Origin of the sequence: Curtobacterium sp. NPDC089689 (assembly GCF_044749145.1) — a bacterium.
Lineage (GTDB): Bacteria > Actinomycetota > Actinomycetes > Actinomycetales > Microbacteriaceae > Curtobacterium.
The window spans coordinates 561,780-618,732 of sequence record NZ_JBIVHJ010000002.1 but is presented as its reverse complement, the minus strand read 5'-3'; the positions used below and the strand labels follow the sequence as shown (position 1 = coordinate 618,732).

The following is a 56,953-nucleotide window of genomic DNA, read 5'->3' as shown; positions in this document are numbered from 1 at the left end:
TCCGCGACGACGCGGACGCCCTTGCCGTCGTAGCCGCCGCGGGCCGTCTTCACGACCGCGCGACCGCCGTGGTCGTCGAGGAACGCACGGAGCTCGTCGGGGTCGTGCACCGCTGCCCAGTCGGGAACCGGCAGCCCGAGCTCGGACAGCCGGCTGCGCATCGTGATCTTGTCCTGGGCCACGGCGAGGGGCTCCGGCCCGGGTCGGACGGCGACTCCCGCGTCGACGAGCGCGCGGAGGACCTCCTGCGGGACGTGCTCGTGATCGAAGGTGACGACGTCGACCTCGCGAGCGAAGGTGAGGACGGTGTCGACGTCGTGGTAGTCGCCCTCGGCCGTCGCGGCGATGCCGGCCGACATGCCAGGGCCCTCGGCGAGCACCCGGATGTCGATGCCCAGTTCCAGTGCCGCCGGCACCATCATCCGTGCCAGCTGTCCCCCACCGACGACCCCGACGCGCAACGCCATGCTGTGTGTTCCTTCCGTCGCTCACACCGAACGGTCTGAGCGCCCTGTCTACAATCGACCTCCGGGTCACCCGCTGGGTGGCCCGTGACAACTCTACGGATCCTGGAGACCCCGTGCGCCGACTCATCGCCCAGCTCGCCCGCTTCGGGGTGGTCGGCGCCGTGGGCTTCGTGGTCGACACCGCCGTGTTCAACCTCCTCCGGTTCACGGTGCTGGACCCCGCCGACGTGCACTCGGGGCCGTTCTGGGCGAAGGTCATCTCGACGACCGTCGCGATCTTCGTGAACTGGATGGGGAACCGCTACTGGACCTTCCGCGACCAGCGGCGTGCCGTGGCGACCCGCGAGGGCATCGAGTTCGTCGTCGTGTCCCTCGGCGGCATGGTCATCGCGCTCGCCACCCTGGGCGTCTCGCACTACGCCATGGGGTTCACCTCGGCCTTCGCGGACAACGTGGCGAACATCGTGGGCCTCGGACTCGGCACGATCTTCCGCTTCTGGCTCTACAAGGTGTGGGTGTACCACCCCGAGCGGACCGCCGCGCCGGTCGCGGAGCCCGTCGCCTCCGAGGTCGCGCAATAGCATCTCGGGTGTGACCGACTCCGACGTTCCCCCGGCCGTCGCGCGCTGGGAGCGGGTCGCGATCGCGGTCGTCACCGCGACGTTCGGGCTGTGGCTCGTGGCGTGGGCGCTCCTCGTCCCGGTGTTCCAGGCACCCGACGAGACCGCGCACATCGACGCGACGGTGCACATCGCGCTCGGCGACCCGTGGGTGGCGCCTGGCGATCTCCGGGTCGACCGTGCGGTGAACGCTGCCGCCGTGCAGCAGGCGACGCTGCCGTCCGACCAGTGGTCCAGCGTCACCGAGCTGCTGCGGGACTACCCGGGCCCCTCGACCACGGTCAACCAGATGACCCAGCACCCACCGACGGCCTACGCGGTCGGCGCCGCGGTCCTCCGCGTCGTGCACTACGGCGACCTGCGGTGGGACCACGCGTTCCTCGCGCTCCGACTGACCGACGTGGCGTTCGTGACGGCCCTGCCGCTCGTCGCGTGGGCCGCGGTCCGACGGGTCACCCGGTCGCCGGGGGCCGCCCTGGTCGGTGCCCTCGCGGTGTTCGCCTCGCCCGAACTGGCGTCCATCGGGTCGTCGGTGTCGAACGACGCGCCCGTCCTGCTCCTCGCCGGGGTCACCGTCCTGCTCGCCACCAGGCTGCTCACGGGCGACCTCCGCTGGCGGACCGCGATCGGACTCGCCGTGGCGCTGGGGGCGCTCGTCTGGATCAAGGGCACGGGACTCCCCGCCGTGCCCTTCGTCGCCGTCGTCGCGCTGTCCTCCGGCGCGGGCGTGCTGCGATGGGGCGCGCGGGTGCTCCGCACCGTGGTCGTCCTCGCGGTCGCCGGCGCCATCGGGGCCTGGTGGTGGCTGCACAACCTGCTCGCCTACGGACAGGTGCAGCCGAACGGCTACGCCGCGATCCGTCCGCCGAAGGACTTCCCACCGGGCGAGCACCCCACGGTCGGGCACTTCCTCGACGTCAGCTGGGGCACGATCACCCGGACGTTCTGGGGCAGCTTCGGCCGGGGCGCGCAGGTGACCATCGGCGACCTGTTCAGCGCCGTGGTCACGATCGTGGTGCTCGCCGTGGTCGTCGGATGGGCCTACCGGCGCGGGCCGCAGCTCCGGACAGCGGTGTGCCTGTCGGTCTTCCCGCTGCTCCTGATCCTCGTCCAGAACCAGACGAGCATCCGGGCGTACCTCACGAAGGCGGAGGTCGCGGGCACCCAGGGTCGGTACTACTTCCCCGCGATCGTGTGCCTCATCGTGCTGAGCGCGATCGCGTGGCGTCGGCTCGTCCCGGCCGGACGGCCCCGCGCCGTCGCCGCGTCGGTCCTCGCGGTCCTGCTGCCCGCCGTCGGTGTGTACGGCTTCGCGGTCGCCGCGTCGTGGTTCTGGAACGCCGCCGGGTTCCCGGTGACCGGACGGGGGCTGCTGCGGTACTCGGAGGTCGGCCCGGTGCCGCCCGCGGTGCTCGCGGTCGTGGTGCTGCTCGCCGGTGCCGGCATGGTCGTGTCCGTCGTGCAGGTCCTGCGGTCAGGCTCGGTCCATCGCGCCCTCGCAGACGCCCCGACCGGAGCCCGACGCTCGGCCTGAGCCCGAGACGCGGGCTGAGCCCGACACTCGGCCTGAGCCCGAGACTCGGGCTGAGCCCGACACTCGGGCTGGGCGACGATCCTCGGGCTCACCACCACGAGGAGCGTCGCCCAGCCCGAGTCTCGCACCCGCGGCGTCGGTCGCCCGCGAATGCACGTCGTCAGGCGGCGGGCGCGCCGTCGTGCACGACCGCGGCGTCGTCCCCCGCGCCGCCGCGACGGAACCACGTCGGGACCGCGGCACAGAGCAGGAACAAGGCATCGACGCCGAGGCTCCAGACCCGGGTGACGACGACGACCACGAGCGCGATCGGCACCGGCATCACGATGCTCAGCAGGAGGGCCTGGACCCCCTCGCGGACGCCGAGACCACCGGGGGCGAAGACCGCGAGCATGCTGATCGCCGACGCCATGCTCGCCGCACCGATCACGAACGCCGCGTCGGTGCCCTTGAGCGAGGGGTACACCGCGAGGGTGATGAAGTAGTAGGCGCTGCCGGACAGGATCGCCCCGGCGACGTAGAGGCCGGCGCCGCCGAGCACCGTGCCGAGGCTCGGTCGGACGTCGTCGCTCAGCGGCTGGCGCCGGAGGACCCGCAGCGCGAGTCCGATCAGCCACACGAACACCTGCGGGACGAGACAGACGACGCAGCCGACGAACGCCGCGATCATGAGCGCGATGAGCCACGGGTCGAGTGCGTGGGTACGCGGGTCGATCAGGAGCAGGACGAGCGCCAGAGCCAGCGTCGCCGCGATCTGCAGCGCACCCTCGAGCAGACCGCTCACCCCGAGCCGCGCCTTCGAGACGCCGTGCTTCGAGGCGAAGTACACCTTGCCGATGATCCACGTGGCGGCGCCGGGGATGTACCGCCCCATCCACGACTTCGCGTACACGTAGGTCAGGGTGACGCCGCTGCCCTCGAGGCCGGTCGCTCCGAGGCGTCGGAGCAGGAAGAACCAGATGCCCACACCCCAGTAGCGGAACCCGAGGCTGATCACCGTGGCGACCGCGACCCAGCCCCAGTTCCAGTCGGCCTCCGCCAGCTGCGCCCAGTCGACGCTCCGCAGGTACAGGACGAGGAACACCACGAGGAGCACGTAGAAGACGATCGGCACCGCCTTGCCGAGGAACCTGCGCAGGCCGGACCGACGCTTCCCCTCGGGGGCGGGGATCTCGGTGGTGCTGGTCTCGGACAAACGGGTCTCCTGCGGTCGGGGCTCAGGACATCGTAGTCGCCGCTGTCCACCAGCACCCGAGCCCCGCCTGTCCGCTGAGCTCGGTCGCCCCCGATCCGCCGCACATGTCGGGTAGCATCGCTCGGACCCGGCGCGGGGGACAGGGCCTCGCGCCAACTCGACGAGGAGGGTGGGCGGCATGCGCGCCACCAGGAACAGGTCGATCGGCGTCGGAGCAGCCGTGGTCGTGCTCGGGGCGCTCGTCTTCGGACCGGGCCAGGCGTGGGGTGCGACCCCGGCCAGGAGCAGCCCGTCCGCCTCGAGCACCGGCTCGACGACGACCACGATCTCCGCGACCGGCGCTGGCTCGACCACGACGTCCGTCGCCGAGATGGACCGTACCGGCAACCACCAGATGGGTGCCGGGATCGCACGTCACGAGGGCCGGAGCACGGTGCAGACGGCGGTCCCCGGTGCGGCGACCACGGACGCGACCGCGAGCGCACGCGCGGCTGCGACGGGCGGACCGCCGCCCGGCAAGATCCAGGGCTTCGACATCAGCGCGTGGCAGCCGAACGTGAACTTCCGGAACGCCTACAACGCGGGCGCGCGGTTCGCGTACATCAAGGCCACCGAGGGGGTCTCCTACGTCAGCCCGGTCTACAAGCAGCACTACGAGACCGCACGGACGCGGAACATCATCCGCGGCGGCTACGTGTACGCGCAGCCGAGCCAGGCCAGTGGAGCCGCGACCGCGAACTTCTTCTTCAAGAACGGCGGCGGCTGGAGCCCCGACGGCAAGACCCTGCCGCCACTGCTCGACATCGAGTACGGCAGCGCGTCCCAGGGCACCTGCTACGGCAAGAGCCTCGAGGGCATGCGCAACTGGATCAAGGACTTCTCGAACACCGTCTACGCCAAGACGGGCCGGTACCCGGCGATCTACACGACGACCGACTGGTGGAAGCGCTGCACGAACAACAGCATCCAGTTCTCGAAGAACCCGCTGTTCGTCGCGATCTACCCGGTGCACGACTTCACGAGCCCGGGTGAGCTCGGCCGGAGCTGGAGCAACTGGTCGTTCTGGCAGTGGGCGTCGAGCGGCCCGCTCCCCGGCGACCAGGACGTCTACCGCAGCACCGGCGACTGGCTGAAGAAGATGGCGACCCGACGCGACTGACGCACGCAGTGGACGGCCTGGAGGCGCGGTGCCAGCTGACATCGCGCCTCCAGGCCGTCCGTCGGTCGCGTCGCGACGTCCGTCGGTCGCGACGCGACCCGATGGTCAGCGGGTGGTGGCGGTCACCGCTGCGAAGTCGGCGTCGAGCCGTGTCGCCATCCGGGACACGCCGTCGGCGAGCTGGCGGGAGACGGCGTCGCGGCGCTCGTCGAGGTCCTCGAGGAGCGCCGTGACGTCCGCGACGAAGGTCGGTTCGAGGGCCGACTCGATCGGCTTCGAGTAGGCCTGCTGGCCCATCTGCTCGAAGAACAGACGGCCCTTGTCGACGTAGTAGAGGCACGTCGACGGCACACCGGCGATCGTCGCGACGATGGCGGAGTGCAGGCGGCTCGCGAGGAACAGGCGGCTGCGCGACATCAGACCGGCGTACTCGGCCGGCGAGAACACGTCGGCCTCGACGACGTGCGTGCGGTCGCCGTGCTGCATGAGCGCGATGACCTCGCGGGCGAAGGCGGCGTCGCCCTCGGACGCCTCCATGTGCATCGGGTAGAACACGACGTCGGCGTCCCAGCGCTCGACCTGACGGTCGGCGAGGTCCGCCAGCGCCTGCCGGTACGCGACGAGCCGGTCGCTGTCGACCCCCGTGCCGCGGAAGCGCTTCGGCAGGAAGCGGAACGGGATCCAGCCGCTGCGCTTGTAGTGGAACCAGCGGCGGACGCCGAAGCCGATCGAGCCCTCGAGCCGGTCGGCGGTGAGCCCGGTGGACCGTTCGAGCCGCTCGAGGACGTCGGCGTCCGGCTGCGCGACCGTGCCGACGACGGCGGGGTCGAACGAGGAGACGACGGGGGTGCGGACGCCCCACGCGAGGAGCTTCTCGCGCGACTCGTCGTCGCGCACCGCGAAGGACCGGCAGCAGTCGACCGTCGCGCGGATGAGTCGCTTGCTGACGCCGGCGGACGTGGGGCCGATGCCCTGGAACGCCCCGACGAGGTTCCGGTTGACCGCGCGGACGAGCAGCATCTTGCCGAACCAGTACACGAGGCCGAGCTTGTTCGTGTAGTCCTTGAGGATCTCGCCGCCGCCCCACAGGACGACGTCGGCGCCACGTGCGGCGCGGAGCAGTGCGAACAGGTCGCCGATGCCCGTGCTGTACGGCGACACCGGGAGGAACCGGATCCCGAACCAGCGGGCGTCGCGTTCGGGGTACTGCGACAGGGAGACGATCTCCGCGTCGGGCCAGCGACGTCGCACCAGCTCGACGTTGCCCGCGAGGATCGCCCGGTCGCCTCGGTTGTGGGGCGAATCGCTATTGTGGATCAGTACGCGCACGGGTCCAGAGCCTAGCGGTCCCGCCCGCCACGACCCCGAGAGGCCTCCTTGTCCCGCAGCACCCGCCCCCGCCTGCTCGTCCTCGGATCGACCTTCCCGGCCCGGCCGGACGACGGGGTCCCCGCGTTCGTGCTCGACCTCGCGCACCAGGAGGCGACCGAGTTCGACACGCTCGTCCTCACACCCCGGGTGCCCGACGGCGCCGCGCGCGAGGAGATCGGAGACGTGCACGTCCGCCGGTTCCCGTACTTCCCGAAGGCCTTCGAGGACCTCGCCGACGGCGCCATCCTCGACAACCTCAAGGAGAAGCGGACGCGGCTGGTGCAGGTCCCGGCGCTCGTGCTCGCGCAGTACCGTGCCGTCCGCGCCGCGGTGCGCTCCGGCCGTCCGGACGTCATCCACGCGCACTGGGCGATCCCCCAGGGACTCGTCGCCACGCTCGCCGCCCCCGGGGTCCCGCTCGTCGTGACGACCCACGGCGGGGACATCTACGCCCTGCGCGCGGCGCCACTGGTCCGGCTGAAGCGCTGGATCTTCGGCCGCGCCGCCCACGTCACGACCGTGAACTCCGAGATGCGCGATCGTCTGACGGCCTGGGGCGTGCCCGAGGACCGTTCGAGCGTGATCCCGATGGGCGTCGACCTCGGACCCGCACGCGCTGCCCGCGCGCGCACGGCGCCGCAGGAGCACCACGTGGTGGCCGTCGGACGGCTCGTCGAGAAGAAGGGATTCGGCAACCTGGTCGAGGCCCTCCGCGGACTCGGCGAGGACGTCCCGTGGCGGCTCACCGTCGTCGGTGACGGCCCGTACCGCGCACAGCTCGAACGGCAGGCCGCCGGCCTCCCCGTGACCTTCACGGGTCAGCGAGGCCGCGCCGAGGTGCTCGAGACGCTGGCGTCCGCGACGGTCGTCGCGGTGCCGTCGATCCCGGCGGCGAACGGCGACCAGGAGGGCCTGCCCGTGACGCTCCTCGAGGCCGCGGCCGTCGGCTCCGCGATCGTCGCGAGCGACCTCCCCGGCATCCGTGACGTCGTGACCGACGACGAGTCGGGTCTCCTGGTCCCCCCGGGTGACGTGCCCGCCCTCCGCGCGGCGCTCCTGCGGGCACTCACGGACGACGCGGCGCGTGGACGGTACCAGGCGCGGGCCGTGGCGTCGGCTGCCGAGTTCTCGACCGAGCGGATCGGGGAGCGCTACCGGGCGGTGCTCCGGGCGGCGGTGCGCTGACCGCCTCTCCCCACACCAACACCGACGGCCGGTGCGCACTGCGCACCGGCCGTCGGCGTTCGTGGTGGGTGCCGCGCCGTCAGCGTCCCATGCCGCGGTGCGTGAACCCGGCTGCCGTCCAGGCGTCGCGGTCGAGGCAGTTGCGGCCGTCGATCACCACCCGTTCGGCGACGAGCGCGGCGACCGCGGTCGGGTCGAGCTCGCGGAACTCGTTCCACTCGGTGAGCACCAGCACGAGCTCGGCGCCACGCAGCGCGTCCGCGGCGGACTCGACGTAGTCGAGCTCCGGACGGACCCGGCGAGCGGTCACGACGGCCTCCGGGTCGTACGCGGAGACGTGCGCCCCGTGCGCCTGCAGGCGGTGGGCGATGTCGAGCGACGGGGAGTCGCGGACGTCGTCGGAGTTCGGCTTGAACGCGAGTCCGAGGACGGCGATGCGCTTGCCGCTGACGTCACCGCCGAGGAGCTCCTCGGCCAGGGTGACGACGTGGTCGCGACGACGGAGGTTGATGGCGTCGACGTCGGCGAGGAACGCGAGCGACTCCGGCACGCCGAGCTCGTCGGCGCGGGCCTGGAACGCGCGGATGTCCTTCGGCAGGCACCCGCCGCCGAACCCGAGCCCGGCGTTGAGGAACTTGCGGCCGATGCGGGCGTCGTGGCCGATCGCGTCGGCGAGGGCGGTGACGTCGGCACCGACGACCTCGGCGATCTCGGCCATCGCGTTGATGAAGGAGATCTTCGTCGCGAGGAAGGCGTTCGCGCTGACCTTGACGAGTTCCGCGGTGGGCAGGTCGACGACGAGCCGCGGGGTCCCCTCGGCGAGCGCCGTGGCGTAGACCTCGTCGAGGACGGCGGTGGCCCGCTCCCCCGCTTCGCCGGCCGGGACGCCGTAGACGAGCCGGTCGGGCGAGATGGTGTCTTGCACGGCGAAGCCCTCGCGCAGGAACTCCGGGTTCCAGACGAGCGTGGCGCCGGGGACGGCCTGCTCGACCTCGGCCGCGAGCCGTGCCGCGGTGCCCACCGGCACGGTGGACTTGCCGACGACGTACTGCCCGGCGGCGAGGTACGGGGTGAGCGACGCGACCGCAGCGTCGACGTAGGTGAGGTCCGCGGCACCGGTCGGGCCCTGCGGCGTGCCGACGGCGAGGAAGTGCACGGTGGCGCCGGCGACCTCGGCCATGTCCGTGGTGAACCGGATGCGGCCGGAGGCGAGCGCCTCCGTCAGGATCTCCGGCAGTCCGGGCTCGAAGAAGGGGGCCTCGCCCGCCGCGAGTCGCTCGATCTTCGCCGGGTCGACGTCCACCGCGACGACGTCGTGCCCGAGCTTGGCCATGGAGGCGGCGTGCACGGCACCGAGGTAACCGCAGCCGATGACAGAGATACGCACGGGAAGACGGTACCGGTTCCTGCGTGTCCGTACACCGAACGCCGTGCGTACGGCACGGCGGAACGTGACGGCTGTCCGCACCGGTCAGGCGCGGACGTCCCCCCACGGCGGCCGGTCGGCCCCGCCGACGATCTCGTCCCAGTCCGGCTCGCGGTGCCGCCGCCGCGCCTCGTACGCCTCGACGAGGTCGTGCAGCACCGCGACGACGAGGTCCGCGTGCGGCACGTCCGCGAGCACCACGACCGGGTCGTCACCGGGGAAGACCAGGACGTCCCCGGAGCGGAACACCCCCTGCAGGCCGCGACGGCGCACCGTGACGTCGTACCCGCGCGCGTGCAGCAACTCGCGGCGGGTCCTGGTGCCGAGGCCGTGCACCACCACGAGCCGACGCGTGGTGAGCACGTACCGCTGCGACATCCAGCGGACGAGCGGCACGAGGCCGCCGAGCACGACGAGCAGCAGCGTGACGAGTGCCACGACGACGTTGAGCCAGGCGAGCTGGGCGCGGAACACCCCGAAGCCGAAGCCCCCGGCCGCCGTCACCAGCACGACGAAGACCGCTGGACGGACGAGCCGTCGCGCGTGCGGCCGGAGCCGGGCGACGACCCGTTCCGGGGGCGGCTCGGCGGTCATGCCCTCATGCATAGCGCAGGTGCGTGACGTCGCCGACCGCGACGCCCCTGGTCGCACCGTCCCGGTGCCGGATCGTGATGCGGCCGTCGTCGTCGACGCCGACGGCGTCCGCCTCCTCGACGGTCCCGTCGGGCAGCTCCAGGCGGATGCGGCGACCGATCGTGCCGCACGCGGCACGGACGTCCGCCCGGACCGACTCGGCGGCCGCGCCGCCCGTGGAGAGGGCGACCACCGCCTCCAGGACGGCCGCCCGGAAGTCCGCGAGCACCGCGTCGGCGAGCTCGGATGCCGAGCCGTGGGCACCCACCACCGCGAGCGAGGTCGCGGTGGGCGTCGGCAGCGCGTCCGCGGGGATCGTGAGGTTCACACCGGCGCCGACGACGACGCTGCCGTCGGACGCGACCTGGCAGAGGATGCCGCACACCTTGCGCTCGTCGACGTGCACGTCGTTCGGCCACTTCACCTCGACGACCGGCCGGGAGGCACGGCTCGCCCCCGCCCCGCCGCCCAGGCGGGCGGACACCGCGTCGCGCATCGCTCGTCCAGCGACGAGCGGCAACCAGCCGCGCGAGCGGTCGTCGAGGTCGGCGCGGACGAGCAGGCTCGCCGCGAGCGTCTGTCCGGCAGGGGCCGACCAGGAGCGGTCGAGTCGGCCGCGCCCGGCGGTCTGGTCGAGGGTGGCGACGACGCTGCCGTGCGGCAGGTCAGCGGCGGCCGCGAGGAGGTCCGCGTTCGTCGAGCCGGTCGTCGCCGGGACCACGAGGGTCGCCCCGTCTGCCTCGACCTGGGAGCGGGTGACCGGGAACGACGACGCGGGTGTGGACATGCACGCAATCTACGGGCAGGAACCGTGGACGACCTCCAACCGTGGGCGTGGGGGCCGCCGGTAGGGTGAGCGGGTGACTCAAGGTGACACCCCCGATCTCTCGACGACCGCCGGCCGGCTCGCCGACCTCCGCGACCGGTACCACGAGGCCGTGACCGCCGCGGGCGAGGCCGCCATCGCGAAGCAGCACGCGAAGGGCAAGGGCACCGCCCGGGAGCGCATCGAACAGCTCCTCGACGACAACTCCTTCGTGGAGTTCGACGAGTTCGTCCGGCACCGCACCACGGCGTTCGGCATGGACGCCAAGCGGCCGTACGGCGACGCGGTCGTCACGGGTGTCGGCACGATCCACGGCCGGAGCGTCGCGGTCTACGCGCAGGACTTCACGGTCTTCGGCGGCTCCCTCGGCGAGGTCGCCGGCGAGAAGATCATCAAGGTCATGCAGCACGCGCTGAAGACCGGCGTGCCGATCATCGGCATCCTCGACTCCGGCGGCGCCCGCATCCAGGAGGGCGTGGTCGCGCTCGGCAAGTACGGCGAGATCTTCCGCCTGAACACCCAGGCGTCCGGGGTCATCCCGCAGATCTCGATCGTGATGGGTCCGGCGGCCGGCGGTGCCGTGTACTCCCCCGCACTGACCGACTTCGTGATCATGGTCGACAAGACCAGCCACATGTTCGTCACCGGCCCGGACGTCATCAAGACCGTCACGGGCGAGGACGTCGGCTTCGAGGAGCTCGGCGGCGCGCAGACCCACAACGCGGTCTCGGGCGTCGCGCACTACCTGGCCGAGGACGAGACCGACGCGCTCGACTACGCACGCTCCCTCATCGGTTTCCTGCCGGACAACAACCTCTCCGACGCGCCCGCGTACGACGTCGCACCGGAGCTCGAGACGACCGACGCCGACCACGAGCTCGACGTCGTCATCCCCGACTCGACGAACCAGCCGTACGACGTGACGACGATCATCGAGCACGTCGTCGACGACGGCGAGTTCCTCGAGGTCCAGCCGCTCTTCGCGCCGAACATCCTCGTCGGCTTCGGACGGGTCGAGGGGCGCACGGTCGGCATCATCGCGAACCAGCCGCAGGCGATGGCCGGCACGCTGAACATCGACGCCGGTGAGAAGGCCGCGCGCTTCGTCCGGTTCTGCGACGCGTTCGGGATCCCGATCCTGACCCTCGTCGACGTCCCCGGCTACCTGCCCGGCACCGACCAGGAGTGGACCGGCGTCATCCGCCGCGGCGCGAAGCTGCTGTACGCCTACGCCGAGGCCACCGTGCCGCTCGTGACCGTCATCACACGCAAGGCCTACGGCGGTGCCTACATCGTCATGGGCTCGAAGCAGCTCGGGGCGGACATCAACCTCGCGTGGCCGACGGCCGAGATCGCTGTGATGGGCGGCCAGGGTGCGGTCAACATCCTGTACCGCTCGGAGATCAAGCGCGCCGAGGAAGCGGGCGAGGACGTCGCCGCCGTCCGCACCAAGCTCGCGAACGAGTACACGTACAACGTGGCGTCGCCGTACCTCGCGGCCGAGCGGGGCGAGCTCGACGGGATCATCCAGCCGCACGCCACGCGCGTCTCGGTGATCAAGGCGCTGCGGGCCCTGCGCGGCAAGCGTGCCTCGCTGCCGCCCAAGAAGCACGGGAACATTCCGCTGTGACCGGCAAGCACGCAGCCGCTGTCCCGACCGACGCCCCCGCGTCGGTCGCCGACGTGCGGGTGGTGTCCGGCGAGCCGACCCCGGAGGAACTCGCTGCGGTCGTCGCCGTCCTCCAGCGGCAGGCCGACGAGGTCGCCGCCGCCGGCCGTGCCGAGGTCACCGTCTCGCCGCGCTCCGGCTGGGACGCCTCCGCACGCGGCATGCGTCAGCCGCTCGAGCACGGCCAGGGCGCCTGGGGCCGTTCGCTCCGCTGACCGATCCGCGCGACAGGTCTTGTGCTCGCGGGGGGAAGCGGGCGACCATGTACCCCTGGCACGGGGGCCGTGGAACCCGTTGCAGGCTGCACTTCCCGAGTGGTCTCCCCTCGTCCGGGGGACAGGATTCCTGGAAGTCGGCCGAATCGGGCGAATTTGTCCCCCATAATGACGACTGACATCCATGGTCAGGGTCGGCATCATTGTCTGTGTTCGGTGTCCTTCGTAGAAGAACATCGCTGGACGGTGGCCGACTAGGGTACGACGCCACCGCCCGCTGCGAGTCAGGGCGATATTCGGGTTGTCGCTCAGACTCGGGTCGTGAACGGGCCGGTCGGATTCCGACCGGCCCGTTCCCCGTCTCCGGCCCGTTCCTCGCTTCCCGCCCGCTCGCTGTCTCCGGCACGTGGCGACAGGGCATCGTCCCGCGACCGCAGCGATCCGCGACGGGCGCACGCCGACCGGATGCGTCGCCACGGGCCTCCAGGCCGACCCGGCGAGCCGCCGACGACGTCGCCGACCGGACGCGGTCCGCTCAGACGGCCACGTGCCGCGGGATCTCCATCCAGAGGGCCACCGAGTCGTCCTCGTCGCCGTCCTCGTCGTCGAGGTCGGCTCCGAGCGCCGCAGACTCACTCGCGGCGGAGTCGAGCCGCAGGCCGACGACCGTGACCGCGGTGTCAGCACCCTCGGCGACCGTCCGGACGATGACGCTGTCCGCGCCGCGTGCCTGGCGGAGGGCGTCCGCGACCTGTGCGTGGATCCGTCGGATGTCGTCAGCCTCGAGGTCGTCGAGCCCGCCGTCGTCGTGCAGCTGCACGGTGGCCCCGGACCGGCGCAGACGCATGACCTCCGCACGCACGTCGTCGGAGAGCAACGAGCGACCGCGGATCTCGTCGCGGATGGCCTGTTCGAGGTGCAGGCACTCGTCGCGCTCGGCTTCGGAGAGCTCGCCGTGCGCATCGATGATCCGCTGCAGCATCGGGAGCGCCATGCGCGTCGTCTGGCTGAGGCGGAACTGCCGCTCGAACACGTGGGCGTCCTGGGCCGCCTGCCAGTCCTCGGTCTCCTGCTCGGCCCGCGTGAAGTCCCGGCGCACCCGGGTCGCCCGGTTCATGGCGCTCGCGAACACGGCCGCGATCGCGACCCAGCCGACGCTGGCGGCCACCCCGAGCTGCCCGAGCGCCCCGAGTCCCGCCCACGCGACGGTGTGCACGGTCAGGAAGCCGACGCCGACCCAGGCGAAGGGCCCACGCCCACGGACGACGAGGACGACCATGAGCGTGCCGACCGCCGCGACCCACCACGTCGAGTACCCCGGGCCCGAGCGGAGCTCGACGACCGGCGCGGCGACGACCGGCACGACCATCGCCGTGGCGAGGGAGAAGCACGCCGCCCACACCGGGAGGGAACGCCCGGGGGCGAACAGCGCGACCCCGGTGGCGGCCGCGTAGAGGAGCATGCAGGCGACGATCGGCGCGACGTCGTGCACGCGCGGCAGCGTCGTCGCTGCGAGGACGAGGTGGTAGAGCGAGAAGAGGGCGGCGAGGCCGATCGCGACGCCGGTGGGCAGCGAGACCTTCACGCGGACTCCCCCGTCCCGGGCACCCAGGCGAGCCGCACCGTCGTTCCGCCGCCCGGGGCGGAGACGACCTCGGCGGTCCCGTCGACGGCCTCGACGCGCTCGATGATCGACCGACGGACGCCGAGTCGCTCGGCGGGGATCCCGGCGGGGTCGAACCCGGCTCCGTCGTCCACGACCTCGATGTGGACGCCCGACCCTCGCTGCTCGACGACGATCCAGCGGTCGACACCAGCGCCACCGGCGTGCTGCACCGAGTTCACCGCGGCCTGCAGCGCGGCCGAGGCGAGGGCGTCGGCCACGACGGCGGGCAGCGGGACCGCGTCGACTTGTCGCTCGACGAGCCGCACCGGCGCGGCGAGGGCGGACACGGCGCTGCAGATGCGGGACCGGAGGTCGACGAGTGACACCGGAGGGGCAGCGCCGGGGGTGTCGGCCGCCGCAGCCGCGAGGTGGTCGATCGCGTTCCGCGCCATCCGCGCCGACAGCGCCTTGGCGTCGACGGTCTCCGCCCGTGCGGCCGAGAGCAGCGTGGTGAGCACGCTGTCGTGCACGATCGCGTCGACCTGCACCCGCTCGACCTCGGTCGCGTGCTCCCGGATGGCCGACGAGTACCGACGCACCGCCGTGGCCTGCGCGACGTCGACCGCGGTGGCCGCCCGACGCAGCACGACCGCGATGACGAGCACGGCACCGCTGAGGATCGCCGTGTAGACGCCGTCGAGCAGGGCCCGGGTGACCCCGACGTCGCCACCGATCGGGAGCAGCCGGATGACGACGAAGACCGCGGGCGCGAGGGCGGTGTAGACGGTGGCACGCCACGGGGCGAAGCCCATGGCGGCCGCGGTCGACCCGATCGTGATGAACCACCACGGCCACGGTTGCTGGGTCGGCGGGATCGGCTCCTGCACCGTGAGCGGCCACGTGACGAGGGCGACGAGGAAGACCAACGCGCAGACGATCTGCGCGGGCTGCGCGAGTCGAGGCAGGAACGCGGCGATCCCGACGAACGCGAAGGACGCGGCGAGCGCGGCGATCGTCAGTGGTCCCCACACCGGGTGCAGGGAGGGCAGCTGGCCGAGCACCTGCGGTGCGTCGACGGCGCCGAGTCCGACCGCACCCATCGCGAGGAGGATCGTGAAGGCACGCTCGACCGACGCCTGGGTGATCGTCGCGCGGACGTTCCGCGACGGGTCGGCCCCGAACGGCGCTCCGGCCGACGACGACAGCGGGCCGCCGGACGACGCCGGACCGGGGCCGGACGTCGCGCGCGACGCAGCACCGGCCCCGGAGGCAGCGCCGGGCCCCGCGCCGGCACCGGACGCCGGTACCGCCCCGGGCGCGACCGTCATCGACTCAGCGGCCGTCGGCGTCGGGGTCGATCCCCGAGTCGAGGCCGGGCAAGATGCCGTCCTCGACCGCGCGGCGGAGGAGGTCGACCTTGGTCGGTGCGGGTCGGCCGACCTCGACGTACTTCACGCGGATGCGGTCGAGGTACTCGCGGGCCGTCGAGTAGCCGATGCCGAGCTGCTGCGCGGCGAGCTTGAGGGGCAGTCCCGAGGCGTAGAGGTGGAGGATCTCACGCTCGCGTCGACCGAGCTGCGCCTTCGCGAAGTCCCGGTCGGCGTCGATGGCGCTCGCCCACTCGAGGTTGTTGAGCACGTCCCCGCGGGCCACGGTCGCGACGGCTGCCATGACGGTCTTCGTCGCGGAGGACTTCGGGATCACACCGGCGGCTCCGGCTGCCAGTGCCTCGCGGACGTTCGCGACGCGGTCGGCGATCGAGTGCACGAGCACGGCCGAACCGGTCCCCTGCACCCCCTTGACGTTCTCGGTCACGGTCGAGCCGTCGCCGAGCGACAGGTCGAGCACGACGACGTCGACCTCGCGGTCGCCGAGCTCCCGGATGTACTCCGGGACGCTCGCTGCCGTGAGGACGACCTCGAAGCCCTCGTTCTGGCACGCGGCCTGGATGCCGAGCCGCACGGACTCGTGGTCGTCGACGATCGCGACGCGGACCGGCCCGGTCTGCACGTCCTCGGTCGTCCCGGTGGTGGGTGTCGTTGCTGCTGCCACGGTGGCCTCTCGTTCCGATGCGCGGCCCGGCCCCTGAAACCGGGTCGTCATCACCGGGCAAGGATACCCAGGTCCGACCCAGGTTCGGGGCGCTGGCCGCGGGACGCGCCGGTCGGGCGACGGGTCAGGCGACGGGCACCAGGCGGGCGACGGCCTCGAGGTGGTGGGTGTGCGGGAAGAGGTCGAACGCTCGGAGCGCCTCGAGACGGTAGCCGAGGTCCGCGAACGTCGCCACGTCGCGGGCCAGCGCCACCGGGTCGCACGCGACGTAGACGACCTGCGCGGGCTGCAGCGCGGCGATCTGCACGGCGACCTCCCGGCCGGCGCCGGACCGCGGCGGGTCGAGGACGACGGTGCCGGCGCGGAGGCGTGCCCGCTCGTGCTGCGAGGCGCCGGCGGCGGTGCGGGCGAGCCAGCGGTCCACGCGGCCGCTCTCCGCCCGGGCGCCGATCCACTCCGCGAGGTTCTCCTGCGCGTGCTCGGTCGCGCGCTCGGACCCCTCCACGCTGGTGAGCTTGGCGCGCGGCCCGACGAGGTCCCCGAGCGCCGCTGCGAGCAGTCCGACCCCGCCGTAGAGGTCGAGGTGCTGGCCCTCCGGGTCGAGGCGGTCGCGGTCGACGAGGTCCTGCACGGCCGCGGTCAGGACGGCGGGCGCCTGCCGGTGCACCTGCCAGAAGCCGTTGTCGTCCACGGCGAACGTCCGCTCCCCGACGACCTCGGTCACGACGGTCGGCTTCTGCTCGTCGATGACGAGCCGGGCGCCGTCCGAGCCGCTCGGTGCGAGGACGTCGATCACCGAGGCACCGGGCATCGACCCGCGGCCGAGCGGCGCGCTCTCCTGCACGGCGGCACTCGCGAGCGGCAGCGACGTCACGGGGACGACGGTGTGCGAGCGGGTGGCGAAGGGTCCGGGGGTGCCGTCCGCGTCGACGTGCAGTCGGACGCGGGTGCGCCAGCCGGTGCCGTTCGCGGCGTCGTCGCCGGGGACCGCCTCGACCGTGACGTCGTGCCCGAGGACGTCAGCGAGGTCGGTGCGTGCGAACCGCGAGAACGCGTCGACGAGGACGTCGTGCTTGAGCTGTCGTTGGTGGGCGAGGGCGATGTGGCCGAACTCCGCACCGCCGGCGCGGGTGGCGGGGTCGCGGTCGAGCGCTGCCTCCGGCCAGACGTGGTCGACGCGGTGCTCGCTCGGCTGCTCCACCGAGACGGTGTCCGCGCGCCAGAACGACTTCTTGCGGTCCTCGGTCACGCGTGCGGTGACGCGCTCGCCCGGGATCGCGTCGGAGACGAAGACCACGCGCCCCTCGTGCCGTGCCACCGAGATGCCGCCGTGGGCGATCCCGGTGACGTCGAGTTCGAGCAGCGTTCCGACGGATTCACCCATGGTTCGATGTTCCCATGCGTCTGTACCTCGCGAGTACCTCCCCCGCCCGTCGCGCCCTGCTCTCCCAGACCGGCATCGAGCCCGTGCTCGTGGCACCGGGGGTCGACGAGGACGCCGCGGTCGCCGCGCACGAGGCGACGCTCGGACGCAAGCTGTCCGGGCCCGAGCTCGTGTCGCTCCTCGCGGTCGCGAAGGCGTCGGCCGTCGCGGACGCGGAGGTCGCCGGACGTCCGGTCGACGGCTTCGTGTTCGGCGGCGACTCCGCCTTCGAGGTCGACGGCACGCTCTACGGCAAGCCCCACGACCCGGCGGTCGCGCGGGAGCGGTGGCGGCAGATGCTCGCGGTGGGCGGCGGGACGCTCTGGAGCGGGCACTGCGTGCTGGACCGTCGTGCGGACCGCGCTGCGGCGGTGGACGCGACCGCGTCCCGGCCGGGAGGCACGGGTCGGCCCCGCACCGCGCCTCCCGTCCGGCCGCTGCCCGCCTCGACGGCCGGTGACGGCCTGATCGGTGGCGCCGCGCCCGGCGGGTCCGCGATGGTCGCCGACGGCGACCGCGTCGTCGCGGTCGACAGCGCGGTGCTCACCTTCGCCGACGACGTCTCCGACGACGAGATCGACGCCTACGTCGCGAGTGGGGAACCGCTCGAGGTCGCCGGCGCCTTCACGATCGACGGCCGGGCGGCCGCGTACATCACCCGGATCGACGGAGCGCCGTCGGCCGTCGTCGGCCTGTCCCTGCCGGTGCTGCGCTCGATGCTGCTGCGTGGGTTCGGCGCGACGTGGCACGACCTCTGGTCGATGTAGACATCCACACTTCTTCCCGCCGGTTCTTTGTGGACGCCGGTCAATTCGGGCCGCGGCAGCACGAATACGCTGACTTACCATGCCCCGTATCAGCAAGGTCCTCATCGCGAACCGCGGCGAGATCGCCGTCCGCATCATCCGCGCGGCCCGCGACGCAGGCAAGGCATCGGTCGCGGTCTACGCCGACCAGGACCGCGACGCGCTGCACGCCCGCCTCGCCGACGAGGCGTACGCCCTGAACGGCACCACGAGCGCCGACACCTACCTCGTGATCGACAAGATCATCTCGGTCGCCCGCCGTTCCGGTGCGGACGCCGTGCACCCGGGGTACGGGTTCCTCGCCGAGAACGCCGACTTCGCCCGCGCCGTCATCGACGCCGGGCTGACCTGGATCGGCCCGTCGCCCGAGTCGATCGAGCGCCTCGGCGACAAGGTCTCCGCGCGGCACGTGGCCGAGAAGGTCGGCGCGCCGCTCGCACCGGGGACGATCGAGCCCGTGCAGGACGTGGCCGAGGTCTTCGACTTCGTCGACCAGGTCGGGCTCCCCGTCGCGATCAAGGCGGCGTTCGGCGGCGGTGGCCGTGGGCTGAAGGTCGTCCGCTCGCGAGACCAGGTGGAAGAGCTCTTCGAGTCAGCGACGCGCGAGGCCATCGCGGCGTTCGGCCGCGGCGAGTGCTTCGTCGAGAAGTACCTCGACAAGCCGCGCCACGTCGAGACGCAGTGCCTCGCCGACGAGCACGGCAACGTCGTCATCGTCTCGACGCGCGACTGCTCGCTGCAGCGCCGCCACCAGAAGCTCGTCGAGGAAGCACCCGCGCCGTACCTGACGGCCGGGCAGCAGGAGCGCCTGTACGAGTCGTCGAAAGCGATCCTGCGCGAGGTCGGCTACGTCGGCGCCGGCACGTGCGAGTTCCTCATCGGCGCCGACGGCACCGTGTCGTTCCTCGAGGTCAACACGCGCCTGCAGGTCGAGCACTGCGTCTCGGAGGAGGTCACCGGCATCGACCTGGTGCGCGAGCAGTTCCGCATCGCCGAGGGCGGCACGCTCGACTACTCCGACCCGACGCCCCGCGGCCACTCGTTCGAGTTCCGCATCAACGGAGAGGACGCCGGCCGCAACTTCTTCCCCGCGCCCGGCCCCGTGCACGCCTTCACCGCCCCGTCCGGGCCCGGCGTCCGCGTCGACTCCGGAGTGGTCTCCGGCGACGTCGTCTCCGGCTCGTTCGACTCGATGCTCGCGAAGCTCATCGTCACCGGCGCGACGCGCTCCGAGGCCTTGGAACGCTCGCGGCGGGCACTCGCCGAGTTCGAGGTCACGGGCCTGCCGACCGTGCTGCCGTTCCACCGTGCCGTCGTGTCGGACCCGGCGTTCGCGACGGACGACGAGACCCCGTTCAGCGTCTACACGCAGTGGATCGAGACCGACTTCGTGAACGACATCCCGGCGTGGAGCGGTGCGACCGAGGAACTCCCCGCCCCGGCGTCGCGCGACACCGTCGTGGTCGAGGTGCAGGGCAAGCGCATCGAGGTCACCATGCCGTCGATCGTCGGCGGTGGCGCTGCCGGTGCGGCCGGCCGTCGCCCCGCGGGCCCGACCGCTCCCCCGAAGCGTCGGTCGTCCGGCGTTCGCGGTGGGTTGGCGTCGTCCGGCTCGGTGACGTCGCCGATGCAGGCCACCGTCGTGAAGGTCGCGGTCGCCGAGGGTGACACCGTGGTGAAGGGCGACCTGCTCGTCGTGCTCGAGGCCATGAAGATGGAGCAGCCCGTGCAGGCGACCCGCGACGGCGTCGTGAAGGCGCTCAACGCCCCCGTCGGCCAGACGATCTCGTCCGGCCACGTGCTGCTCGAGCTCGCGTAGCGCGCGGCGCCGCGGCCGCGCTCGCGACGTTCGCGCTCGCGTTCGCACAACCAAAGTCACCCCGAACCACGTTTCGCCGTGGTTCGGGGTGACTTTGGTTGTGCGGCGTCGAACCGCGCCGTGGCCCGCGTCAACGAACGTGCATGAACGAGCGGGTTGAGAACGGGACGCCGACGCCGCGGAGCACGGCCCGGAGCGCGTCGAGATCGTTCGCTTCCTCCCACCCGAACCGTCCGAGGCCTCGGACCTCCTGGTGGCGGCGGAGTCGGCCCTCCCGGCGCTTCTCCGTCACGACGACATCTGCGGCGGACGTACCCGGACGACGGAGCGCCGGATCGACGTACTTCGTCCGGCCGTCGAACTCGAGGACGACCCCCTGATCGGGGAACCAGAAGTCGACCCGACCGATGAACCCGGCTGTGTCGTGGAACGCACGCTGGAGGACGGGCCGCGGCGCTCCGACCTCATCAAGAGCAACCCGGGCGACCGATTCCCCCGGTGACCCGCTCCTGCCGTCAGCGAGCGCCAGAGCGACCTCAGCGCGATGTCGGCCGTGCACAGCTCCGCGCAGCTCGACCTCGCTACGGATGTCCGCCAGCACACAACCCGCAGCGAGCGCCGCATCGAGGGCCGGCACCGACAGTCGGAGGTCGTAGGAGATCGCGAGGTCGGCGAGCGTGATGGTCACGTCCGTCACCTTGCGCCGAGTCGTGATCATCTCCTGCGTGCGGAGGCGCCGGCCTCGTCCCGGCCGCTTGCGCACGTGCGTGAGTGATCGCGTGGTCGACCGCGCCGGATCGATCACCTCGACCACGTCCGGGAACTCTCCGCGCCACGGCAGCCCGTGGAGCGCGGCCGCCGAGGCGTACGCGACGACCAGCCGCGGCGCGATCCGGTCGTGCACGGCCTTGATGCGCGCGATGTGCCGCTCGCCCGGTGTCGCTCGACGCCACTCCGATGCGTCCACGAAACGGCCCGGGGTGAGCCGGACGAGGGTTCCCTGGTCGGCAGCGTCCCGGGACGAGCGACCGCGCCTGCCGGAGGGATCGGCGCTGCCGCCGCGGATGATCGTGAGTCGAGCCATGCCCCCACCGTCGGCGATGGCGACCGCGATCGACGCCGTGCGGTGGTCCGGTGTGGAGGAGTGCCGCACGAGAGTGGGTTGTGGAGGACGGCGCGGATAGGCGTCGCACAACCGAAGACACCTCGAACCGCGTCGATTCGCGGTTCGAGGTGTCTTTGGTTGTGCGAGCGGGCGGGCGCCGGCGGTGATTGTGTGGCGGGTGCGCGGCGCGGGTGCGCGGCGAGGGCGCGGGTGCGGCGGCGCTACGACACGAGGGGGCGGACGGCGGCGGCGAGGGCGTCGACGAGGGCCTGGGCCTCGGCGGAGGTCGTCGCGACGGTGTCGATGTAGACCTTGACCTTCGGCTCGGTGCCGCTCGGCCGGACGATCACGCGGGCGTCGCCCTCGAGGTCGTACCGCAGGATGTCCGACGGCGGGAACCCGTCGGCCCCGTCCGCGTAGTCCGTCACGGCGCGCACGGCCACCGGACCGAGCGACGACGGCGGGTCGGCCCGGAGCGCGGCCATGATCTCCCCGATGCGTGTCAGGTCGTCGACACGGGTCGCCACCTGCCCCGACGCGAACGCCCCGAACTCGGCGGCGAACGCCTCGAGGCGGTCCGCGATGGTCTGCCCGGAGGCCGCGAGCGTCGTGGCGAGGTCGAGCAGCGCGAGGGCCGCGGAGATGCCGTCCTTGTCGCGGACGACGTCGGGGTCGACCAGGTAGCCGAGCGCCTCCTCGTAGCCGAAAACCAGGTCCGGCACGCGCGACACCCACTTGAAGCCGGTCAGGGTGTCCCGGTACGCCAGGCCGTGGCGTTCGGCGACCCGGGCGAGCGCGGGCGAGGACACGATGGACGCAGCGAGCGTGCCACCCCGTCCGTCCGACGCCGCACGGACGGCGGCCTGCCACCCGAGGAGCCAGCCGACCTCGTTGCCGGAGAGCCGTCGGAAGGAGCCGGCACCGTCCGGGATCGCGAGTGCGAGCCGATCGGCGTCCGGGTCGTTCGCGATGACCAGGTCGGCGTCGGCGTCGACCCCCCGAGCGACCGCGAGGTCCATGGCGCCCGGTTCCTCCGGGTTCGGGAACGACACCGTCGGGAACGCACCGTCCGGCTCGATCTGCTCCGGCACCGTGGCCGGGACGGCGTACCCGGCCCGTTCGAACACGGCGCGGGCGGTCTCCCACCCGACGCCGTGCATCGCCGTGTAGACGACCGACGGCTGGTCCGGGACCCCGAGCGCCGGCGCGGGGACGGTCGCGGCCGTCGCGGTGACGTAGGCGTCGAGCAGGTCCGGGCCCGCGACGGTGTACTCGGTCGCCCGTGGCAGGTCGGCGATCGACCCGGCTGCGACCGCATCGATGGCCGCGGCGATGGTCGCGTCGACCGGGGGGACGATCTGCGAGCCCTCGTCACCCTCGCCGAGGTACACCTTGTAGCCGTTGTCACGCGGCGGGTTGTGGCTCGCCGTGACCATCACGCCCGCGCCGACCCCGAGGTGCCGGACCGCGAACGCGAGCACCGGGGTGGGCAGCGCGGACGGCAGCAGGGTGACGTCGAGCCCGAGGCCGCGCATGACCTCGGCGGAGTCGCGGGCGAAGACGTCGGAGTTGACGCGCCCGTCGTACCCGATGACGACGCTGCGCGACCGGCCGGAGTCGATCAGGAAGCGGGCGAGCCCCGCGGCGGCCTGGGTCACCACGACGCGGTTCATGCGCAGCGGGCCGTACCCGAGCTCGGCGCGGAGTCCGGCGGTGCCGAACGCCAGACGACCGGCGAAGCGCGCGGCGAGCTCCTGCACGGCAGGTCCGTCCCCGGTCGCCGCTGCCGCGACGGCCGCGTCGAGCTCGGCACGGGTCTCGTCGTCGGGGTCCTGCGCGGACCAGGCACGCCCGGCGGCGACGACCGCGTCGACGTCGAGCTTCACAGTGCGGATCCGTCGACGGCGTCCGGCGACCCGATCGCCGCGACCACACGGGCGAGGAGCTCGGCGATGCGCGGCTCGGCCTCACGACCGGCGTCGAGCACCTCGGCGTGCGACAGCGGCGTCTTCTGGATGCCCGCGGCGAGGTTCGTGATGAGGGAGAACCCGAGGATCTCCATGCCGGCCTGCCGCGCGGCGATGGCCTCGAGTGCGGTGGACATGCCGACGATGTGCCCACCGATGGTCTTCGCCATCTGCACCTCGGCCGGGGTCTCGTAGTGCGGGCCGCGGAACTGCGTGTAGACGCCTTCGTCCAGCGAGGGGTCCACGCCGCGGGCGACCGCACGGAGCCGAGCCGAGTAGAGGTCGGTGAGGTCGACGAAGGTCGCGCCCTCGAGCGGGCTGTCGGCGGTCAGGTTGATGTGGTCGCTGATGAGGACGGGCGTGCCGGGCGTCCAGTGCTCCTTGATGCCACCGGCACCGTTCGTGAGGATCATCACCGAGGCACCGGTCGCCGCGGCGGTGCGGACACTGTGCACGACCCGGCGGACGCCGTGGTTCTCGTAGTAGTGCGTCCGGGCACCGATCACGAGGGCGTGACGGCCGTCCGGCAGGGCGATGGAGCGCACCGTGCCGGAGTGTCCGGGAACGGCCGAGGCGCTGAAGCCCGGGACCTCCGACGCGGGGATCTCGGAGACCGTCTCACCGATGATGTCGGCGGCCTTGCCCCATCCGGATCCGAGGGTCAGGGCGATGTCGTGCCGCTCGATCCCCGACTTCGACGCGATGACGTCGGCGGCGGCGCGTGCGACCTCGAACGGGTCGGCGGCGGGGTCGTTCAGCGGGTTGTCCGTGCTCATGCACCGATCCTAGGGCGCGCCGACGGCACGCCGGCAGCGCACACGCGCGACCGCCCGCCCGCAGCGCACACGCGCGACCGCCCGCCCGCAGCGCACACGCGCGACCGCCCGCCCGCAGCGCACACGCGCGAGCTCAGTGCTCCCCGAGCGCCCGGTCCACCGCCGCCGTGATCTCGCCCTGGTCGAAGTGGTTCCGGATCACGATGACCTCGGCGTAGGTGTCCCCGATCGCCTCGACGAACTCCTGGCTCGTCAGGATGACGTTCGCGTCCTCGGCGACGTCGCGCACCGAGGCGACGTCCGCGGCCACCACGGAGGCGCTCAGCCCGAGCGACGCCAGCGCCTTCTCGGCGTTCACCTTGAGGATCCCGCTCGACCCGATGCCGGCCCCGCAGATCGTCACGATCTTCACGCCGCACCCCCGGCTGCACCGGCAGGCCCGGCCGACCCGACCCCGAGGATCGCCCGGACCTCGTCCGCCGTGCCCGCAGCCGCCAACCGCCAGGTCACGGTGTCGTCGTTGAAGGTGTTCGCGATCTCGCCGATCGACTCCAGGTGCGTCCCGACCTCGGCGACGGCGAGCCCGAGCACGACCCGAACGGGGTCGTTGTGCGGGTGCCCGAACGCCACCGGCGACGCGAGCGTGACGAGCGCGAGGCCGTCCCGGACCACCGACGACCCAGGTCGGGCGTGCGCGAACGCGAGCCCGGGAGAGATGACGATGTACGGGCCGTGCTCCTCGACCATCTCGATCATGGCGTCCGTGTACGGCTCGGTGGTGGCACCGGAGGCGACGAGGGCGTCCCCGGTCAGCCGGAGCGCGTCACGCCACGACGGCGCGGTGGCTCCGAGCACGACGGCGTCGTCCGGCAGCGGTGGGAGCGGCACGTCCTAGGCCTCCTGGTGTCCTGCGGTGATGGTGGCGATGATCTCCTCGCGGTCCTCGAGCGGGAGGAACGAGCCCAGGGCGGCGTTGATCTGGAACGCGGCGAGGTCGTCGAGGTCGTAGCCGAACGTGCCGGCGAGGAGCGCGAGCTCCTTCGACAGCGAGGTGTCGCTCATGAGGCGGTTGTCGGTGTTCACCGTGACGCGGAACCCGAGCTGGTACAGCACGTCGAAGGGGTGGTCGGCGAGCTCGTCGCCCCACGCGGCGATCGCGCCGGTCTGCAGGTTCGACGAGGGTGCGACCTCCAGCGGGATCTCGCGGTCGCGCACCCACGACGCGATCTCACCGAGCGACGCGAGGGTGGACCCGTCACCGGCGTCGGACAGCGAGATGTCCTCGAAGATCCGAACGCCGTGCCCGAGGCGCAGCGCACGGCCGTCGACGAGGGCCGACCGGATCGAGGCGAGTCCGTCGGCTTCGCCCGCGTGGACCGTGACCGGGAAGAGCTGCGCGGCCAGCCAGTCGAACGCGGCCCGGTGGTTCGCGGGCGGGAAGCCGGCTTCGGCGCCCGCGATGTCGAACCCGACGACCCCGCGGTCGCGGTGCCGCACGGCGAGTTCGGCGATCTCCTGCGCGCGGTCGGCGTGCCGCATCGCGGTCACGAGCTGCCCGATGCGGATCGATCCGCCGGCTGCGTCGACGGCCTCTTCGATGCCGGCCTGCACGGCCTCCACCGTCTGGTCGAGCGTCAGCCCGCCCTGCAGGTGCTGCTCGGGTGCCCATCGGATCTCGCCGTAGACGACGCCGTCGGCGACGAGGTCCTCGACGAACTCCTTCGCGACCCGGTGCAGCTGCGGCGCGGTCTGCATCACCGAGGTGGTGACGTCGAACGTCTTGAGGTACTCGACGAGCGAGCCCGAGTTGGACTGGTCGGCGAACCACGCACCGAGCGCCCCGGCGTCGGAGGTCGGCAGCGCCACGCCCGCTTCCTCGGCGAGCTCGATGATCGTCGCCGGCCGCAGGCCCCCGTCGAGGTGGTCGTGCAACGAGACCTTCGGCAGGTCGTTGATGACCGCTCCGGCGTCGGGCAGGCGGTAGGTCGTGGCGTCGGCGCTCATGCGCTCCAGGCTATCGGTGGTCGCCGACCCTGCGTCGTCCCCTGTGCACAACAGACGGACGACCGGACTGGAGGCTCCCCACACGGACCGCAGGAACGCAGCGCCGCAGGACCGCGGGATCAGCCCGCGATGCGCTCCCGCACGATCGGCCCGCGGACGGCCGCCGCCGAGTCGGCCGGTCCGATCGACCACGCACCCTCGAGCGACTCCAGCGCCCGGTCGAAGCGCTCCGGCTCGTCGGTGTGCAGCGTCCAGAGCGGCTGCCCCGCGGCCACGGTGTCGCCCGGCTTGACGTGCAGCTCGACACCGGCGCCCGCCTGCACCGGGTCCTGCGCCCGGGCACGACCGGCACCGAGACGCCAGGCAGCGACGCCGAACGGCAGCGCTTCCTGCGAGACGAGCACGCCCGACTCCGGTGCGGTGACGACGTGCTGCTCGCGGGCGACCGGCAGCGCAGCAGCGGGGTCGCCACCCTGCGCGGCGATCATCCGACGCCAGGTGTCCATCGCCCGGCCGTCCGCCAGGGCCGCAGCCGGATCGGCGTCCGGCAGCCCGGCGAGCGTGAGCATCTCGGTCGCCAGCGCGACGGTGAGCTCCACGACGTCCGCGGGTCCCCCGCCCTCGAGCACCGAGACCGACTCCCGAACCTCGAGCGCGTTGCCGATGGTCAGTCCGAGCGGGACCTCCATGTCGGTCAGGAGCGCCGAGGTCTGCACCCCGGCATCGTTCCCGAGGTCGACCATCGTCTGCGCGAGCTCGCGCGAGGCCTCGTAGGTGGGCATGAACGCCCCCGAGCCGAACTTGACGTCGAGCACGAGCGCGCCGGTGCCCTCGGCGATCTTCTTCGACATGATGCTCGACGCGATGAGCGGGATGCACTCGACGGTGCCTGTGATGTCCCGGAGTGCGTAGAGCTTCTTGTCCGCGGGCGCGAGCCCGGACCCGGCAGCGCAGATCACCGCCCCGACGTCGGACAGGATCGACATCATGCGGTCGTTCGACAACGATGCCTGCCAGCCGGAGATCGACTCGAGCTTGTCGAGCGTCCCTCCGGTGTGGCCGAGCCCGCGGCCGGACAGCTGCGGCACCGCGACGCCGAACGAGGCGACGAGCGGCGCGAGCGGCAGGGTGATCTTGTCGCCGACGCCGCCGGTGGAGTGCTTGTCCACGGTCGTCTTGCCGAGGGCGTCGAAGGACATCCGCTCCCCCGACGCGATCATCGCGAGCGTGAGGTCCTTGATCTCCCGCCGCTCCATGCCGTTCAGGAAGATCGCCATCGCGAGGGCCGCCATCTGCGGGTCCTCGACGTAGCCGCGCGTGTACGCGTCGACCAGCCAGTCGATCTCGGCGGTGGCGAGGGCGTCGCCGGAACGCTTCGTGCGGATGAGGTCGACGGTGTCGAAGGGCTCGACGGCCATGTGATCAGTGCTCCTGCTGGTAGGTGACGAGGGTCCGCGGCCCGAAGGCGTCCGGGAGGACCTCGTCGATGGTGCGGATGCCGGAGACGGTCTCGAGGAGCATCCCCTCGGCGGAGTGCTCGAACAGCAGCTGCCGGCAGCGGCCGCACGGCATCAGGGTCGCCCCGTCGCCGTCCACGCACGTGAAGGCGACGAGCTTGCCGCCGCCGGTCATGTGCAGCTGCGAGACGAGCGAGCACTCGGCGCAGAGCGTCACGCCGTAGGACGCGTTCTCCACGTTGCAGCCCGAGACGACGCGGCCGTCGTCGGTGAGCGCCGCGGCGCCCACCGGGAAGGACGAGTACGGCGCGTAGGCGTGCCGCATCGCGGCCGTGGCGGCGTCCCGCAGGACGCTCCAGTCGACGTCCGCTGCCGCGGGACCGGCCGGGAGGCCCGTGGCGGCGTCCGCCCCGTCGGCCGGCGTGACGGCCTGGTCGCCGGAGGGGTTCGTGTCGGTCATGTGCCGTGCCTCCAGGCCGTCAGCTCTTGATGTAGGGCTTGCCCGCAGCGGCGGGGCCGCGCACCTGCCCGACCAGGCCGGCGACCGCGAGGATCGTGACCACGTAGGGCAGCATGAGCAGGAACTCGCTCGGGACGGGCGACCCCTGCACGACGCTCAGGGCGTTCTGCAGGTTCGACGCGAAGCCGAACAGCAGGGCCGCGAGCGTCGCACGGATCGGGTCCCAGCGCCCGAAGATGACGGCGGCGAGCGCGATGTAGCCGGCACCGGCGGTCATGTCCTTCGTGAAGCCTCCGACGGCGTCGAGCGTGAAGTACGCACCGCCGAGACCGGCGATCGCGCCGGCGAGCGACACGTTCCAGAACCGGGTGCGGTTCACGTTGATGCCGACCGTGTCCGCGGCCTGCGGGTGCTCGCCGACCGAGCGGAGGCGCAAGCCCCAGCGGGTCTTGAACAGGCAGAACGTGACGACCGCGACCGCGACGTACGCGAGGTACACCACGACGGTCTGCTCGAAGAAGATCGGGCCGATGATCGGGATCTGGTGCAGCAGCGGGATCTCGAGCTTCGGGAAGCGTAGGCCCACGTTGAGCGTCGACTCGTTCGGCGAGAGCACCTGCGAGTACAGGAAGCCGGTCAGGCCGGAGACGAACGCGTTGATGACGACGCCGACGATGACCTGGTCGACGAGGTACTTGATGCTGAACGCCGCGAGGATGAACGACACCAGGACACCCGCCACGACCGCACCGACGAGGCCCGCCCAGGGGGTGCCGGTGACGGACGCCACGAGGGCCGAGGTGAACGCGCCGGCGAGGAACTGGCCCTCGATCGCGATGTTGACGACGCCGACCCGCTCGGAGATGACGCCACCGAGGGCACCGAACACGAGCGGGACGCTGAGTCCGAGGGCACCGACGAGCATGCCGGGGATCGTGATCGAGTCGCCCGCGACCGCCCACGCGAGGAAGCCGACGACGAACACGATCGCGAACAGCGCGGTCACCCAGAGGCGGACCCGACGGTTCGCGCGCGTCTCGACGACCGCGTAGACGGTGGCCAGCGCGAGGAGCACGATGACGACGATCCCGGTCGCCGTGGACGGCAGCGGCAGGTTCGGCAGGGCGAAGAAGTCGCCCGTGGACGACAGACGGAAGGTCGCCGTCCCCGACCGGTGCGCGAGGCCGAAGAGCAACAGCGCGATCACGGTGAATACGCCGTACCCGATCGCCGTCTTCCAGCTGCGGGTGGTCTCGAGGTCGCGGCCCTGGGCGGGCAGTGCGGGGACCGCGGTGGGGGTCATGGTGCTCACGCGGCGACCGCCTTCTTGCTCGGCTTGGTGCGGGTTCGGCGGCGGGCGCCCGGCTGCGGGATCCGGAAGATCGCGCGGACGAGCGGCGGGGCCGCGATGAAGAGGACGATGAGGGCCTGGATGACGCCGACGATGTCGATCGGGATGCCGTTCGCGGCCTGCATCGCGTAGCCGCCGTTCTTCAGCACGCCGAAGAGGATCGCCGCCCAGAACACGCCCCACGGCTTCGAGCGTCCGAGGAGCGCGACCGTGATGGCGTCGAAGCCGATGCCGGCGTCGATGTTCGCGGTGAAGCCGCTCGTCACCGCGCCCTGCACCTGGTACGCACCCGCGATGCCGACGAGGGCCCCCGAGATGAGCATGACCCAGATGGTGAGCGACGGGACGCTCATGCCGGCGACCCGGGCGGCACGGGGGTTCTCACCGATGGTGCGGAACCGGAATCCGAGCGACGACTTGTTGAGCAGCCACCACACGACGACGACGGCGATGATCGCCACGACGAACCCGAGGTCGATGCCGTACCGCGGGCCGAACAGCTGCGGCAGCACCGAGCTGTCCTGCATGGCGGGCGAGATCGGGTTCGGGCTGCCCTTCGCCTGCAGCAGCCCCGGCGTGCGGAGCATGTAGCTGACGAGGTAGAGCCCGACGTAGTTGAGCATGATCGTGAGGACGACCTCGTTGGCGCCGGTCCGGGCCTTGAGGACGCCGACGATCCCGCCCCAGACGGCGCCGCCGACGATGCCGGCGATGATCGTCAGCGGGATGTGCACGATCGCGGGCAGGTCGAACGAGAACCCGACCCAGCCGGCGGCGGCGGCGCCCATGAGGATCTGCCCCTGACCGCCGATGTTGAACAGGCCGGCGCGGAACGAGACCGCGATGCCGAGGCCGGCCGCGACGAGCGGGACGGCGTAGTCGAGCGAACGGGTGATCGGGACGATCGCCTGCGCGAAGGAGCTCGCACCGAAGTTGACGACCGAGCCCTGGAACAGCGAGGCGTAGGCGCCGCCGACCGAGGAGCCGATGGCCTGGAACGTGTCCGACGGCCGCGCGAAGAAGTAGCCGGCCGCGGTGCGGACGTTCTCGTCCGTGACCGCGATGAGGATGCCGCAGGCGACGAGGGCGAGCACGACGGCGAGGACGGTGACGAGCACCGACCCGTTGACGATGCCCTGGAGCGCGGTGCTCCAGCGGTCGCCGCCGGCGCGACGCTCGGAGTCGGCCGCGGAGTCCGTCATCAGGTGGGGCGTCGCCGTCTCCTCCTGCAGGCGGTCGTCCGTGACCGGCGTCTGCTCGGGCTGCGTGCTGCTCGCGCTGTTGTCGGGCTGCGTGCTGCGCGCGCTGTTCTCGGGTGGCGTGGTGCTCACGCTGCCAGCTCCGTTCCTTCGGGCAGTTCGCCTGCCATCATGAGGCCGAGGACGTCTCGGGGGGTGTCCGCGGGGACGATGCCGACGATCGCGCCGCGGTACATCACGGCGATCCGGTCGGCGAGCGCCACGACCTCGTCGAGCTCCGTGGAGACGACGATGACCGGGACGCCGGTGTCGCGGGTGGCGACGATGCGCTTGTGCACGAACTCGATCGAGCCGACGTCGATGCCGCGCGTGGGCTGCGCGGCGACGAACAGCCGGAGCTCGCGGCTGAGTTCGCGGGCGAGCACGATCTTCTGCTGGTTGCCGCCGGAGAGCCGTCCCGCCGCGGTGGTGCGGGACGGCGTGCGGATGTCGAACTCGGCGATCTTCTCGTCGGCGAACGCGTCGCGCTCGGCGCTGCGGATCGTGCCCGCGCGGACGAACTCGGCGTGGTCGGCGCGGTCGAGCATGAGGTTCTCGGCGATGGTGAACTCGCCGACGAGACCGTCCTCCTTGCGGTCCTCGGGCACGAAGCCGACGCCCGCGTCGAGGATCTGCTTGACGGTGCGGCCGGTGATCTCGGCGCCGTCGAGCGTGACGTGCCCGGCGTGCACCGGTTCGAGGCCGAGGAGCGCCTCGGTGAGCTCGGTCTGCCCGTTGCCCTGGACGCCGGCGATCGCGAGGACCTCGCCGCGTCGGACGGTGAACGACACGTCGTCGACGAGCACGACACCGGACGGGTCCGTGACCGTGAGGTGGTCGACGACGAGGGCGTCCTCGCCCCCGGTCGCCGGCGTCTTGTCGACGACGAGCGACACGGCACGGCCGACCATGAGCGCGGCGAGCTCGTTGTTCGTCGCGGTGGGCGATGCCTCGCCGACGACCTTGCCGAGCCGGATGACGGTGATGCGGTCGGCGACCTCGCGGACCTCGCGGAGCTTGTGCGTGATGAACACGATCGCGGTGCCGGCCTCGCGGAGCTGGCGCATGATGGCCATCAGCTCGTCGGTCTCCTGCGGGGTGAGCACGGCGGTCGGCTCGTCGAACACGAGCACCTTCGCGTCACGGGAGAGCGCCTTGATGATCTCGACGCGCTGCTGCACGCCGACGGGGAGGTCCTCGACCTTGGCGTCAGGGTCGACGTCGAACCCGAACCGGTCGGAGATCTCCTTGACCCGCGCCCGCGCGCCGGCGAGGTCGAGCCGACCGCCGAGCGTGGTCTGCTCCTGGCCGAGCATGACGTTCTCGGCGACGGTGAAGACGGGGACGAGCATGAAGTGCTGGTGCACCATGCCGATGCCGGCGCGCATGGCGTCACCGGGGCCGTCGAAGTCCTGGACGGCGTCGTCCAGGAGGATCTCGCCCTCGTCGGCCTGGTAGAGGCCGTACAGGACGTTCATCAGGGTGGACTTGCCGGCACCGTTCTCACCGAGGAGGCAGTGGACCTCTCCCGGCTCGACGGTGAGCGAGATGTGGTCGTTGGCGACCAGCGATCCGAACCGCTTGGTGATGCCGCGGAGTTCGAGCTTCATGTCTGTGCTGCGCAGTTCCTCGTGTCGGGGCACGGGAATGCGGGCGAGGGATTCCTCCCCCGCCCGCATCCGTGGTGTTACTTGACGGTCGCTTCGGTCTTGACCGTGATCGAGCCGTCGATGATGCCGGACTTGATCTTGTCGAGCTCGCCCTCGAGGCCGCTGTCGACCTTGGAGGCGTAGTCGTGGAACGGCGCGATGCCGACGCCCTCGTTCTTCAGGGTGCCCACGTACGGCGTGTTCGAGTAGTCGCCCTTGGCGGCCTGCTCGACGACGTCGCGCGTCGCGGGGCGCATGCCCTTCTCGACGGAGGTGAACGCGATGTCCTTGTAGCGGGGGTCGGCCTCGTAGAGGTCGCTGTCCGCGCCGATCAGGACGGAGCCGTTGTTCGCGTCCTTGATGGCCTCGGCCGCCGACTGGTAGATCGGGCCACCGACGGGCAGGATGACGTCCGCGTCCTGGTCGAGGAGCGTCTGCGCGACGGCCTTGGCCTGGGTGCCGGCCTCGAAGCCACCGGTGAAGGAGCCCTTCTGGCTGTCGACGTCCCAGCCGACGACCTTGACGTCCTTCTTCTTCTGCTCGTTGTAGTACTTCACGCCGTCCGCGAAGCCGTCCATGAAGATGGTGACGGTCGGGATCTGCATGCCGCCGAAGGTGCCGACGACGCCGGACTTCGAGTACGACGCGGCCGCGTAGCCGGCGAGGAACGCCGCCTGCGAGGTGTCGAACGTGATCGGCTTGACGTTCTTCGCCTTGATCGAGTTGTCGTCGATGATCGCGAACTCGGTCTCGGGGTTCGCGGCGGCCTGCTTCTTCGTGGCGTCGGCGAGGTTGAAGCCGACGGTGACGATGAGCTTGCAGTTCTGGTTGATCAGCTGCTCGATGTTGGAGTCGTAGACCGTCGAGTCCTTCGACTCTGCCGACTTGTAGGTCGCGCCGAGTTCCTTGGCGGCGTCCTGCAGGCCCTCGTAGCCGAGCTGGTTGAAGGACTTGTCGTCGAAGCCGCCGGAGTCGGAGACCATGCAGGGACGGAAGTCGGTCTTCTTGGCCGAGGCGTTGTCGGACGGGGCGGCGGAGCAGCCGGCGAGCACGGCGACCGTGCCGGCCAGGGCGAGGCCGCTGAGCGCGATCTTGCGGGTGCGGGATGACACTTGGGTGATTCCTCCGGGGGCGTTGGCCCGGAGCTGTGGTTCCGGGCGATCGTGGCGACAGTACACGACAGTCCGACCGGTACAGAACCCCCTGCTGACGGGCCCGCGATCGGTTACGGGATCGCGATCACGCGGAAACCTGCCCGTAACGCGGGACCCAGTGTTCGAGGCCCGTCAAGCGCTTTTCGTGATGGAGCGCTACAGGACGTCGCCGCGGCCGCTGATCTTCAGTGCGTCCACGACACCCTTGACCCGCTGGGCGTTCTCGCTCGTGGTCACGAGCAGGGCGTCCGGGGTGTCCACGACGACGATGTCCTCGACCCCGATGAGCGAGATCAGGCGCTGGCTGTGGGCGACCACGATGCCGCTCGACGAGTCCGCCAGGATGCGGGCCCCGTCGCCGAGCACGGCGAGGTTGTTCGCCCGACCGCCGGACTGCAGCTTGGCGAGGGACGCGAAGTCGCCCACGTCGTCCCAGTCGAAGTCGCCGGGCACGACGGCCATCCGACCGGCGGCCGCCGCGGGCTCGGCGACGGTGTAGTCGATGGCGATCTTCTCGAGCCGCGGCCACACGGCGTCGACGACCGCGCCCCGGGACGAGGTGTCCCAGGCGTCGGCCAGTTCCTCGAGTCCGGCGAGGAGTTCGGGCTTCGTCCGGCCGATCTCGTCGAGGAGCACGTCGGCGCGGGCGATGAACATGCCGGCGTTCCAGAGGTAGTTGCCCTCCTCCAGGTAGCCGCGGGCGGTGTCGAGGTCGGGCTTCTCGACGAACGACTCCACGGCGTGCACGGTCGAGGCGCCCTCGATGTCGAGCGCCTGGCCGTCGGCGTGGATGTAGCCGAAGCCGATCGCCGGCTCGGTCGGGGTGATGCCGATCGTGGTCACGTACCCGGCCCGGGCGGCGGCGACCGCCTCGCGCACCGAGCGCCGGAAGCCGCGGGCGTCGCCGATGACGTGGTCGGCGGCGAACGACCCGATCACGACGTCCGGCTCGCGGCGGCGGAGGATGGCGGCCGCGAGGCCGATCGCGGCGGTGGAGTCCTTCGGCTCGCTCTCGAGCACGACGTTGTGGTCCGCGACGCCGGGCAGCTGCGACTCGACCGCCGCCCGGTGCGCCCGGCCCGTGACGACCATGATCCGCTGGTCGCCGGCGAGGGGCGCGAGACGGTCCCAGGTCTGGCGGAGCAGCGAGGCACCGGAGCCGGTGAGGTCGTGCAGGAACTTCGGCGCGTCCGCACGCGACAGGGGCCAGAGCCGCGAACCGATGCCGCCGGCAGGGATGATCGCGTAGAAGTCGCTGAGCTCGTCCGTCACCCGCTCACCGTACCGGTCCGCCGCGGCGGTCCCTGGGCGACGACCGCACGTTTCCCGCATGCGCGCTCCCGCAACGTGGCACGACCTGTTCACCCCCGCCGTGTCCGCCGTTCACGCGGTCCCCACCACCACGTCACGGCGCGCGCGGAGCATGGGCCGCACCATGAGCGCACGCAGCGTGGAGCGCGGCACGTCCCAACGGACCGTCGCCGTCGTGACCGAGAGCTTCCTGCCCACCCTCAACGGCGTGACCACGAGCGTCATCGCGGTGCTCGACCACCTGCGGCTCCGTGGCCACAGGGCGGTCGTCATCGCCCCGGACACCCCGGGCATCGCGCAGCTCCGGCCGAAGGACCACGTCGAGCGGTTCAACGGCTACGACGTGCACCGCGTGCCCGCGGTCGCCTACCGCCAGTTCCCCGTCGCCCTCCCCCACCCGGTCCTCGACACGATCCTCGCCGCCTCCGGCGCCGACGTGCTCCACGCCGCGAGTCCGTTCCTGCTGGGTGGGCGCGCCATCACGGCGGCCGGGAGGCTCGGCATCCCCTCCGTCGCCGTCTTCCAGACCGACGTGGCCGGGTTCGCCCGCCGCAACGGCCTGACCGCGACCGTCCCGCTGGTGCGCAAGATCCTCGGGCGGATCCACGAGGGAGCGTCGCTGACGCTCGCCCCGTCGAGCGCCACCGCGGCGATGCTCGCCGAGGACGGCGTGCCGCGCGTCGCGCGGTGGGGCCGCGGCGTCGACACCACGCTGTTCCACCCCGGGCGCCGCGACACGGCGCACGTCCGCGCGCTCCGCCGGCGGCTCGCCCCGGACGGCGAGACGATCGTGGGGTACGTGGGGCGGCTCGCACCGGAGAAGGAGGTCGAGCGGCTCGCCGAGCTCGGCGGCGTCCCGGGCATCCGGGTCGTGGTCGCGGGAGGGGGTCCCTCCCGGCCGCTCCTGGAGCGACGCCTCCGCCACCTCGACGTCCACTTCACCGGCCCGCTGCGCGGCGACGCGCTGGCCGACGCCTACGCGGCCCTCGACGTCTTCGTCCACACGGGCCCGGCGGAGACCTTCGGCCAGACCCTGCAGGAGGCGCACGCGACCGGCCTGCCGGTCGTGGCGCCCGCGTCCGGCGGGCCGGTCGACCTCGTCGCCCCGGGGCTCGACGGTGACCTGTACGACCCCGACGAGCCCCAGGCGCTCCGCCGGGCGGTGCTCCGGCTCCACCACGACCGAGCGCTCGCGGCCCGGATGGGCTCCGCCGGGCGGCTGCGCGTCGAGGGGACGACGTGGGAGGCCGTCGGCGACCAGCTGCTCGCGCACCACGACACGGCGCGGACGATCGGCGCGCCCCCGGCAGCGGCGCGGGCGGTGCGGGCACGTTGGCACGAGAACGTCAGTGCGCGAGCATAGGATGGGGGTGTTCCACAGAACACCAACGGCAACGGCTCGCCGATCGGCGGGCCCGTCCTACGGGAGGACTCGCTCATGGCCGAGCAGACCGCAGGGGGGACGGCAACCGCTGAACCCCAGGTGACGATCGAGGCGCCACGCGCCTCTCGCACGCCGCAAGGCACCCTGTACCGGGGTTCCACCGGCATGTGGTCGTGGGTGCTGCACCGCATCACCGGTGTCGCGATCTACTTCTTCCTGCTCGTGCACATCCTCGACACCGCGCTCGTGCGGGTCTCGCCCGAGGCGTACAACGCCGTGATCGGCACGTACAAGACCCCGCTCATGAACCTCGGTGAGATCGCCCTCGTGATGGCGATCGTGTTCCACGCGTTCAACGGGCTGCGCATCATCCTCGTGGACTTCTGGTCGAAGGGCCCGAAGTACCAGCGCGCGATGTTCTGGATCGTGCTCGTCCTCTGGGCGGTCGCGATCGCGGGCTTCCTGCCGCGCCAGTTGATGAACCTCGTCGCGGACTTCCAGTAGGAGCACCAGATGACCACGCAGACCATCGAACCGCCCCGCAGCGCACAGGCTGCCCGCCGGACCACCAACTGGGAGAAGTGGGGCTGGATCTACATGCGCGCGTCGGGCGTCCTGCTCGTCGTGCTGATCTTCGGCCACCTCTTCGTCAACATGGTGGCGGGCGAGGGCGTCAAGCAGATCGACTTCGCGTTCGTCGCCGGCAAGTGGGCCAACCCGTTCTGGCAGGTGTGGGACTCGCTGATGCTGGTCCTCGCGCTCGTGCACGGGTCGAACGGCATGCGGACGATCGTGAACGACTACGTGTCGAAGCCGGGCATCCGGAAGACGCTCCTCGTCGCGATCCTCGTCGCGTGCGTCGCGCTGATCGTCCTCGGCCTGCTCGTGTGCTGGACGTTCGACCCGTGCCCCGCCGGCGCCGCCGCCGCGGACCTGCCGTCGTTCTGCCCGGCCCGCTAGCAGCTCCGAACGCCCGCTCCACCCCTGAACGAAAGACCCCCGTGCCTGCAAACACCCCGTCAGACATCACCGTGCACCACCACCAGTTCGACATCGTCATCATCGGCGCGGGCGGCGCCGGCATGCGCGCTGCCATCGAGGCCGGTCCGAAGGCGAAGACGGCGGTGATCTCGAAGCTGTACCCGACCCGCTCGCACACCGGTGCGGCGCAGGGCGGCATGGCGGCGGCCCTCGCGAACGTGGAAGAGGACTCGTGGGAGTGGCACACGTTCGACACGATCAAGGGCGGCGACTACCTCGTCGACCAGGACGCCGCCGAGATCCTCGCGAAGGAGGCCATCGACGCCGTCATCGACCTCGAGAACATGGGCCTGCCCTTCAACCGCACGCCCGAGGGCAAGATCGACCAGCGGCGCTTCGGCGGTCACACGCGTGACCACGGCAAGTCGCCGGTCCGACGCGCCTGCTACGCGGCCGACCGCACCGGGCACATGATCCTGCAGACGCTCTTCCAGAACTGCGTCAAGCTCGGCGTGAACTTCTTCAACGAGTTCTACGCGCTGGACCTCATCATGGTCGACGTCACGGGCGACGACGGCGTCACCCGCAAGCAGCCGGCCGGCGTCGTGGCGTTCGAGCTCGCGACGGGTGAGCTGCACGTCTTCCACGCCAAGGCGATGATCTTCGCCACCGGCGGCTTCGGCAAGATGTTCAAGACCACGTCGAACGCGCACACGCTCACGGGCGACGGCGTCGGCATCGTCTGGCGCACCGGCCTCCCCCTCGAGGACATGGAGTTCTTCCAGTTCCACCCGACCGGGCTCGCCGGCCTCGGCATCCTCCTGACCGAGGGCGCCCGCGGTGAGGGCGCGATCCTGCGCAACGCCTCGGGCGAGCGCTTCATGGAGCGGTACGCCCCGACCATCAAGGACCTCGCGCCGCGCGACATCGTGGCGCGGTGCATGGTGCAGGAGGTCGCCGAGGGCCGTGGTGCCGGTCCGAACAAGGACTACGTGCTCCTCGACTGCACGCACCTCGGCGCCGAGGTCCTCGAGACCAAGCTGCCGGACATCACCGAGTTCGCCCGCACCTACCTCGGCGTCGACCCGGTCGTCGAGCCGGTGCCGGTGATGCCGACCGCGCACTACGCGATGGGTGGCATCCCCACGAACGTCAAGGCCGAGGTCCTCTACGACAACACGACGGTCGTGCCCGGCCTCTACGCCGCCGGCGAGTGCGCCTGCGTGTCCGTGCACGGCTCGAACCGCCTCGGCACGAACTCCCTGCTCGACATCAACGTGTTCGGGAAGCGCTCGGGCAACAACGCGGCCGAGTGGGTCAAGACCGCCGAGTTCCTGCCCCTGCCGGAGCACCCCGAGCAGGGCGTGAAGGACATGCTCGACCAGCTCCGCGCGTCGACCGGCACCGAGCGGGTCGCGGCCCTCCGCAAGGAGCTCCAGGAGGAGATGGACCGGAACGCGCAGGTGTTCCGCACCGACGAGTCGCTCGCGAAGGTCACCGAGACCATCCACGAGCTCCGGAACCGCTTCCTGCAGGTCTCCGTGCAGGACAAGGGCAAGCGGTTCAACACCGATCTGCTCGAAGCGGTCGAGCTCGGCTTCCTGCTCGACCTGGCCGAGGTGGTCGTGTACTCCGCCCGCAACCGCAAGGAGAGCCGCGGCGGTCACATGCGCGACGACTACCCGAAGCGCGACGACGAGAACTACATGCAGCACACCATGGCGTACCTGACGGGCGACCCGCACTCGTCACTCGCCGACGACCACATCACGCTCGACTGGAAGCCCGTCGTGGTGACGCGCTACGAGCCGATGGAGAGGAAGTACTGATGACCGACACCCTGGTCTCCGACGCCCCCCGCACCCAGACCGTGCAGGACGCCCCTCCTGGATCGTTCCCCGTCACGATCATCGTCCGCCGGTTCGACCCCGACGTCGACGACGAGCCGCGCTGGCAGGACTTCGACGTGATGATGCTGCCGACCGACCGCATCCTCGACGCACTGCACCAGATCAAGTGGGAGCAGGACGGCTCGCTCACGTTCCGCCGGTCCTGCGCGCACGGCGTCTGCGGCTCGGACGCGATGCGCATCAACGGGCGCAACCGTCTGGCGTGCAAGACCCTCATCAAGGACCTCGACGTCTCGAAGCCGATCTACGTCGAGGCCATCAAGGGTCTGCCGCTCGAGAAGGACCTCGTCGTCGACATGGAGCCGTTCTTCGCGTCCTACCGCGAGGTCCAGCCCTTCCTCCAGGCATCGTCCGCACCCGAGAAGGGCAAGGAGCGCGTGCAGTCCGTCGCCGACCGTGCCCGGTTCGACGACACCACCAAGTGCATCCTCTGCGCTGCGTGCACGTCGTCGTGCCCGGTGTTCTGGACGGACGGTCAGTACTTCGGCCCGGCCGCGATCGTCAACGCGCACCGCTTCATCTTCGACTCGCGTGACGACGCAGCCGACGTGCGTCTCGACATCCTGAACGACAAGGAGGGCGTCTGGCGCTGCCGCACGACCTTCAACTGCACCGACGCCTGCCCGCGCGGCATCCAGGTCACGAAGGCGATCTCGGAGGTCAAGCAGGCGATCATGCGAGGGAAGGCATAGGTCGGCCCGGTAGGCTCGCGCCCATGACGTTCGCGGAGACCCGCCCCATCCTCGACCAGCTCGGCTACACCGTCCGGTACGTGCAACTCCCCGGGGAGACCCTGCACGAGCCGCCGGTCGAAGGGGCACTCCGCATCGCGCAGGTGGGGTCGGACCAGTACGCGCTCGAGGTGGTCGACTACGGCACCGCACGGCGACTGGCGACCGCGAACGGTGAGGGCGACGCCGTCGAGATGCTCCGTCGGTTCCTCAACCGGCCGTTCCCGGCCCCGCGGGACGTCCCGCGGCACGAGCTCGACGGACTCCGTGACCGCGCGGCCTCGACGTACCCGCAGCTCGCGCAGCAGGTGTCGCAGGCCGGCGAGCGGGGACTGACCATCCAGGTCCCGGCCGGCGTGCCCGTCGACCGCATCGGCGGACCGGACGGCTACCTCCTGCACCCGCTCGACACCCCGCTCCCCCAGCGCTCGTTGCCGCCGCACGTCGCGTCCGCGCCGGAGACCCACCGCTACGTCGTGGAGCGGCCGTTCCTCGTGACGGTGCGCTTCGTGCAGCCGTGGTTCGACCAGCCGGGCGGTGCGATGCGCTTCGAGATCGCCGATCCCTCGGTCACCGTCCGCGACCTCGTCGTTGACGGCTCGCTCGCCCGCGTCCGCGTCGTCTGACGCGCTCGACGCGCTCGACGCGCTCGACGCGCTCGTCTGCCTGCTCCGGCTGCTGCACAACCGAAGACCGTCCGCACCACGCCTCGGCGTGGTGCGGACGGTCTTTCGTTGTGCGCCGCCGATCTGCACCGACATCGCGCGGCGACGGTCTAGCCGAGGTCGGGGCGGTCGTACTGCGCGCCGGACGGGTTCGACCCGAGGCAGCCGAGCACGATCGCCGCGACGGAGACGAAGAGGCCCAGGAGCCAGGTCGCGCCCGGCAGTCCGGCATCGTGCACGCGCCGCCACCCGAGCGCGATGTTCGGCACGAGGGTCGCGAGCCACCACAGGAACCACAGCCCGAGGAACACGAACGCGATCGGCGCCCGTGCGGGCTCGCTGACGGAGTTGCCGTACGCGTCGACCCTGGTGCTCCCGAGGATCGTCGCGACGAGCACGCCGTAGAACGCCCCGATGAGCACGAGTGTGACGATCGCGTTCGCGAGGAACCAGTACCAGTACTCACTCCGGCTGGCGCGGCCGTCGAAGCGCGCGTACTTCTTGAAGAAGCGGGTGGATGCGTCGAGGAACCCGATGCCGTACCAAGGCGCCCACAGCGGTGGTGTGCCGTCCGGCCCGAGCGGGATCGGCGGTGGTGCCTGGTACATCGGGTACGGCTGGCCGTACGGCTGCTGGCCGTACGCCTGCTGCCCGTACTGGGGCGGCTGCTGCCCGTACTGGGGCGGCTGCTGCCCGTACTGGGGCGGCTGCTGCCCGTACTGGGGCGGCTGCTGCGGCGGCCCCCACTGGGGTGTGCCGTCGTTCGTCATGGTCGTGCCCTCCCGTGGACGGACTCGTCGTGTCGAGGACGAACGGCCCTCCCGGACACCCGGGAGGGCCGTTCGTCATCGTGCGTTGCTCAGCCGCGCTGGGGCTGGTCGAATCGTGCGCCCTCGGGCTTCGAGGGGAGCAGGTACAGGACGAGCAGGATGATGCCGCCGACGAACGGGATGAGACCGAGGAAGAAGAACGGTCCCGCGAAGTTCGCGTCGTGGAGTCGACGCCACGCGAGGGCGATGTTCGGCACGATCGTCGCGAGGCCCCAGAGTCCGAGCAGGATCCCACCGATGACGAACAGCGCCGACGGAGCGGTCATCACCGCGCTCGTCGAGTAGCCCGTCGACACCGTCCGGTACTCGGACGTCGCCGCGCCGATGCCGTAGATGGCGTACAGGACGGCGAACACGATGACGTTCGCCAGGTACCACCACCAGAACTCGCTCCGGCTCGCGCGCCCGTCGAAGCGGACGTACTTCTTGAAGAACCGTTTGATGGCGGCACCGAACGAGATCCCGTACCACGGCGCCCACAGCGGCGGCTCGCCGTTCGGACCGGTCGGCGTGGGCTGGCCGTACTGCTGCTGCCCGTACTGCGGCTGGCCGTACTGCGGCTGCTGCCCGTACGGCTGCTGCTGGCCATGCTGCTGGCCGTACGGGTCCTGCCCGTTCGGGTTCTGCGGCGGGTACTGGTCACTCATCGGGGGTCCCCCTGCTGACTCGCGGTTCGGATCGGGTTGCCCCGGCACATCGCGCGGGGCGCTGCCGAGTCAACCAGACGCACCGCGGGCGCGTCCGGCGTGTGACACCCCCGATCAGGGGACGAGTGCGAGCTTCCCTCCCGGGTGCTGCGACTCCAGCAGCTCCGCGGCGGCCTTCGCCTCCGCGAGCGGGAACGTCCGGGCAACCGGCACGACGAGCTGCCCGTCGCCCGCGAGGTCGATGAGCCGCTGCCGCACCGAGTCCCGGAAGGCCTTGCTCACCGGCTGCGCGCCGTCGACCGCACGGATGCCGTCGGACTCCGCCCGGCCGAACGCTGCGATGGTCACGATGCGCGAGCGATCCGCGACGAGCGCGAGGGAGACGTCGACCGCCTCGTCGGTCCCGACGCAGTCGAGCGCCACGCTGACACCGTCGCCGGTCCCGTCGCCGACGAGCGCGCGGACGCGATCCTCCAGCCCGTCGCCGTAGGCGATCCACTCCCCGCCGAAGTCCGCGACGACGTCGGCGTTGTGCTCCGAGGCGGTCCCGATGACCCGGGCTCCGAGCAGCCGGAGCTGCTGGAGCAGGCTGACGCCGACGGCCCCGGCCGCGCCGTGCACGAGGACCGTGTCGTTCCCGGAGGCCCGGGTGACCCGGAGCATGTCGGCCGCGGTGGTCCCGGCGAGGAGGAGGTTCGCGGCCTCGGGGAACCCCAGCGTCGCGGGCTTCGCGAAGACGTTGCGCGCGGGCACCGTCAGTTCCTCGGTCCAGCCGCCCTCGACACGGAACGCGAGGACCTCGTCGCCGACGGCTCCCCCACCCGAGGCGATCTCGGTGTCGGGCCCGACGGCGCTGATGGTGCCGGCGACCTCGTAACCGACGGCGATCGGCAGGTCGGACGGGTCGCCCTGACGGGTGTGCTTCGTGTCGGCCGGGTTCATGCCCGCGGCGCGGACGGTGATGGTGACCTCGCCGGGGCCGGGCGCCGGCACCTCCGTGTCGATGAACTCGAGGACCTCGCTGCCGCCGAACCGCGGTGCCACCCAGTGCTTCGTCATGCCCTCGACGCTACGCGCCACGCTTGCGTGCGAGCGTGCCGAGCGGCGCGTCTCGTCGCAACCCCGGAACGGACTGGAGGCACGGTGCCAGCTGGCACCGTGCCTCCAGTCCGGGAGACGCGGACGTCGTCAGGCGCGCGCCTGACGCACCCGGTCCACGAACGCGGCGTGCAGCGGGTGCTGCTCGTCGAGCCCTGTGATCTCCGTGGCGACCTCGCCGTCGGCCTTGTCCGACCGCAGCAGCTCCTGGAGCTGGACGCTCTGCTCGTCGTCCGCGACGTCGAAGCGGAGTGCCGCGCCCATCGCGTCGAGGAGCGCCGTGGGCTCGGTGCCGTCCTCGGCGAGGGCCGCTGCCGGCGAGACGAACCGCTCGTCACGGGAGAGCTTGCGGAGCGGCTGCCGGCCGACACGGGTGACCGTGTCGGGCAGGTGCGGGTTCTCGAACCGGGCGATGATCGCCTCGACGTAGGCGCGGTGCACCTCGGGGTCGAGCTCGTGGCGACGGACGAGCAGGTCGCTCGTCTCGGCGAGGACGGACTCGAGCTCGGACCGCACCGCCGGGATCGCGATGGCGTCGGCGATCTTGTCCGCGCCGGCGAGGTACCCGTGGTACGCGACCGTCGCGTGGCCGGTGTTGACCGTGAAGAGCTTGCGCTCGATCGACGCGGCGAGCCCGTCGACGTAGTGCGCACCGGGGATCTCCGGCTCGGACCCGTTGAACGGCGTGCGGTCGATGGCCCACTCGAAGTAGGTCTCCACCGTGACGTCGAGCCCGGCGCCCTCGGGCTGGGCCGGGACGATGCGGTCGACGGCCGTGTTCGCGAAGACAGCCTTAGCGAGGACCTGGTCGCGGGACTCGGCGGGCAGTGCCTCGACGATGGACTCGCGGAGGCGATCGGTGGCGTTGATCGCGTTCTCGCAGGCCATGACGGCGAGCGGCGGGGCACCCGCGTCGCGCTGCTGCAGACCCGCCGCGATGACCGGCGCGATGAACTTCAGCACGTTGGGGCCGACGGCGCAGGTGACGACGTCCGCGGCGGCGACCTCGGCGATGACGCCCGGCTCGTCCTGCGCGCTGTTCAGCGCGCGGAACCCGGTGACCTCGTGGTCCTTCGCGTCGGCACCGACCTCGTGCACGGTGTACGAGTCGGCGGCGGCGAGGGAGTCGATGAGCGGCGCGGCGACGTCGGCGAAGACGACCTCGTACCCGGCCTCGTGCAGGAGCAGGCCGACGAAACCGCGGCCGATGTTGCCGGCGCCGAAGTGGACGGCGGTGCGGTCGCTCACTCGTTGACCTCGCCGAGGATCGACAGGATCGCGGCGGTGTCGGGCGCGTCGGTCAGCTTCTGGACCTCGTCCTCGTCGGAGAACACGATCGCGATCTTCGAGAGGATGTCGAGGTGCTCGTTGTTGACGCCGGCGATGCCGACGACGAAGCGCACGGGGTTGCCGTCCCAGTCGATCGGGGTGGCGTAGCGGATGAACGAGAGCGCCGACGACTTGATGGCGTCCTTCGCGTCGTTCGTGCCGTGCGGGATGGCGAGGAAGTTGCCCATGTACGTCGAGACGCTCTTCTCACGCTCGAGCATCGCCGGGTAGTAGTCCGCGGTGACCGCGCCCGCAGCCTCGAGGATCTCGGCAGCCTCCTTCATCGCCTCCGACTTCGTCGGGGCGGTGTCCTCGGTGTGGATCCGGATCTGGCTCTCCTGCAGGACGGGCATCGGGGTTCTCCTTGCTTCGTGACGTGGCGTCGTGGACGTGTGGAGGGGACGAGCCGCGGCCCGTCCCCTCCGATACTGCACTTGCTTACTGGTTCTTGAGCTGTTCGACGACCTCGTCGTACTGCGGCGCGTTCATGAAGTTGCCGACGGACACGTGCTGCGCCCCCGGGTTCTTCTGCCGGGCACGGTCGGTGAGCTCCTCCTGCGTGATGATGAGGTCCTCGGTGCCGTCCAGGTTCGCGATCGCCTTGTTGACGACCGTGACCCCTTCGATGCCGGCCTTCTTCACCTTGTTGCGGAGGACGCTGGCACCCATCGCGCTGGAGCCCATGCCGGCGTCGCAGGCGAACACGACGTGCTCCACGCGGGTGGCCGTCGCGGTCGACGCCGAACCGACGCCGCCGAGCGTTGCCTCGGCCTCTTCCTCGTTGGCGGGCGCGTTGCCGCCGAGCAGACCCGAGGTCGCGGCGTTGACGTCGCGGCCCTTGTTGGCCTGGAGCTTCGCCATCGCGGCGCTCATGTCACCGGCGTTGCCCGCGGCGAGGTCACGCTTGCGGGTGGCGAGCAGGAAGAACGACGCGACCGCGAAGGACACACCGGCCGACAGGATCACCGAGAGGATCACGCCGAGGAAGCTGTCGCGGGGCGTGTTGCCGAGGACGGCGATGATCGAACCCGGTGATGCGGGAGCGGTCAGGCCCGAGTTGAAGATCACGTTGGTCAGGACGCCGGTGCCACCGCCGAGGATGACCGCGAGGAACAGGACCGGCTTCTGCAGCACGTACGGGAAGTAGATCTCGTGGATGCCGCCGAAGAACTGGATGATGATCGCGCCGGGGGCCGTCGAGCGGGCGATGCCGACACCGAAGAAGGTGAAGGCGAGCAGGATGCCGAGGCCCGGGCCGGGGTTCGCCTCGAGCAGGAACAGGATGCTCTTGCCGGACTCCTTGACCTGGTCGACGCCGAGCTGGTCGAGCACGCCGTGGTTGATGGCGTTGTTGAGGAAGAACACCTTCGCGGGCTCGATGAAGATGCTGGCGAGCGGCAGCAGCGAGTGCTGGATGAGGAACTCCACGGCGACGCCGAGGCCGTCGGCGATCGCGGTGAAGACCTTCGACAGCCAGAAGAAGCCGGCCATGAACAACCCGAACCCGAGGATGCCCGCGGAGTAGTTGTTCACGAGCATCTCGAAGCCGGGGCGGATCTTGCCGTCCCAGAGACGGTCCATCTGCTTGACGAGGTACGCGCCGAGCGGGCCGCAGATCATCGCGCCGAGGATCATCGTCGTGCCGGAGCCGAGGATGACGCCCATCGCGAAGATCGATCCGACCACCGCACCGCGGGTCTCGTAGACCATGCGTCCGCCCTGGATCGCGATCGCGAGCGGGATCAGGTAGGTCAGGATCGGGCCGACGACGCCGACGACGCTGCCGTCACGGGACCCACCCAGCGCGGCGACCGGGGTCCAGCCGTCCGGGATGAAGAAGGCGGTGATGATGCCCCACGCGATGAAGATCGCGATGTTGGGCATGACCATGCCGGAGAGGAAGGTGCCGAACTTCTGCACGGCGACGCGTGCGCCGCCCCGCGACTTCGCGGGAGCGTCGGGCGCTGCAACGGACGACGTTGTCATGTGCCTGGCTTTCTGTGATGGGTGCTGCAGTGGTGGAGGGGTGGGGGTGCTGCTGTGCTGCGGTGGTGCTGGGCTAGACGGCGTGCGCGGCGGCCGCGGCGGACTTGGCAGCCGCTGCGGTCGACGCGGCGAGTGCCGCCTTCGCCATCTCGCGGGCCTGTTCGAGCGTGTGCTTGCCGAGTTCGGCGCGCACGTCGGCGAGGGCCGCGGGGGTCATGGACAGGGTGGTGGCGCCCAGGCCGACGAGGACGACGGCGAGGAGCGGGTCGGCCGCAGCCTCGCCGCAGATGCCGACGGCCTTGCCGGCGTCTGCCCCGGCGGAGCCGAGCTGCGCGACGAGCCGGAGGACGGCGGGGTGCCACGGGTCCTGGTAGGACGCGACGGTGCCGAGCATGCGGTCGGCGGCCATCGTGTACTGGGTCAGGTCGTTCGTGCCGATCGACACGAAGTCGGCGGAGGTGAACACCTGCTCGGCCATGAGCGCGAGCGACGGCACCTCGGCCATCACGCCGGCGGTCCGGATGCCGAGTTCGCGCGCGAGGGCGACGAAGTACTCGGTCTCCTCGGCGTCGGCGACCATCGGGGCCATGACCCAGAGGTCGGCGTCGGTCTCGGCGTCGGCCTGCGCGAGGGCGGTGAGCTGGTCGCGCAGGACCTCCTCGTGGTTCCGGAGGGCTCGGAGGCCGCGGCGACCGAGGGCCGGGTTCTCCTCGTCCTTGTCGGTGAGGAACGGCAGGGGCTTGTCGGCACCGGCGTCGAGCGCGCGGACGACGACCTTCTTGCCGGGGAACGCCTCGAGCAGGCGTCGGTAGGACTCCTGCTGCTCGGCGACGGTCGGTGCCTTCGGCGAGTCGAGGAAGAGGAACTCGGTGCGGAAGAGCCCCACGCCCTCCGCACCGAGAGCGACGGCGCCCGCGGCGTCGGCGGGGCTGCCGAGGTTCGCGAGCAGGGGCACGGTGTGGCCGTCGGCCAGGGCACCGGCGGTGAGGGGGGCCTCGGCGGCGGCGAGCCGGTCGGCGATGCGCTGCTCGACCTCGGCGACGAGTTCGGCGGACGGATCGGTGACGACCGTGCCCCCGGCGGCGTCGACGACGACCTCGGTGCCGTCGACGAGCTGGTCCGCCCCGGTCACACCGACGATCGCGGTGATGCCCTTCGCGCGGGCGAGGATCGCGGTGTGGGAGGTCGGGCCGCCGTCGCGCGTGACGAGGGCGAGCACCTTCTCGAGGTCGAGGAGTGCGGTGTCGGCCGGCGCGAGGTCGCGGGCGACGAGCACGAAGGGGGTGTCCGACTCGGGGACCCCGGGTGCCGGGACGCCACGGAGCTTGGCGATGATGCGCTGGGCGACGTCGTCGAGGTCGGCTGCGCGCTCCCCCATGTACCCGCCCATCTGGACGAGGAGGTCGCGGAACTGGCCGAACGCCTCGAACACCGCACGCTCGGCGTTCGTGCCGCCGTCGATGCGGGCGTGCACGTCGTCGAGGAGCGTCGGGTCCTGCGCCATGAGCGCCTGGGCCTCGAGCACGGCCTGGGCGTCGCCGCCGGCGAGCTGTCCGCGCTTGTTGAGGTCCTCGGCCACCGCGGCGAGCGCCCCGGCCACGGCCTGCTTCGCGTCGTCCGCCGAACCGGTGAGTGCGTCCTGCGACGGGGCGCCGAGCGGGTCTGCCATCCGGAGGACCGGTCCGTGGGCGACGCCACGGCCGACGCCGGTGCCGAGCAGTTCGGGCATTCGAGACTCCTTCATCTCACGCGCGGTGGAGCGGTGCGGTGCGGTGGTGCGTTCGGTGGTGCGGTCGTGCAACTGGCAGCACACTACATCGATCCTCGTTGACAAACAAACACATCCGGGGATAAAAATGCAGAAACAGATGCCCGTTTGCGTCTGGTGACCAGAACGGATCGGGCGTGCCGGATCGAGACGTGCCCGAGCGTGTCCGTTCCGGCCCGATCAGCGAGCACCCGCACGAGCAGCACGAGACGACGAGGCCCACGATGTACGCACCCGAGCGCCACCAGCGCATCGTGGAACAAGCCCGGGCGCAGGGCCGGGTCGACGTGAAGGACCTCGCCGAACTGCTCGAGGTCACGCCGGAGACCATCCGCCGTGACCTGACGAGCCTCGAACGACGCGGTCTGGTCCGACGGGCGCACGGCGGCGCGATCCCCGTCGAACGCATCACGCTCCACCCCGGGGTCGGCGACCGCGGCGGCATCAACCAGGCCGAGAAGATGGTCATCGCCCAGGCGGCGCTCGAGGAGCTCCCCGAGAACGGCTCGATCATGATCGACGCCGGCACCTCTACCATCTGCCTCGCCGAGATGCTCCCCACCGACCGCGGCCTCACCGTCGTGACGCACTCACTGCCCGTCGCGATGGCGGTCGCGAACCGGCAGGGCCTCGACCTCCACCTCCTCGGCGGCAACATCCGCAGCGACTCGCTCGCGGGCGTCGGCACGTGGACGCACCAGCTCATCGGGATGGTGAGTGTCGACGTCGCGTTCATCAGCATCAACGGCATCACGCCCGAGCGCGGCCTCACGACGCACAACATGGCCGAGGCCGCCGTGAAGTCCGCCATGATCAAGTCGGCCCGGCGGAGCATCCTGCTCGCCGACCACACGAAGTTCGGCCGCGAGGAGTTCGGCCGCGTCGCACCCCTCGCCGCGATCGACACGATCATCACCGACCCCGGTGTGAACGCCGACCTCGTCCGCGAGGTCGAGGCCGCCGGCACCGAGGTGTTCTGGCCCGGTCGTTCCTGACCGCTGCCAGGACCAGCCCCACCCGACGCTCGCTACCATGAGCGCCACCACCCATCGACAGGAGTCCATTCGATGTCCGAAGCCACCCGCACCGTCACCGTCGCCAGCGCGTCCGGCCTGCACGCCCGCCCCGCGTCCCTGTTCGTCCAGACCGTGACCGCGTCCGGCCACCAGGTCACCATCGCGAAGGGCGACAAGTCCGGCAACGCCGGCAGCATCCTCGCGCTGCTCGGCCTCGGCATCGAGAACGGCGACGAGGTCACCCTCACGGTGTCGGGCGACGACGCCGAGAAGACCGCCGACGACCTCGTCGAGTTCCTGCAGACGGACCACGACGCGGCCTGATCAGGCAGGTCGCGTCCTCGACGCGACCACCCGACCGACGGGAGGCGCGGTGCCGGCTGGCAGCGCGCCTCCCGTCCGTCATCCGGTCACCGCCGCAGCCGCGCGGGGACCGATCACGCGTACCAGCGTCCCAGGAACCCCGCCGTGCCCATGGCCGCGACGAGCGCACCTCCGGCCGCGGCTGCGGCCACACCGTCCGCGAGCCCCGGGGCACCCGTGCCGGCGAGCACGAGCAGGACGCCTGCCGCGACGAGCGTCGCCGCCTGCAGGACGGGGACGACCACGACGCCGGGCACTCGACGCCGGACCAGCCCCACGAACGGCCGCCACCCCGTCGGGAGCGCCCGACCGAGCCGGCGGAGCACCGCGACCTGGGCGAGGACCACTCCGACGATCAACGCCGCGCAGCACAGCTCGGGGGGCAGGGGGTCGTCGACCACCATGCCGACGAGTACCCCCACGGTGCCGGCGAGCACGAGACCGACGACGATGAACGCCGTCCCCAGCGACGCCAGACGGACGACGGCACGACGGAACGCGCCGAGCGGGCCGGCCGCGTCAGGGTGCTCCGCGAGGACGAGTGCGGCGTCGGCGAGCACTGCGATCGTGCTGCCACGGCGTTCGCGTGCTCGGAGGAGCTGCCAGCGGGGCCACGGGTCCGCGGGGGTCGCCGCCACCGCGGCGACGAGGGCGCGCTCGGCGGTGACCGGGTAGCCCTCGCGGGCGGCCAGCCATGCGAGGGCGAGGTTCACCTGTGCGTGCTGCGGGTGCGCGGTGGCGGCCCGGGTCGCGGCGGCGTAGGTCGCCGCGTCCACCTGTCCGGTGCGGAGGTCGAGGACGAGCTGCGCTGCCGCCAGGCCGCCGTCGCTCGGGACGAGCTCGACGGCTGCCGCCCAGGCCGACCGGGCCTCGACAACGTCGTCGGCCTCCTCGGCGAGGTGCGCGGCGAGGAGGTACCCCTCGACGTCATCGGGATCGGTGGTGATCGCCCGGCGGACTGCCGTGCGCGCGGCGTCGAGGTCACCGGCCGACCAGAACGCGACCGCGAGGATCCGGAGCACCTCCGGGTCGTCGCCGTGCAGGGCGAGCGCACCGGTCAGTGGCTCGACGGCGTCCTCGGGCCAGCCGTGCTCCAGGAGTTCCGAGGCCGCCACGAGGGCACGCTCGACCTGCGGGTGGCGCCAGGGCGGAGGATCGGCGACGGGGTCGGTCACGGGCTCATCGTGGCGGGGCGACCGGCGGGCGGACAAGCCCGCGCACGGGGGTCGCGACCTACGAGCGCGCTGGCGGGATCGGCGGGATCGGGCGCAGCTCGCCCCACGCGAAGCTGCTCTCGGCGATGAAGTCCTGCAGGTCGTCGGCCATCTTCAGCAGCATCTCCTGCTCCCCCTCGCCGAGCCAGAGCCACGAATCCCCGTCGTCTCCGGCGATCGACCATGCGAGGGCCATCCCCTCGTCGGCGACCTCCGTCTCGACTACTCGGCGGAGTCGTTCGGACCAGTCGGTGTACACCCAGAACTCCGCTCCGCGGAACTCGTCCGGGCGCAGCATCTGCTCGGCCACGGGTCGGAACGCGGCGAGCAGCTCGCCCACGGTCAGCACGACGGTCATTGCCGGAGCCTACGGCGGGCGGGGCTGTCCGTGGCCGCCGATAGGCTGGGCGGCATGACACGCCTGCGCCTCGCATCCGTCAACGTGAACGGCGTCCGTGCCGCGTTCCGGAAGGGCATGGGCGACTGGCTCGCCACGCGCGACGTCGACGTCCTCGCCCTGCAGGAGGTCCGTGCGTCGAGCGACGACCTCGCGGGGCTCCTCGGCGACGAGTGGGACATCGTGCACGACCCCGCCTCGGCGAAGGGCCGCGCGGGCGTCGCGATCGCTTCCCGGCACCGGGCGCAGATCCACCGTGTCGCGCTGGGGGCGGAGGAGTTCGACTCCGCCGGCCGCTGGCTCGAGGCCGACTACGAGATCGACGGCACCACGGTGACGGTCGTGTCGACGTACGTGCACTCGGGCGAGGTCGACACCCCGAAGCAGGACGAGAAGTGGAAGTTCCTCGACGCGATGACCGAGCGACTCCCGGAGCTCCGGGCGCACAACCCGCTCGCGGTCGTCGTGGGTGACCTCAACGTCGGGCACGACGAGCGCGACATCAAGAACTGGAAGGGCAACGTGAAGCGGGCCGGGTTCCTCCCCCGCGAGCGCGCCTACTTCTCCCGGTTCTTCGGTGCCGAGGGCGAGCCGGTCGAGGGCGCTGACGGGTCCACCGGCACGGGGCTGGGCTGGGTCGACGTCGGCCGCGAGCAGGCCGGAGACGTCGACGGCCCGTACACCTGGTGGTCGTGGCGCGGTCAGGCGTTCGACAACGACTCCGGTTGGCGCATCGACTACCACGTCGCCACCCCCGAACTCGCCGAGAAGGTCTCGCACTACACGGTCGACCGCGCCGCGGCGTACGACCAGCGATGGTCCGACCACGCCCCCGTGGTCGTCGACTACGAGATCTGATCCCCTCCCGCTCCAGCGCAACAGGACACCAGCATGACCACGACCCGCATCTTCTCCGGCATCCAGCCCTCGGCCGGATCCCTCCACCTCGGCAACTACATCGGCGCGCTCATGCAGTGGCGGACGCTGCTCGACGACCACGACGCCATCTACTGCGTCGTCGACATGCACGCGATCACCACCGCGCAGGACCCGGCCGAGCTCCGGGCGAACACCCGTGCCACGGCGGCGCAGTACATCGCGTCGGGCATCGACCCGTCGAAGGCGACGCTCTTCGTCCAGTCGCAGGTGCCCGCACACGCCGAGCTCGCCTGGGTGCTCAACACCCTCACCGGCTTCGGCGAGGCCAGCCGGATGACCCAGTTCAAGGACAAGTCGGCCCGTCAGGGTGCCGACGCGGCCTCGGTCGGGCTCTTCACCTACCCGATCCTCATGGCGGCGGACATCCTGCTGTACGACACGAAGGTCGTCCCCGTCGGCGACGACCAGCGGCAGCACGTGGAGCTGACGCGCGACCTCGCCGGGCGGTTCAACTCGCGGTTCGGCGACACGTTCGTCGTTCCCGAGGCCCGGATCCTCACCGACACGGCCCGCATCTACGACCTCCAGGACCCGACGAACAAGATGAGCAAGTCGGCGGCGTCCGACAACGGGCTCATCCGACTGCTCGACGATCCGAAGCGCACCGCGAAGAAGATCCGCTCGGCGGTCACCGACACCGAGCGCGAGATCCGGGCCGACCGCCAGGCGAAGCCCGGTGTGACGAACCTGCTGTCGATCCTGTCGGCGTTCACGGGCACCCCCGTGGCCGACCTCGAGGCGTCCTTCCAGGGAAAGGGGTACGGCGACCTGAAGGGCGAGGTGGCCGACGCGGTCGTCGCCGAGCTCGAGCCCGTGCGTACCCGCACGCTCGAACTCCTCGACGACCCGGCGGAGCTCGACCGGCTCCTCGCCGTCGGTGCCGACCGTGCGGAGTCGATCGCGCAGCAGACCCTCGCGCGCGTGTACGACCGCATCGGGTTCGTCCCGCGCGTCCGCAGCTGAGCACGACGTGATCCCGGTCGTCCTCGAGTCCGCGCGGGTGCGCCTCGACGTGCCCACCCGCGCGGACACGGCAGCCATCGTCGCCGGCTGCCAGGACCCCGACGTCGCGCGCTGGACGACCGTGCCGCGACCGTACGGACCCGAGCACGCGCGGTCCTTCGTGGACGCCCTCGTCGGCCCGGGATGGGCGTCGGACCGGGAGTACACCTGGGCGATCCGGCGCAGCGGCTCCGCCCTGCTCGAGGGCGTGATCGGGTACCGGACCGAGCGGCGTGACGTCGGGTTCTGGCTCGCACCCGCCGCACGTGGCGCCGGGCTCGTGCACGACGCCCTCGAGCTCGTGGTGACGTGGGCGTTCGAGCAGGGCGCTCCCGACGTCGCGTGGGAGTGCTACGAGGGCAACACCGCCTCCGCAGCGGTCGCCCGGGCCGCGGGGTTCTCCTTCACGGGGAGCGGTCCGGCGGCGAACCCCGGTAGTGACGGCGGCCCCACACCCGCGTGGCACGCGCGGCGTCGTGCGGACGGCGCGCCGGCGTCCGACCTGTCATGGCCCACAGCGTCGTTCGCCCACAGCGTGTAGTTCGATGACGTGTCACCGACTTGTCGTCGGTAGTGTCGAGGAGTGACCAGCACCCCCTCCGGAACCGCGACCCCGGCCGAGGTCCGGGCGATGCGCCGCGGCCTCGAGATCGCGGCGCTCGGCCCCGCCGTCGGCGACCACGCTCGGGTCGGAGCGGTGATCCTCTCCCCCGACGGCACGGTCCTCGCCGAGGGCTGGCACAAGGGCGCCGGCACGCCGCACGCCGAGGTCGACGCGATGGCGAAGGTCGACCCGGCACTGCTCCGCGGCGCGACCGCCGTCGTGACCCTGGAGCCGTGCAACCACACCGGGCGGACAGGCCCCTGCGCACTCGCCCTCGTCGAGGCCGGCATCGGCCGCGTCGTGTACGCGATCGACGACCCGGGGGCGCACGTGCACGGCGGCGCCGACCGGCTCCGCGCCGCCGGCGTCGACGTCGTGTCCGGGGTCCTCGCCGCCGAGGCCGAGACGTTCCTCGAGCGCTGGCTGCTCTCGGTCCGGCTCGGTCGCCCGTGGGTGACCGCGAAGTGGGCGTCGAGCCTCGACGGACGCGCTGCAGCGGCCGACGGGACCAGCCAGTGGATCACCGGTGCCGCCGCACGCCAGCACGTCCACGAACAGCGGGCGGCGCACGACGCGATCCTCGTCGGCACCGGCACCGTGCTCGCCGACGACCCCTCCCTCACCGCACGGGGCGATGCGGGTGAGCTCCTCGCCGACCAGCCCCTCCCGGTGGTCTTCGGCGACCGACCGGTCCCGGGCACCGCCGCGCTCCGCCGGCACCCGCGCGGCCTCGTCACACTGCCGGGGCACGACCTCGCGGCGTCCCTGGCGGCCCTCCGCGACCACGGCGTGCACTCGGTCTTCGTCGAGGGCGGCCCCACCCTGACCTCCGCGCTCATCGCGGCCGGCCTCGTGGACGAGTACCTCGTCTACGTCGCCCCCGTGCTGCTCGGCGGACCCCGCGTCGCGGTCGACGACCTCGGCGTGGGAAGCATGACCGACCGCCTGCGGTTGGACGTAACATCGACCACCAGTCTGGGTCCCGACCTCCTGGTCCGGGCCCGGCCGCACGGCGCCGCGCACCCTGGGACGGCGCCCCAGAACGACCGGAGCACACGATGACCGACGCACTGACCTCCCCCACGCCGGGGAGCCCGGTCCAGTTCGAGGTGTCCACGAACGTCCCGACCACCCACGGCACGTTCGAGATGCGCGCCTACCGCGACCTCGTCACGGGCGCCGAGCACGTCGCCATCATCGGAACGCTCCCCGACGGCTCACGCCCGGGCGACGGTGCGCTCGTGCGGGTGCACTCGGAGTGCCTGACCGGCGAAGCCTTCGGATCGCTGAAGTGCGAGTGCGGACCGCAGCTCGACGCGGCGCTCGACACGATCGCGTCCGAGGGCGGCGTGGTCGTCTACCTCCGTGGGCAGGAGGGACGCGGCATCGGCCTGATCAACAAGCTCAAGGCCTACCGCCTCCAGGAGGACGGGCTCGACACCCTCGACGCGAACCTCGCGCTCGGGTTGCCCGCCGACTCGCGCGAGTACGGGGGCGCCGCGGGCATCCTCGCCGACCTCGGGATCACGAGCGTCCGCCTCCTCTCGAACAACCCGGAGAAGCGCCGGCAGCTCGAGGAGCACGGCATCGCGGTCGAGTCGCTCGTGCCGCTCGTCGTCGGCATCTCCGCGCAGAACGCGGGCTACCTCGACACCAAGCGGGACCGCATGGGCCACCAGCTGCCCGCCCACCTCGAGGCCGGCGCCGCGAGCTGAGCGACCGCGCACCAGCGCGACCACGGCGCGCACCAGCGCGACCACCCCCGGGAGGCGCGGAGCACGGACGACGTGCACCGCGCCTCCCGGCCGTTCGTTCTCTGCGGATTCGCAGGAAAGCGACATCTGTCGTAGGCTGTGAGCCCCCGTCACAAGCGGTCAACCACTCACCGAACGCACCCGATCGGCGACGCGCCACCTGCGCGAACCGACCGGTGTCCGCCGTCCGGAACACCGCTGCACCCCTCCCGGGTGCTCCCCTCGGAGTCACCACACACGCATGTCAGCCGCATCGGCACCCAGCACGACCACCCCGGCACCCGCAGGCAACCCGCGCTCCCGCGTCGTCATCGCCAGCCTCGTCGGGACCTCCATCGAGTTCTACGACTTCTACGTCTACGCGACCGCGGCGGTCCTCGTCTTCCCGACGCTGTTCTTCCCGAACGAGGACCCGACCGCCTCGCAGCTGTCGTCGTTCGTGACGTTCGCCCTCGCGTTCTTCGCCCGACCCGTCGGCTCGATCATCTTCGGCCACTTCGGTGACCGCATCGGCCGCAAGGCCACGCTCGTCGCCTCGCTGCTCGTGATGGGCACGGCGACGTTCCTCATCGGCTGCCTGCCGACGTTCGACTCGATCGGCATCTGGGCGCCCGTCCTGCTCGCCGTCATGCGCTTCGCACAGGGCGTCGGGCTCGGTGGCGAGTGGTCCGGTGCGGCGCTGCTCGCGACCGAGAACGCCCCGAAGGGCAAGCGCGGCGTGTTCGGCTCGCTCCCCCAGCTCGGCGCCCCGATCGGCTTCCTGCTCGCGAACGGGCTCTTCATCGCCATCAACGCCGCGATGCCCGCCGGCGCGGACGGCACGGCGAACGCCGACTTCCAGGCGTGGGGCTGGCGCATCCCGTTCCTGCTCTCCGCCGTCCTCGTGATCGTCGGTCTCTACGTGCGGTTCAAGCTCGTGGAGTCGACCGTCTTCCGCGGCGTGCAGGAGTCCGGCACGGTCGCGAAGGTCCCGCTGGCCCGGGTGTTCCGCACCTCGTGGCGACCGCTCATCGTGGGGACGTTCGGCATGGTCGCGACCTACGTGCTCTTCTACTTCATGACGACGTTCACGCTGACCTACGGCACCACGGGCGCCACGGCCGGTCCCCTCGTCCCGAAGATCGGCCTCGGGTACTCCCGCGGCGAGTTCCTGACGCTGCTCATGATCGGCGTGGTGTTCTTCGGCATCCTCACCCCGGTCGCCGGGTTCCTCGCGGACCGGTTCGGCCGCCGGTCGACGCTCCTGTGGACCACCGCTGGCATCGCCGTGTTCGGCCTGACGTTCCAGATCTGGTTCGCCGCCTCGCACGGGCCGATCACCGTCGTCACCTTCCTGATCGTCGGTCTGTCGCTCATGGGCCTGACGTTCGGGCCGATGGGCGCCCTACTGCCGGAGCTGTTCCCGACGAACGTCCGGTACACGGGTTCGGCGGTGGCGTACAACGTCGCGTCGATCCTCGGTGCGTCGCTCGCCCCGACCGTGGCGCTCGCGCTGTGGAAGGCCGACGGGAACATCTTCCTCGTCGGGCTCTACCTGACCATCGCCGCGGTCGTGACGCTCGTCGCGCTCTTCTTCGTCAAGGAGACGCGGCACGCGGACTTCGGCGAGGCCGAGGCCGAGCGCGTGCTCGGCGTCCCCGCCGACGCGGCGGCCGGCGACGGCCACGTGCGCTCCTCGGGGAGCCTCGCCCCGTAACGCACCCGGGTGCGCACGTCAGGGACGGGAGGCGCGGGGGCCGCGGGGCCCCCCCCCCCCCGCCGGCGGGGGGGGGGGGGGGGGGGGCCGGGCCGCCCCCCCCAAACGCCCGCATCCGCGCGGGCCGGGGCCGCCCCGCACCGGCCACCCCGGGTGACACA

Annotated in this window: 53 protein-coding genes and 1 pseudogene (1 of these 54 running past the window's edge); 22 read left to right on the top strand and 32 right to left on the bottom strand. The window is 71.7% G+C overall.

The window, feature by feature from the left end; genetic code table 11:
• Positions 1-467: the start of a 5-(carboxyamino)imidazole ribonucleotide synthase gene (locus tag ACIPYW_RS11175; RefSeq protein ID WP_400413394.1), read on the bottom strand. The gene continues 670 nt to the left of window position 1, outside the view; the window shows 467 of its 1,137 coding nt (coding positions 1-467); its start codon is at positions 465-467; its stop codon lies beyond the left edge, outside the window.
• A gap of 113 nt (positions 468-580) precedes the next feature.
• On the opposite strand from ACIPYW_RS11175, the gene ACIPYW_RS11170 reads away from it, so the two are divergent.
• Both ACIPYW_RS11170 and ACIPYW_RS11165 read left to right on the top strand, forming a co-directional pair.
• Positions 581-1,048, top strand: coding sequence for a GtrA family protein (locus tag ACIPYW_RS11170; protein WP_400413391.1), 468 nt, complete (start codon positions 581-583; stop codon positions 1,046-1,048).
• Positions 1,049-1,058: 10 nt separating this feature from the next.
• Positions 1,059-2,621: an ArnT family glycosyltransferase gene (locus ACIPYW_RS11165; RefSeq protein WP_400413388.1), complete on the top strand. Its 1,563-nt coding sequence runs from the start codon at positions 1,059-1,061 to the stop codon at positions 2,619-2,621.
• A 160-nt stretch (positions 2,622-2,781) separates the two neighbouring features.
• Here ACIPYW_RS11165 and ACIPYW_RS11160 read toward each other — a convergent pair whose 3' ends face one another.
• Positions 2,782-3,816: a lysylphosphatidylglycerol synthase domain-containing protein gene (locus ACIPYW_RS11160; RefSeq protein WP_400413384.1), complete on the bottom strand. Its 1,035-nt coding sequence runs from the start codon at positions 3,814-3,816 to the stop codon at positions 2,782-2,784.
• Between the two features lie 178 nt (positions 3,817-3,994).
• On the opposite strand from ACIPYW_RS11160, the gene ACIPYW_RS11155 reads away from it, so the two are divergent.
• Complete coding sequence (locus tag ACIPYW_RS11155; protein ID WP_400413381.1) at positions 3,995-4,975, top strand: GH25 family lysozyme; 981 nt, start codon at positions 3,995-3,997, stop codon at positions 4,973-4,975.
• Positions 4,976-5,080: 105 nt separating this feature from the next.
• On the opposite strand, the gene ACIPYW_RS11150 is transcribed toward ACIPYW_RS11155, so the two are convergent.
• On the bottom strand, positions 5,081-6,304 hold the full coding sequence (locus ACIPYW_RS11150) for a polysaccharide pyruvyl transferase family protein (RefSeq protein ID WP_400413378.1): 1,224 nt from the start codon (positions 6,302-6,304) through the stop codon (positions 5,081-5,083).
• 48 nt (positions 6,305-6,352) lie between these two features.
• Between ACIPYW_RS11150 and ACIPYW_RS11145 the strand changes: the two genes are divergently transcribed.
• On the top strand, positions 6,353-7,531 hold the full coding sequence (locus ACIPYW_RS11145) for a glycosyltransferase (protein ID WP_400413375.1): 1,179 nt from the start codon (positions 6,353-6,355) through the stop codon (positions 7,529-7,531).
• A 79-nt stretch (positions 7,532-7,610) separates the two neighbouring features.
• Here ACIPYW_RS11145 and ACIPYW_RS11140 read toward each other — a convergent pair whose 3' ends face one another.
• The 3 genes from ACIPYW_RS11140 to ACIPYW_RS11130 form a co-directional block, all read right to left on the bottom strand.
• Positions 7,611-8,918 (bottom strand): UDP-glucose dehydrogenase family protein, encoded by a 1,308-nt coding sequence (locus ACIPYW_RS11140; RefSeq protein ID WP_400413372.1) that lies wholly within the window; start codon positions 8,916-8,918, stop codon positions 7,611-7,613.
• Positions 8,919-9,002: 84 nt separating this feature from the next.
• A complete protein-coding gene (locus tag ACIPYW_RS11135) occupies positions 9,003-9,551 on the bottom strand; it encodes a PH domain-containing protein (protein ID WP_400413369.1) in 549 nt (182 codons plus the stop codon).
• A gap of 4 nt (positions 9,552-9,555) precedes the next feature.
• Positions 9,556-10,377 (bottom strand): biotin--[acetyl-CoA-carboxylase] ligase, encoded by an 822-nt coding sequence (locus ACIPYW_RS11130; RefSeq protein ID WP_400413366.1) that lies wholly within the window; start codon positions 10,375-10,377, stop codon positions 9,556-9,558.
• Positions 10,378-10,450: 73 nt separating this feature from the next.
• On the opposite strand from ACIPYW_RS11130, the gene ACIPYW_RS11125 reads away from it, so the two are divergent.
• Together ACIPYW_RS11125 and ACIPYW_RS11120 are read left to right on the top strand one after the other, a co-directional pair.
• Positions 10,451-12,046, top strand: coding sequence for an acyl-CoA carboxylase subunit beta (locus ACIPYW_RS11125; RefSeq protein ID WP_290131323.1), 1,596 nt, complete (start codon positions 10,451-10,453; stop codon positions 12,044-12,046).
• A complete protein-coding gene (locus tag ACIPYW_RS11120) occupies positions 12,043-12,300 on the top strand; it encodes an acyl-CoA carboxylase subunit epsilon (RefSeq protein WP_400413363.1) in 258 nt (85 codons plus the stop codon). The genes ACIPYW_RS11125 and ACIPYW_RS11120 overlap by 4 nt, the downstream gene beginning before the upstream one ends.
• A gap of 535 nt (positions 12,301-12,835) precedes the next feature.
• Here the strand turns inward: ACIPYW_RS11120 and ACIPYW_RS11115 are convergent.
• The 4 genes from ACIPYW_RS11115 to ACIPYW_RS11100 form a co-directional block, all read right to left on the bottom strand.
• Positions 12,836-13,885 (bottom strand): hypothetical protein, encoded by a 1,050-nt coding sequence (locus ACIPYW_RS11115; protein ID WP_400413360.1) that lies wholly within the window; start codon positions 13,883-13,885, stop codon positions 12,836-12,838.
• On the bottom strand, positions 13,882-15,234 hold the full coding sequence (locus ACIPYW_RS11110; protein WP_400413358.1) for a sensor histidine kinase: 1,353 nt from the start codon (positions 15,232-15,234) through the stop codon (positions 13,882-13,884). Before ACIPYW_RS11110 ends, ACIPYW_RS11115 begins: the two co-directional genes overlap by 4 nt.
• 4 nt (positions 15,235-15,238) lie before the next feature.
• A complete protein-coding gene (locus ACIPYW_RS11105) occupies positions 15,239-16,009 on the bottom strand; it encodes a response regulator (RefSeq protein ID WP_400413356.1) in 771 nt (256 codons plus the stop codon).
• Positions 16,010-16,082: 73 nt separating this feature from the next.
• Positions 16,083-17,342, bottom strand: a complete 1,260-nt coding sequence (locus ACIPYW_RS11100; RefSeq protein WP_400413353.1) for a class I SAM-dependent RNA methyltransferase — start codon at positions 17,340-17,342, stop codon at positions 16,083-16,085.
• A gap of 14 nt (positions 17,343-17,356) precedes the next feature.
• Between ACIPYW_RS11100 and ACIPYW_RS11095 the strand changes: the two genes are divergently transcribed.
• Complete coding sequence (locus ACIPYW_RS11095) at positions 17,357-18,148, top strand: Maf family protein (protein ID WP_400413351.1); 792 nt, start codon at positions 17,357-17,359, stop codon at positions 18,146-18,148.
• 79 nt (positions 18,149-18,227) lie between these two features.
• Complete coding sequence (locus ACIPYW_RS11090) at positions 18,228-20,006, top strand: acetyl/propionyl/methylcrotonyl-CoA carboxylase subunit alpha (RefSeq protein ID WP_400413348.1); 1,779 nt, start codon at positions 18,228-18,230, stop codon at positions 20,004-20,006.
• A 130-nt stretch (positions 20,007-20,136) separates the two neighbouring features.
• Here ACIPYW_RS11090 and ACIPYW_RS11085 read toward each other — a convergent pair whose 3' ends face one another.
• The 13 genes from ACIPYW_RS11085 to ACIPYW_RS11025 form a co-directional block, all read right to left on the bottom strand.
• On the bottom strand, positions 20,137-21,090 hold the full coding sequence (locus ACIPYW_RS11085; RefSeq protein ID WP_400413345.1) for a hypothetical protein: 954 nt from the start codon (positions 21,088-21,090) through the stop codon (positions 20,137-20,139).
• Positions 21,091-21,332: 242 nt separating this feature from the next.
• A complete protein-coding gene (locus ACIPYW_RS11080; protein WP_400413342.1) occupies positions 21,333-22,997 on the bottom strand; it encodes a phospho-sugar mutase in 1,665 nt (554 codons plus the stop codon).
• Positions 22,994-23,854, bottom strand: coding sequence for a purine-nucleoside phosphorylase (locus ACIPYW_RS11075; RefSeq protein WP_400413339.1), 861 nt, complete (start codon positions 23,852-23,854; stop codon positions 22,994-22,996). Before ACIPYW_RS11075 ends, ACIPYW_RS11080 begins: the two co-directional genes overlap by 4 nt.
• A 133-nt stretch (positions 23,855-23,987) precedes the next feature.
• Complete coding sequence (locus tag ACIPYW_RS11070; RefSeq protein ID WP_400413337.1) at positions 23,988-24,266, bottom strand: PTS sugar transporter subunit IIB; 279 nt, start codon at positions 24,264-24,266, stop codon at positions 23,988-23,990.
• Positions 24,263-24,742, bottom strand: a complete 480-nt coding sequence (locus ACIPYW_RS11065) for a PTS sugar transporter subunit IIA (protein ID WP_400413334.1) — start codon at positions 24,740-24,742, stop codon at positions 24,263-24,265. Before ACIPYW_RS11065 ends, ACIPYW_RS11070 begins: the two co-directional genes overlap by 4 nt.
• Positions 24,743-24,745: 3 nt before the next feature.
• Complete coding sequence (locus ACIPYW_RS11060) at positions 24,746-25,858, bottom strand: adenosine deaminase (protein ID WP_400413332.1); 1,113 nt, start codon at positions 25,856-25,858, stop codon at positions 24,746-24,748.
• Between the two features lie 119 nt (positions 25,859-25,977).
• Entirely contained in the window at positions 25,978-27,276 is a 1,299-nt protein-coding gene (locus ACIPYW_RS11055; RefSeq protein WP_400413329.1) for a thymidine phosphorylase, read from the bottom strand.
• Between the two features lie 4 nt (positions 27,277-27,280).
• Positions 27,281-27,775 carry a cytidine deaminase gene (locus ACIPYW_RS11050; RefSeq protein WP_400413326.1) on the bottom strand — a complete coding sequence of 165 codons (495 nt, stop codon included), beginning with the start codon at positions 27,773-27,775 and terminating at the stop codon, positions 27,281-27,283.
• Between the two features lie 19 nt (positions 27,776-27,794).
• Positions 27,795-29,087: an ABC transporter permease gene (locus tag ACIPYW_RS11045; RefSeq protein WP_400413323.1), complete on the bottom strand. Its 1,293-nt coding sequence runs from the start codon at positions 29,085-29,087 to the stop codon at positions 27,795-27,797.
• Positions 29,084-30,457, bottom strand: a complete 1,374-nt coding sequence (locus ACIPYW_RS11040) for an ABC transporter permease (protein ID WP_400413320.1) — start codon at positions 30,455-30,457, stop codon at positions 29,084-29,086. Before ACIPYW_RS11040 ends, ACIPYW_RS11045 begins: the two co-directional genes overlap by 4 nt.
• The gene (locus ACIPYW_RS11035; protein WP_400413318.1) at positions 30,454-31,974 is read right to left on the bottom strand and encodes an ABC transporter ATP-binding protein; all 1,521 of its coding nucleotides are present in this window, start codon (positions 31,972-31,974) and stop codon (positions 30,454-30,456) included. The genes ACIPYW_RS11040 and ACIPYW_RS11035 overlap by 4 nt, the downstream gene beginning before the upstream one ends.
• A gap of 77 nt (positions 31,975-32,051) precedes the next feature.
• Complete coding sequence (locus tag ACIPYW_RS11030; protein ID WP_400413315.1) at positions 32,052-33,125, bottom strand: BMP family protein; 1,074 nt, start codon at positions 33,123-33,125, stop codon at positions 32,052-32,054.
• A gap of 198 nt (positions 33,126-33,323) precedes the next feature.
• On the bottom strand, positions 33,324-34,439 hold the full coding sequence (locus tag ACIPYW_RS11025; protein WP_400413313.1) for a mannose-1-phosphate guanylyltransferase: 1,116 nt from the start codon (positions 34,437-34,439) through the stop codon (positions 33,324-33,326).
• Positions 34,440-34,602: 163 nt separating this feature from the next.
• Between ACIPYW_RS11025 and ACIPYW_RS11020 the strand changes: the two genes are divergently transcribed.
• The 6 genes from ACIPYW_RS11020 (at position 34,603) to ACIPYW_RS10995 (ending at position 40,110) form a co-directional block, all read left to right on the top strand.
• Positions 34,603-35,841 carry a glycosyltransferase family 1 protein gene (locus ACIPYW_RS11020; protein ID WP_290131303.1) on the top strand — a complete coding sequence of 413 codons (1,239 nt, stop codon included), beginning with the start codon at positions 34,603-34,605 and terminating at the stop codon, positions 35,839-35,841.
• Positions 35,842-35,916: 75 nt separating this feature from the next.
• Positions 35,917-36,366 (top strand): succinate dehydrogenase, cytochrome b556 subunit, encoded by a 450-nt coding sequence (gene sdhC, locus ACIPYW_RS11015; RefSeq protein WP_290131302.1) that lies wholly within the window; start codon positions 35,917-35,919, stop codon positions 36,364-36,366.
• A 9-nt stretch (positions 36,367-36,375) separates the two neighbouring features.
• The gene (sdhD, locus tag ACIPYW_RS11010; protein ID WP_290131301.1) at positions 36,376-36,822 is read left to right on the top strand and encodes a succinate dehydrogenase, hydrophobic membrane anchor protein; all 447 of its coding nucleotides are present in this window, start codon (positions 36,376-36,378) and stop codon (positions 36,820-36,822) included.
• Between the two features lie 41 nt (positions 36,823-36,863).
• Positions 36,864-38,672 carry a succinate dehydrogenase flavoprotein subunit gene (gene sdhA, locus ACIPYW_RS11005; protein WP_290131300.1) on the top strand — a complete coding sequence of 603 codons (1,809 nt, stop codon included), beginning with the start codon at positions 36,864-36,866 and terminating at the stop codon, positions 38,670-38,672.
• A complete protein-coding gene (locus tag ACIPYW_RS11000) occupies positions 38,672-39,445 on the top strand; it encodes a succinate dehydrogenase iron-sulfur subunit (protein ID WP_400413309.1) in 774 nt (257 codons plus the stop codon). The genes sdhA and ACIPYW_RS11000 overlap by 1 nt, the downstream gene beginning before the upstream one ends.
• Positions 39,446-39,468: 23 nt before the next feature.
• Positions 39,469-40,110 carry a TNT domain-containing protein gene (locus ACIPYW_RS10995; RefSeq protein WP_400413306.1) on the top strand — a complete coding sequence of 214 codons (642 nt, stop codon included), beginning with the start codon at positions 39,469-39,471 and terminating at the stop codon, positions 40,108-40,110.
• A 149-nt stretch (positions 40,111-40,259) separates the two neighbouring features.
• On the opposite strand, the gene ACIPYW_RS10990 is transcribed toward ACIPYW_RS10995, so the two are convergent.
• The 7 genes from ACIPYW_RS10990 to ptsP all read right to left on the bottom strand — a co-directional run bounded on the left by ACIPYW_RS10990 (position 40,260) and on the right by ptsP (position 47,768).
• Positions 40,260-40,919: a DUF805 domain-containing protein gene (locus tag ACIPYW_RS10990; RefSeq protein WP_400413305.1), complete on the bottom strand. Its 660-nt coding sequence runs from the start codon at positions 40,917-40,919 to the stop codon at positions 40,260-40,262.
• A gap of 89 nt (positions 40,920-41,008) precedes the next feature.
• A complete protein-coding gene (locus ACIPYW_RS10985; RefSeq protein ID WP_400413302.1) occupies positions 41,009-41,626 on the bottom strand; it encodes a DUF805 domain-containing protein in 618 nt (205 codons plus the stop codon).
• Between the two features lie 114 nt (positions 41,627-41,740).
• Positions 41,741-42,685: an NADP-dependent oxidoreductase gene (locus tag ACIPYW_RS10980; RefSeq protein WP_400413300.1), complete on the bottom strand. Its 945-nt coding sequence runs from the start codon at positions 42,683-42,685 to the stop codon at positions 41,741-41,743.
• Between the two features lie 129 nt (positions 42,686-42,814).
• Positions 42,815-43,972: a mannitol-1-phosphate 5-dehydrogenase gene (locus ACIPYW_RS10975; RefSeq protein ID WP_400413297.1), complete on the bottom strand. Its 1,158-nt coding sequence runs from the start codon at positions 43,970-43,972 to the stop codon at positions 42,815-42,817.
• Positions 43,969-44,406 (bottom strand): PTS sugar transporter subunit IIA, encoded by a 438-nt coding sequence (locus tag ACIPYW_RS10970; protein WP_022907882.1) that lies wholly within the window; start codon positions 44,404-44,406, stop codon positions 43,969-43,971. The genes ACIPYW_RS10975 and ACIPYW_RS10970 overlap by 4 nt, the downstream gene beginning before the upstream one ends.
• Before the next feature lie 85 nt (positions 44,407-44,491).
• Positions 44,492-46,039, bottom strand: coding sequence for a PTS mannitol transporter subunit IICB (locus ACIPYW_RS10965; protein ID WP_400413294.1), 1,548 nt, complete (start codon positions 46,037-46,039; stop codon positions 44,492-44,494).
• Between the two features lie 73 nt (positions 46,040-46,112).
• Positions 46,113-47,768, bottom strand: a complete 1,656-nt coding sequence (gene ptsP / locus ACIPYW_RS10960) for a phosphoenolpyruvate--protein phosphotransferase (RefSeq protein WP_400413292.1) — start codon at positions 47,766-47,768, stop codon at positions 46,113-46,115.
• A gap of 263 nt (positions 47,769-48,031) precedes the next feature.
• Between ptsP and ACIPYW_RS10955 the strand changes: the two genes are divergently transcribed.
• Positions 48,032-48,802 carry a DeoR/GlpR family DNA-binding transcription regulator gene (locus ACIPYW_RS10955; protein ID WP_290134215.1) on the top strand — a complete coding sequence of 257 codons (771 nt, stop codon included), beginning with the start codon at positions 48,032-48,034 and terminating at the stop codon, positions 48,800-48,802.
• Positions 48,803-48,874: 72 nt separating this feature from the next.
• Positions 48,875-49,147: an HPr family phosphocarrier protein gene (locus ACIPYW_RS10950; protein WP_022904964.1), complete on the top strand. Its 273-nt coding sequence runs from the start codon at positions 48,875-48,877 to the stop codon at positions 49,145-49,147.
• Positions 49,148-49,260: 113 nt separating this feature from the next.
• Here ACIPYW_RS10950 and ACIPYW_RS10945 read toward each other — a convergent pair whose 3' ends face one another.
• Entirely contained in the window at positions 49,261-50,361 is a 1,101-nt protein-coding gene (locus ACIPYW_RS10945) for a tetratricopeptide repeat protein (protein WP_400413290.1), read from the bottom strand.
• A gap of 58 nt (positions 50,362-50,419) precedes the next feature.
• Positions 50,420-50,758, bottom strand: coding sequence for a hypothetical protein (locus ACIPYW_RS10940; protein ID WP_290131290.1), 339 nt, complete (start codon positions 50,756-50,758; stop codon positions 50,420-50,422).
• A gap of 54 nt (positions 50,759-50,812) precedes the next feature.
• On the opposite strand from ACIPYW_RS10940, the gene ACIPYW_RS10935 reads away from it, so the two are divergent.
• The 6 genes and pseudogenes from ACIPYW_RS10935 (at position 50,813) to ACIPYW_RS10910 (ending at position 56,792) form a co-directional block, all read left to right on the top strand.
• On the top strand, positions 50,813-51,655 hold the full coding sequence (locus ACIPYW_RS10935; protein WP_400413287.1) for an exodeoxyribonuclease III: 843 nt from the start codon (positions 50,813-50,815) through the stop codon (positions 51,653-51,655).
• A 33-nt stretch (positions 51,656-51,688) separates the two neighbouring features.
• Complete coding sequence (gene trpS / locus ACIPYW_RS10930) at positions 51,689-52,699, top strand: tryptophan--tRNA ligase (RefSeq protein ID WP_400413284.1); 1,011 nt, start codon at positions 51,689-51,691, stop codon at positions 52,697-52,699.
• Positions 52,700-52,706: 7 nt separating this feature from the next.
• Complete coding sequence (locus tag ACIPYW_RS10925; RefSeq protein WP_400413282.1) at positions 52,707-53,279, top strand: GNAT family N-acetyltransferase; 573 nt, start codon at positions 52,707-52,709, stop codon at positions 53,277-53,279.
• A 90-nt stretch (positions 53,280-53,369) separates the two neighbouring features.
• Positions 53,370-54,404 (top strand): bifunctional diaminohydroxyphosphoribosylaminopyrimidine deaminase/5-amino-6-(5-phosphoribosylamino)uracil reductase RibD, encoded by a 1,035-nt coding sequence (gene ribD / locus ACIPYW_RS10920; protein WP_400413609.1) that lies wholly within the window; start codon positions 53,370-53,372, stop codon positions 54,402-54,404.
• A gap of 23 nt (positions 54,405-54,427) precedes the next feature.
• Positions 54,428-55,057: pseudogene (ribA, locus tag ACIPYW_RS10915) on the top strand (GTP cyclohydrolase II); the annotation flags it as partial.
• A 280-nt stretch (positions 55,058-55,337) separates the two neighbouring features.
• Positions 55,338-56,792 (top strand): MFS transporter, encoded by a 1,455-nt coding sequence (locus tag ACIPYW_RS10910; RefSeq protein WP_400413279.1) that lies wholly within the window; start codon positions 55,338-55,340, stop codon positions 56,790-56,792.
• The last annotated feature ends 161 nt before the right edge of the window (positions 56,793-56,953 follow it).

What these genes read in the sequence shown, in the direction of transcription:
- ACIPYW_RS11155 (WP_400413381.1), top strand. Translation starts at nt 3,995, where the DNA reads ATGCGCGCCACCAGGAACAGGTCGATCGGCGTCGGAGCAGCCGTGGTC.
- ACIPYW_RS11135 (WP_400413369.1), bottom strand. Translation starts at nt 9,551, where the DNA reads ATGACCGCCGAGCCGCCCCCGGAACGGGTCGTCGCCCGGCTCCGGCCG.
- ACIPYW_RS11130 (WP_400413366.1), bottom strand. Translation starts at nt 10,377, where the DNA reads ATGTCCACACCCGCGTCGTCGTTCCCGGTCACCCGCTCCCAGGTCGAG.
- ACIPYW_RS11110 (WP_400413358.1), bottom strand. Translation starts at nt 15,234, where the DNA reads ATGACGGTCGCGCCCGGGGCGGTACCGGCGTCCGGTGCCGGCGCGGGG.
- ACIPYW_RS11105 (WP_400413356.1), bottom strand. Translation starts at nt 16,009, where the DNA reads ATGACGACCCGGTTTCAGGGGCCGGGCCGCGCATCGGAACGAGAGGCC.
- ACIPYW_RS11100 (WP_400413353.1), bottom strand. Translation starts at nt 17,342, where the DNA reads ATGGGTGAATCCGTCGGAACGCTGCTCGAACTCGACGTCACCGGGATC.
- ACIPYW_RS11095 (WP_400413351.1), top strand. Translation starts at nt 17,357, where the DNA reads ATGCGTCTGTACCTCGCGAGTACCTCCCCCGCCCGTCGCGCCCTGCTC.
- ACIPYW_RS11090 (WP_400413348.1), top strand. Translation starts at nt 18,228, where the DNA reads ATGCCCCGTATCAGCAAGGTCCTCATCGCGAACCGCGGCGAGATCGCC.
- ACIPYW_RS11085 (WP_400413345.1), bottom strand. Translation starts at nt 21,090, where the DNA reads ATGGCTCGACTCACGATCATCCGCGGCGGCAGCGCCGATCCCTCCGGC.
- ACIPYW_RS11075 (WP_400413339.1), bottom strand. Translation starts at nt 23,854, where the DNA reads ATGAGCACGGACAACCCGCTGAACGACCCCGCCGCCGACCCGTTCGAG.
- ACIPYW_RS11060 (WP_400413332.1), bottom strand. Translation starts at nt 25,858, where the DNA reads ATGAGCGCCGACGCCACGACCTACCGCCTGCCCGACGCCGGAGCGGTC.
- ACIPYW_RS11055 (WP_400413329.1), bottom strand. Translation starts at nt 27,276, where the DNA reads ATGGCCGTCGAGCCCTTCGACACCGTCGACCTCATCCGCACGAAGCGT.
- ACIPYW_RS11050 (WP_400413326.1), bottom strand. Translation starts at nt 27,775, where the DNA reads ATGACCGACACGAACCCCTCCGGCGACCAGGCCGTCACGCCGGCCGAC.
- ACIPYW_RS11035 (WP_400413318.1), bottom strand. Translation starts at nt 31,974, where the DNA reads ATGAAGCTCGAACTCCGCGGCATCACCAAGCGGTTCGGATCGCTGGTC.
- ACIPYW_RS11020 (WP_290131303.1), top strand. Translation starts at nt 34,603, where the DNA reads ATGAGCGCACGCAGCGTGGAGCGCGGCACGTCCCAACGGACCGTCGCC.
- sdhC (WP_290131302.1), top strand. Translation starts at nt 35,917, where the DNA reads ATGGCCGAGCAGACCGCAGGGGGGACGGCAACCGCTGAACCCCAGGTG.
- sdhD (WP_290131301.1), top strand. Translation starts at nt 36,376, where the DNA reads ATGACCACGCAGACCATCGAACCGCCCCGCAGCGCACAGGCTGCCCGC.
- ACIPYW_RS11000 (WP_400413309.1), top strand. Translation starts at nt 38,672, where the DNA reads ATGACCGACACCCTGGTCTCCGACGCCCCCCGCACCCAGACCGTGCAG.
- ACIPYW_RS10995 (WP_400413306.1), top strand. Translation starts at nt 39,469, where the DNA reads ATGACGTTCGCGGAGACCCGCCCCATCCTCGACCAGCTCGGCTACACC.
- ACIPYW_RS10990 (WP_400413305.1), bottom strand. Translation starts at nt 40,919, where the DNA reads ATGACGAACGACGGCACACCCCAGTGGGGGCCGCCGCAGCAGCCGCCC.
- ACIPYW_RS10985 (WP_400413302.1), bottom strand. Translation starts at nt 41,626, where the DNA reads ATGAGTGACCAGTACCCGCCGCAGAACCCGAACGGGCAGGACCCGTAC.
- ACIPYW_RS10980 (WP_400413300.1), bottom strand. Translation starts at nt 42,685, where the DNA reads ATGACGAAGCACTGGGTGGCACCGCGGTTCGGCGGCAGCGAGGTCCTC.
- ACIPYW_RS10970 (WP_022907882.1), bottom strand. Translation starts at nt 44,406, where the DNA reads ATGCCCGTCCTGCAGGAGAGCCAGATCCGGATCCACACCGAGGACACC.
- ACIPYW_RS10965 (WP_400413294.1), bottom strand. Translation starts at nt 46,039, where the DNA reads ATGACAACGTCGTCCGTTGCAGCGCCCGACGCTCCCGCGAAGTCGCGG.
- ptsP (WP_400413292.1), bottom strand. Translation starts at nt 47,768, where the DNA reads ATGCCCGAACTGCTCGGCACCGGCGTCGGCCGTGGCGTCGCCCACGGA.
- ACIPYW_RS10955 (WP_290134215.1), top strand. Translation starts at nt 48,032, where the DNA reads ATGTACGCACCCGAGCGCCACCAGCGCATCGTGGAACAAGCCCGGGCG.
- ACIPYW_RS10950 (WP_022904964.1), top strand. Translation starts at nt 48,875, where the DNA reads ATGTCCGAAGCCACCCGCACCGTCACCGTCGCCAGCGCGTCCGGCCTG.
- ACIPYW_RS10940 (WP_290131290.1), bottom strand. Translation starts at nt 50,758, where the DNA reads ATGACCGTCGTGCTGACCGTGGGCGAGCTGCTCGCCGCGTTCCGACCC.
- ACIPYW_RS10935 (WP_400413287.1), top strand. Translation starts at nt 50,813, where the DNA reads ATGACACGCCTGCGCCTCGCATCCGTCAACGTGAACGGCGTCCGTGCC.
- trpS (WP_400413284.1), top strand. Translation starts at nt 51,689, where the DNA reads ATGACCACGACCCGCATCTTCTCCGGCATCCAGCCCTCGGCCGGATCC.
- ribD (WP_400413609.1), top strand. Translation starts at nt 53,370, where the DNA reads ATGCGCCGCGGCCTCGAGATCGCGGCGCTCGGCCCCGCCGTCGGCGAC.
- ACIPYW_RS10910 (WP_400413279.1), top strand. Translation starts at nt 55,338, where the DNA reads ATGTCAGCCGCATCGGCACCCAGCACGACCACCCCGGCACCCGCAGGC.